Here is a 51,174-nt window from a genome sequence, read left to right on the forward strand (position 1 = left end):
TTTATTATCTTATCTTTTCTTTTACATAATCACATGAGTTACATTTTATCTCATCAGTTGACCTATTTTTCTTGTGAACTAACAAGTCTCCACACTCAGGACACCTATCTCCTGTTGGCGTATCCCATGTAGCATAATCACAAGATGGAAAATTTGAGCAACCATAAAATCTTTTGCCTTTTTTGGATACTTTCTCTATAAGCTCTCCATCATTACACTTAGGGCATTTTACACCTGTGGTTTTTATAATTGACTTTGTAAAATTACAATCAGGAAAGTTTGTACAACCTATAAATTTACCATTTCTACCATGCTTAATTGCTAAAGGAGAACCGCATTTAGGACATTTTTCATCAAGAATTTTATCTTTTACTTTATAGTCATTTGTATCTTTTGATACAGCATTTAAGTCTTTTTCGAACCCTTCATAAAATCCTTTAAGTACATCTTTCCAATAAACTTCATCTTGAGCTATCCTATCAAGCTCATTTTCCATCTTTGCTGTAAATTCTACATTTATTACATCATTAAAGTTTTCTTGTAAAAAGTCATTTACCCTTATGCCTAGTTTAGTAGGTAGTATTTTTCTGTCTTCAAACTCAACATAATTTCTTGAAATAATTGAAGCTATGGTTGATGAGTAGGTAGAAGGGCGACCTATTCCATATTCTTCTAATACCTTTACTAAAGATGCTTCTGTATAGTTTGCAGGTGGCTTTGTGAAGTGTTGATTTTTTGTGATACTTGTTGCCTTTATTACATCACCTTTTTCTAAATCTGGTAAGAAATTTTCATTTTCCTTAGACGAAGATACCTTCATAAAACCATCAAATAAGGTAATCTTTCCACTAGCCTTAAATACTATTCCATTTGAATCAAGCGATATAGATGTAGATAAGTATTCATAGTCTGTCATTTGGGATTGGACTACCCTAGTCCAAATCAGCTTATATAGCTTGTATTGTTGGTCTGTAAGGTAATCTTTTACCGAAATAGGGTCATTGTATATAGATGTTGGTCTAATCGCCTCATGGGCATCTTGAGTCTGTTTTGACTTCTTGGAATAATTTCTTCCATTTGAAGCATACTTACTTCCATATTTTTCCTTAATATATGATAAACTTTCTCCAATAATCTCACTAGAAAGTCTTGTAGCATCAGTTCTCATATAAGTAATAAGTCCTACTCTACCTTTATCTCCAAGGTCAATTCCTTCAAATAGTTGTTGGGCAAGGCTCATTGTGTATTTGGTGGAAAAACCCAGTTTATTTGAAGCATCTTGTTGCAAAGTTGAAGTAGTGTATGGTTTTTGAGCCTTTCTTTTTTTCTTTGTTTTAGATATATCAACTACTTCAAACTTATCCTTATCTATTTTATTAAGAATTTTATCAGCTCCATTTTCATTGGATATTTTTATCTTTTTAGATTTTGTTCCATAAAATTCTGATTCAAATTCTATCTTTTCTTCTTTGTGCTTAGCGCTTATTGTCCAATATTCTTCTGGCTTAAAAGCATCAATTTCCCTTTGCCTATCTACTATAAGTTTTAGTGCTACTGATTGAACACGACCTGCTGAAAGTCCAGATTTAACTCTTTTCCAAAGAATAGGAGATATTTCATAACCTACAATCCTATCCATCACCCTTCTAGCTTGTTGACTATCAACAAGATTTTGATCAATTTTTCTTGGATTTTTGATAGCATTTTTTACATTATTTTTAGTTATTTCATGAAACTCAACCCTATTTTTTTCATTTTTATCAAGACCCAATAGATATTGTAAATGCCAGCTAATAGCCTCACCTTCCCTATCAGGGTCTGTTGCAAGATATACATTTTGAGCATTATCCGCTTCTTTTTTGAGCTCATTTATAGTCTTCGCCTTTCCCCTAACCTTTATATATTTAGGTTCAAAATCATCTTCAATATCAACTCCAAGCTTAGATTTTGGCAAATCTCTAAGATGCCCATAGGTTGCCTTAACCTTATAGTTTGAACCCAGCATCTTAGTTATAGACTTAGCCTTAGTTGGAGACTCTACAATTACTAAATTTTTAGCCATTTAATCACCCTTACTTACGTATTCATTATTTCCTATATTTTCTATATAATCTTTTAACTCTAAAGAAATGAGTATATAACTTACATCTTCAATTGGAAGTGATAAATTAATTGAAATATCATCCGCACTTGAAGATGGATTATCGATTATATACTTTACTACATCTACACTATCTTTATCAAGTAAATCTAGGTTTAAAATAGTTTTTTTTGTCTTTAAATTTTTAAAATCTTCAATCTCATCTATTATATCACTTGCATCCATAACAAGTTTTGAGCCTTCTTGAATTAGCTTATTACAGCCTTTTGAATATATAGAATTTATATTTCCAGGAAGACAAAATACATCTCTTCCTTGTTCTAGGGCAAAGTTTGTTGTAATCATAGTTCCTGATTTTTCTTTTGCCTCTATCACACAAACTCCTCTACTTATGCCTGAAATAATTCTATTCCTTCTAGGAAAATTATAAGATATTGGTTCTGTTCCTAAAGGAAATTCTGATATAATAAGTCCTTCATTTTCCATTTTATCATAAAGAAATTTATTTTTTTTAGGATAGATTTTATCTATTCCACAACCTAAAACACCAATTGTTTTTATACCATTATCAAGGCTTACCTTATGACTTATAGCATCGATTCCATAAGCAAGACCTGAAACTGTTCTTATATTAGTATCTTTAAAACCTTCCACAATCTTCTTAGTTGCCCATTTACCATAGTCGGTGCACTTTCTAGCTCCAATAAAGGCTATAGCATATTTATCATCTTCTTCTATTTCACCCTTATAGAATAATAAGGCTGGTTTATCATATATATTTTTTAAATTTTCCGGATAATCTTTATCATAAATTGTGGAAACTTTATAAGAACCTTTTATAATTTTTTCCTTATAATATTTGAAAGATTCAAGGTTTTTCGGACTAAAAATTTTGTCATAATTTTTCTTACTTAGCTTATTAAAAATTTTCCTATCAAGGTCAAAAAAATTTTCCATATCAAGATTTTCACAAAAATCAAGTATTAAACTATTTTGCAAGTATATAAAATTTAAATAAATTAATAATTCTCTCTTTTTCATGTCAATCACCAAAGGCGTTTTTTATATAGTGGATAATTCTTTCTTCAAGATAGACTTCACAGACATCAAATGATATTAAAAAAGAATCTAATTTTTTTTCAATTATATAAGCCTGAGCTGCCTTTTTTATCCTTTCTTGTTTAAAATATCCTACATCAAGGCTTGCCCTTTTAAATTTATCATTTTTTCTTGTCTTAACTTCAACAAAAGATAAAATATCATCTTTTACAGCAATTATATCAATTTCTCCAAAAGATTTAAGATAATTTTTATCAAGAATAGTATAGCCATTTTTTTCCAAGTACTTAGATGTCAAATCTTCTCCAAAGTTTCCTATTGACCTTTTTTTAGTTTGTGTCATAAAAAAGAAAGCTGCCTTTCCTTAAATTTCCTTAGAAAAGTTTTTCTGTGAATTGGACATTCTCCATATTTTTCTAAGCCTTCATAGTGCTTTTTAGTACCATAACCAGCATTAGTTTCAAAAGAATAGTAAGGGTAAATTTTTGCGAAATTTTCCATTATCTTATCCCTTCTTAACTTAGCAAGTATTGAGGCACAAGATATGCTATATTCATATAAATCACCTTTTACTATATTAAGTTGCTTTATATCAGTTTCTATTCTTTCAGCATCAATTAGTACAATTTCAGGTCTTATTTCAAGTTTTTCTAAGGCATCTTTCATAGCAATCTTTGTAGCATTCTTTATATTTTCCTTATCTATAAGTATATTATTGGCATAGCCAAAGGCATATGCCACTGATTCACCTATAATTTTTGGAGATAAATCTTTCATTTTCTTTTTAGACAATTTCTTAGAATCAGTAACTCCATTAATATGGGAGTCCTTTTTCATAATGATTGCACAAGTTACAACCGGCCCTGCTAAAGGTCCCCTTCCTACCTCATCTATACCTGCTATAAGATCATATTTTTCGTGAATTTCCTTTCTTATATTATCATTAAATTCAGAATAATTAAGCTTTTTCAATGGTAATCCTTCCTAATTTTCCACTTCTAAAATCATTGAATATAAGATTTGCACATCTTGTGTAATCTACTTCTCCCTTTCTTATAATGGCTCCTCTTTTAATTGCTATTTCATCATATATATCAATAGGCATCTTACTCGAATCTATTTTATACCTTTCTTCTAGGTTTTCTGGGTATGATTCTTTCATAAATTCTATAAATTTAAGGCAAAGCTCCTCTATATTTAAGATCTCATCTTTTATGGCATTAGTAAAAGATAGGGCAAGTCCCGTTTCATTATCAAACTTTGGCCATAAAACACCCGGAGTGTCCAATAAAAGTATATTGGAGTTTGTCTTTATCCATTGTTTTTGTTGGGTAACTCCAGGTCTATTTCCAACCCTAGTTCCCTTCCTTTTAGCAATGTTATTTATAAAAGTAGATTTTCCTGAGTTTGGAATACCTACTACCATCATCCTTATATTTTCATTTTCTATTTGTTTTTCTTCATTTTTCTTAAATTTATCTTTCAAAATATTTTTGGCAACTTTATAAATTTTTCCTGTATTTATAGGCTCTTTGGCATTGATTTTTAAAGCGTTCAATCCTTCATCTTCAAACTTTTTTACCCACATCTCATTTTCTTTTGGGTCTGAAAGGTCTGTTTTATTCATTATAATAATTGTCTCTTTATCCTTAACAATTTCAGAAATAAGCGGATTTCTTGATGATTTGGGAATCCTTGCATCTATAACCTCCAAAATTATATCTACTAATTTCAGAGATTTTTCTATCTCTTCCTTTGTTTTTTTCATATGGCCTGGATACCAATTTATATTCATAATTCCTCCTAGCTTTTTATATAAAAAATCTTAATTTTTATTTGTTAAGCATTTATAGATGTATAATTTTTAACGATAACTATTTATATTTTACCCTTTTAATTTATAGTCTAATTATCATTTTTATTATATAAATAATTTCACATATATTTATGCAATATTATCACGTTTATAATATATAAAGAAATGACCCAAAAGGGTCATCTTCAAGTTAAATCTTTGATTTTTATTATATCTTTTCTAGTATATCTTTCCCATAATAATATCTATATTTATCCTTAGCTTCAAATGTAAAGCCTATTTGAATCTTATTTTTATCCTTAAATGGTCTTATATTTATTATATCTTTTTCTTTAGTCTTTAATTTAAAGGCTATATTTTTTATTATATTAGACCTAGTATCACTTATATATGTATTATCAAATTCTCTAAGTTCATCAAGACTATCAAACTCAAATATAATATTTTTAGGATGTTTATGAATATACATATTCAAATCATCTATATGCTCTATATAAATACTCTCCCACAATTTATCAAAAGTTTCTTCTTTATCGTATTCATCTTTTAAGATAGAAATGAATTTTTTGCTAAAATCATTTGACCAGAAGACATAGCCTAGCATAATCCAAGAATCTTTGCCACCTATTTTTACATTTTTAATCAATCCATCATCAAAAGTATCAATACACCATTCATCAGTATATCCTTCTACATATACTGATGAATAAAATGAATCATCAACTTCTATCTCAAATGGATTTTCTAAAAAATAATTATCTGATGAACATATATAAGAATTACCTAGGTAATCTCTAACCGCATATATACTAGAATTATTATTTCTAATAAGATAATCTTCATTATAAACAAGCTTTACACTAAATTTTTTTTCAAGATATGAAAACCTATCAGCCTTATAACCTGTTACAATTATTATTTCTTTTACACCTGCTTCTTTTAGCTGCCTAATTTGTCTTTCTATTAATATTTCACCCTTTACCTCTATTAAAGCTTTTGGTTTTTCAAAGGATAAAGGAGCAAACCTACTCGACATTCCTGCAGCAAGTATTATTGCATTATCTACCCTCATTTACCTTTTCCTTAAATAAATTATAATAATCTTTAGCATAAGCATATTGAGCTATAGCATATTCTCCAAAATCCACTCCAAGATTTTTCTTAAATTCACACCAATTGCTCCACAAAAGGCCACAAGCCGCTATATAACAATATATTTTAAGCCTTGTATCAAAAGGACATTTATCTTCAAAATATATATCTATAAGTCTTTCCACTTCCTCATTATTATAAAGTGCATATATACAGAACATAGCAATGTCAACATCTGGATCTTGCATACCAGCATATTCCCAATCAATTAATCTTAAATCATTTGTGTTTGTAAAAAGAAAATTATCACAAACTGCATCTATATGACATAAGATTTTTCTTTCTATATGCTTACCTATATAATCTTTTAGAGAAAAAACTTTTTCTTTTGTTTCCATATAATCTCTATAAATAGATTTTTTCCCTTGCCACAAACTTTCATAAAAATCTATTTGTTTAAAAATATCAAATTCATGAGAAACTTCTAGATTTAATTTGTGGAAGTCTTTTAATTTTTTCATACATAATTTTAAATCATCTACATTACTTGGATCACATACCCTTGATCCTTCTAAGTATTCTGTAATCTTGTATCCATTGGCTGGATTTATATATATTATATTATCACAAATTCCTCTACCATTAATTTTATCATAAACTTCTGCTTCTTCTTTTCTATTTATTAGTTGGTCTGTACCCTCACCAGGAATTCTCATAATATATTTTTTATTTTTACATTCAAACAGAAAAGACCTGTTTGTCATACCTTTTTTTAAAATTTTTATATTTTTTATGTCATCTTCTTTTGCAATTAAAGCCTTTGTAATTGTATCAATGGCATCAGATTTTAGATGATTTGAAGTGCTATCAATCTCCCTAAGTTGTTCGTAGGTATTGATTTCTATTACTTTCTTATGATCAACTTCTCTAGCATAAATCGGTATTTCATCTATAACATATAGGGCTTCTTCCCAAAAACAATCATTATATTTACTATCTTTATCCATTTTATTAATATTTGATACTAATTTTTTAGAATTTTCATCCGTTAGATAAGAAATACCAATTATAGTATTTCCTATATCATCTGTTTTTATAAGTTTACCATTCTTATTGATTTTGACTTTGCTTTCCTTATTTTTTTCATTAGTAATCATATACCAAGAATATAATTCGTTTTTTCTAAATAAATTTTCATTTAAATAAATGTCAGAAGGAATTATATAAGTATTTGATATTAAATTACTAGCTAAATTTAGGGAATGAAGATTATTTTTAATATTATATTCTTCATTAATTATTAATTTTACACCATACTTGTCAATTAAGTATTCGAATTTCTCCTTTAAAAATCCAACAACTATAGAAATGTCAACTATTCCTATCTCTTTTAACTGCCTAATTATTCTTTCAATTAAAACTTCACCCTTTATCTCTAATAAGGCTTTTGGATAATCGCTATTTATTGGCACCATTCTCATTCCAAAGCCTGCTGCTAAAATTATGGCGTTTTTGGGAGACTTATTTTTAATTGCTTTTTTTGCCATATCACATAAGTTATATCTTTTATCAAGATGTCCTTTTTTAATTAAGCTTTTTAAAGATTTATTTACAAGTTCAAGTGAATATCCACATCTTTTAGATAAATCTGCTTGACTTACAAAGTCTACATCTTTTATAGATAATAATATATCCATTTCAATTTTGTCCATGATTTCCCTCACTATCTTTTATTAATTAATAATTTATTTTATATAGGCTAGTAAAACTAGTCTTTGTTAAGAAATATTTTTGTAAAAATCAGTAAAGATACTGATAATGTATGATTGTAATAAAGCTTTATTTATGTTTTATCTTAAGATATGAAAGCATATAATTAAGTTCTTTTCTAAAACATAGAATTGCCGTTATTAGGTATACTACAAGAACTATTACACTATCCTTCCCTGCTCCTATAATAAAATGTATAAATGTTGGCTCATCAATTTTAGTTATACTAGAAATTCCTATTGATATAAGTGTTGCTATTCCTATAGATAAAATTTTTTTATAAAATATTCTTTGTTTTCTATTCTTTAATATCTTCTTAGTATAATAAACATGAAATACCATCCTATATAGCATGGCACAACTTGTACCTATAGCTACTCCCAAAAGTCCAATCTTATTTACCAAAATTATCGAAATAATAATATTTATTATTGCTTCTAAATATGCCGGAATAGTGATTTCTTTAAATTTATTAGCAGTATATGCTAGGCTTAAGTGTGGATATTTTAATAAGTATAAGGCTTCTGATAATACTAACATATAGCCAAATAATGGCCTATAGTAGTTAGCATCTGTGATATTTTTTGTATATAGCATGACAAATGGGGTTATTTGCAAGGCTGCTACTGTAAAAAGACCTCCTACTAAAAAAAATATTATAAATTCATACATATCCATCTTTTGGTTTAATTCTTTAGCATCTCCCCTTGCATAGGCTTGTCCAATAGTAGGCTCTATTCCAGAAGAAATGGAATTTATTAAGCTTCCAAGTCCATTTGTAACTAGTGCATAAACATAATAAATTGATACTGACTTTAAATTAGAAAATAAAGTCAAAATAGTTATATCTGTTGATGTATGGATAAAAGCTGCAACATTTATTGCAAAGCCATTCCACCTATCTTTTAATAATTCATTATCATATTTTTCATTCCAAGAAATATTATAAGTCTTGTTTACATATCGTCTATACATTATAGGTTGTAATAAAAACATTGATCCACTAATAAATTTCAAGATGTGAATATTTGGATATATCTTGGCACTTAAATAAGTAAATGTTATATTTAAAATTATTATTCCAATTTGAGTAAATGATATAACATATAATTTCTTATCTGCTATCAACAATGTTTTTAATGTCAGAGAAAACATATACTGAATAAACAATGTTAATGATAAAACTATAGTTAATAAAAATACATAAAAAAAGCCAAAATCTTTATTTATAAATATTGGATATATAATAGCCAGTACTATAGAATATATTATAAAAATAAAACCTATAGTCTTATAAAACTTATTAGTTGTCACCAATATACGGCTTATCTTCTTCTCATCCTTTTGTATTAATGGCTTATATAGTGATGCATATATAACTCCTGTTATACCACCTTCTACAAGAGAAATATAACTTAGAAATTGAGTTAAAGATGAAACCAAACCATTAACTCTAGATCCAAAATATAAGAGAATTATTTTAGGTATTACAAATCCACTTATTATTGTAAAAACCTGTAAAAGCAAAGCTGAAATGGAATTAAGTAATGTTATCCTATTCTTCATATTTCCACGCTCTTAATCCATGTGTTATCCTATCTTCAGCTGGTGGTATTTCCATATAATTTCCATAATTTACCTTAAGATAAGTGTCATAATCTTTTATTCCCCTTACCTTTATATTTTCAAAGTTATAATCTATATATGAATCAAATAATTTGGCATCAACTAGCTCTTTTTCACCACTTGTGCCAAAAACATTATTAGCTAAAAACTTTGATTCTTTTATAGATTCTGCAAACTCATCTAACTTTCTTGAATAGTAAGAAGAGTTTTTTCTTTTTGCAAATTTTGCTAATATACTATTTGCTAAGCACTTCTTTGCATGAGATTCCCAGCCCTTTTCATAAAATCTTGAAAAATAATAAAATTTTCTATAGTATTTATAGATAATGGCAAAAAATATTTTTTGAAAGTGATTAGGTACATAATCTACTGGAAAAACATCTATCCACAAATAGTCATCATTATAACCACCATTGATTTCTTCACAAACTTTGATATTATTATTTACTATTTTTAAAAATGGTATTTCGTTATTGTTTAGGCAAATTCCTTCGACTGATATTCCTTCTTCTATTTCATTTTTTTTCCTTAAAAGACTTAAAAATTTATTATACTCAGATCTTTTCATAGAAATATCAATATCATCATCCCAAGGAATGAATCCCTTATGACGAACTGCTCCAAGTAAAGTTCCATAAGAAATAGTATATTCTATTTCATTTTTTCTTAAAAATTCATCTGTCTTTTTTAAAAGTTCAATTAATTCTTCTTGGATTTGACTATGAGTCAATTCATTTTTTTTATTCATTAACTTGTCTCCTACATTTATTATTAATTATTTACAATATTACAATTAATAATATAAAAATATTCTTAACATTAAATTTTAACTATAATTTTACTCAAATATTACATTATATACCTTATTATAGGAAATTTACTTAATAATTTCAATATAAGCTTAGATTTATAAACATTTACAGAAAACTAAACTTGAGTTAATAAAGACTTTCTTAAAAAAATAATATATAAGTGAATAATAAAAGTTTTAAGATACAAAAATTTATAATTGTCTACATTTTTCAGCATTATAAAACCCCTTAATTCTCGTAAGATTAAGGGGTTTTGGATATAAGCTTAATAATTTGTTTTTTCTTTAACCTTAGCAGCTTTACCTTGACGTTCTCTTAGGTAGTTAAGTTTAGCACGTCTTACCTTACCACGTCTAACAATTTTAAATGCTTCTAATCTTGGTGAGTGATATAGGAAGGTTCTTTCAACTCCTACACCATAAGAAAGTCTTCTAAGTGTGAAAGTTTTTCCGAGATTTCCTTCTTTGATTTTAATTACTACACCTTCAAAGTCTTGAAGTCTTGTTTTATCTCCTTCTTTGATTCTGTAGCTTACTCTTATAGTATCTCCAACTCTAAAGTCTGGATTATCTTCACGTAGTTGTTCATTTTCGATTTTTTTAATTAATTCCATCGTGATCCTCCTTGATATATCTATCGTATAAGTCTTTTCTTACTCTCTTAGTCTTTAAAAGAGATGATTTTTTTTTCCATTCTTCTATTAGTTTATGATTACCACTTATAAGCTCTCTTGGAACCTGATAGCCTCTAAAATTTCTTGGCTTTGTGTACTCATCATATTGTAATAGTCCATTATAGTGTGAATCAGTAACTAGGGACTCTTTTTTTCCTACAACATCATCTATAAATCTAGATAGAGAATCTATAAGTACCATGGCTGGGATTTCACCACCTGTAAGTACATAGTCACCTATCGAAACTTCATAATCAACATAGTGATTAGTAATTCTTGCATCTATTCCTTCATAGTGTCCACACAAGATTACCATATCTTTAAAGTCTGCGAATTTGATTGCTAATTTTTGCGTTAGGATTTCTCCTGCTGCAGACATATATATAACTTTTGATTTTGAAGTTTTATTAGCAATAAGTGCATCAAATATAGGGTCAGGCCTCATAAGCATTCCTGCTGCTCCACCAAATACTGTATCATCTACTCTGTTGTGTTTGTCCTTGCTATAATCTCTTATATTTACAACATTAATTTCAATAAGTCCTTTTTGGATAGCCTTGCCTATTACACCATAGCTTTCTAAAAATTTAAAACTTTCTGGAAATAGTGTAAGTATAGTTATCTTATTCATAATCTTTGAAGTTTTCTACTTCTATTTTTTTGTTTTCTAAATCAATATTTTTAATTGTAGCATTTAGGGCTGGAAAATATACCTCTTTCCCATTTTTTTCTATTACATAGATATCATTAGGATAAACACCTGTTATAACATCTACCACACTTCCTATTTTCTCTCCGTTTTCATAGACCCTAAGTCCTATCAAATCAAATAAATAATACTCTCCATTATTTAAATCTTCTAAGTCATTTTCATCGATAGTAAGTTCGTGTCCAATAAACTTTTCTACCTCATTAATATCATCATAGTTCTTGAGTTTTATAATAATACTACCCTTATGCTTAAAAGATGATTCAATAACAACTTCCTCATCATCTAAAAAAAGTTTTGAGTCCTTATTAAACCTATTTTCATTATCTGAATATGATTTAATCTTAAGATTTCCTCTTATTCCATGTGTATTAATTATCTCTGCTACAGTTATTTTCATATTTTTATATTAACTTTGACATCTTCCTTAACTGCACAAGCACGAGCTATATTTCTAATAGAATTTATAATATTTCCACCTCTACCTATAACTCTTCCTTTGTCTTTTTCAGCTACATTAATTTTAATGTCAACTTCTCCATCATTTTCGTCTACTATTATTCCTACAGAGTCCTTATCTTCTACAAGCTCTGTGACTATTAGTTTGACTAAATCTTTCATTTTTTTAATCTTTAAGCTAAAACGTTGTTGTCATTGAATAGCTTTTCAACTATTGATGTTGGTTTTGCACCATTTTTAATCCATTGTTTAGCTTTTTCATTATCAATTTTAAATTCTTTTGGTTCTGATATTGGATTGTAATAACCAATTTCTTCAATGAATTTTCCATCTCTTGGACTTCTAGAATCTGCTACAACTACTCTGTAAAATGGTCTTTTCTTTTGTCCCATTCTTTTTAATCTAATTTTAACTGCCATTATAACCTCCATAATTAAAAGAAAGGCATATTAAACTTTCTTTTACCTTTTCTTCCTTTTTTCTTCATATTAGTAAATTGTTTCATCATTTTCTTAAGTTCTTTAAATTGCTTTAATAGTTGATTTAATTCTTTCATATCAACACCTGAGCCCTTAGCAATTCTTTCTTTACGACTTTTGCCAATTATCTCAGGTTTTTCTCTTTCTTCTTTTGTCATAGAAGAAATTAAAGCTTCAATCCTTACAAATCCACTGTCATCAATATTTACATTTTTAAGCATCTTATTATTGACACCTGGAATCATAGAAAGTAAATCTTCAAGCGGCCCCATATTCCTTATTTGATTTATTTGTTCAATAAAATCATCTAAAGTATAGGACTGATTTCGCATCTTTTCTTCAAGCTCTTTTGCTTCTTTTAAAGAAACTTGTTTTTCTGCTCTTTCTATTAGAGATAGGACATCGCCCATACCAAGTATTCTTGATGCCATCCTATCAGGATAGAAGGCTTCTAAATCTTCTAGTTTTTCTCCTGTACCTATGAATTTAATTGGCTTTCCTACAACTTCTCTTATAGAAAGTGCAGCACCACCTCTTGCATCACCATCAAGCTTAGTCAATATTACTCCTGTAATATCTAAGTAATCATCAAATGTCTTTGCAACATTTACTGATTCTTGACCAACCATGGCATCAACAACCAAGAGTATTTCATTAGGTTTTACACTTGTTTTTATATTTCTTAATTCATTCATCAAATCTTCATCGATTTGAAGACGTCCGGCTGTATCCATGATGACAACGTCATTGTTATTTCTTCTTGCATATTCCTTAGCTTCTTGAGCAGTTTTTATAGGATCTTGTTTACCCCTATCAAAAACCTCAACTTCAGCTTGCTTTCCTACAACTTTAAGTTGTTCAATGGCAGCTGGCCTATAAATATCTAAGGCTACTAAAAGTGGATTTCTACCTTCTTTTTTAAGTTTTTTAACAAGTTTACCAGAGTGGGTTGTTTTACCTGAACCTTGAAGTCCTACCATTAAAACAACATGTGGTGTAGAACCAGTAAGCTCAAGCTTGGAATTTTCCTTTCCCATAAGATTTGTAAGTTCATCATTTACAATCTTTATAACTGTCTGTCCTGGGGTTAGTGAACCCATGACATCTTCACCCATTGCTCTTTCTTTGATTTTTTTTATAAATTCCTTAACTACCTTGTAATTAACATCTGCTTCAAGTAAAGAAAGTTTTATTTCTCTGGTTGCATTATCGATGTCTTTTTCGCTTAATTTTCCTTTTCCTGTAAGTTTACCTAAAGTGTCTTGCAATTTTTCAGAAAGACTTGAAAAAATCATATTTTCACATCCTAAATTTTATTTATCATCTCATCGATTTTATCAATAGCTTCTTTGTTTGAACTTTCGATCAACTCTCTTAACAAAGATAAATCTTCTCTCAAAAGACTTCTCTTTTTTAATAAAGAAAGTTCATTTTCAAACTCAAATAATTTATCAACAGACCTTTGGATCATATCTGAGATTGCCTGTTTTGATTTATTGTTATTTTGAGCTATTTCATTTAGTGATAAATCCTCATTGTAGTAGCAATTAATGACATCTCTTTGTTTATCATTTAGTAATGAACCATAAGTGTCAAATAATTGAGCAACCTGTACTAATTTTTCCATATTCTCACCCGTCAAGTATTTTTCTTGACCTATAAAGTATACTAGATAAAAGAAAGCTTGTCAAGATATTTTACTGACCCTTTTAAATGTTTTATATATAGAAAATTCATTGATTTTTTTAATTATACAAATGAAAACCTGCTAACAAAAGTCAAGCTTAACCTGAAATTAATTTCAGGTTATTTGAGTAATTAAATTAGCGCATGGCAAATAAGCCGAAGTAAATAATCGGCTTTTTTTAGTGTTTTTCCAAATCTTATGCTACTTTTAATTCTTTTTTCTCGGCTTTTGCCTCCATAACTCTTGCGTAGTAGATTCTTAAGATGGAACATAGTCAAAAAATAAAACAAATACAAAATCCAGTTTAAGAAGTGCAAATGGATATAAAATACGTACCGTATGAATGTACTTTAAAAGCAATTAAAGCAGATATTAGACGATATTGTCACTAGGGACAATGTTAGTAGTTTATATTTAGGTCTTAGTATATATCTTATATGGAGTATGTGTAATAAAAGTTTAACCTATACAACATTTATTTTCTCTATTATAAAAAGAATTTGATATATAATTGTTTCTGGTGTATTATATTTGTATCAGATACAGATACTAATATAATATAAGAAGGATGTGGAAAAATGAAACTCTCAATAGAAACAATAAAGAATAGAGTTAGCGTACGAACATATGATAAAATTAAGGTTCCAGATTCAGTGGTGGATGATATAAAGAAATATATTGGTCAAATTGAAAATCCATTTCAGGTGCCAATTGATTTTCGAATCTTAGACGCAAAAGAACATAATCTTGGTAGTTCTGTAATTATTGGGGAGAACACATATGTAGCCGCAAAGTATAGAAAAGTGCTCAATGCGGAAATTGCGTTTGGTTATTCTTTTGAAAGGTTTATCCTCTTTGCAACATCGTTAGGACTAGCAACAGTATGGCTTGCTGGGACTATTGACAGAAAGGCGTTCGAAAATGCAATGCAGTTAAAAGAAGATGAAGTTATGCCTGCAGTATCGCCTATAGGATATGCCGCAAAAAAGCGTTCTGTAAGAGAAAATCTTATGAGAAAGGGACTTAAGTCAGATGATAGAGTATTATTTGAAAAACTGTTTTTCAAAGGGGATTTTCAGAATCCTTTGAAAGAGTCAGAAGCTAATCATTGGCTGATACCTTTACAAATGTTACGACTATCACCATCTGCAACAAATAAGCAACCTTGGAGGGTTGTTGTAGAGGAAAAGAGAGTTCATTTTTACGAAGAGAAAACAAAGGGATATGCACAAGAAAAGACAGGAGATATTCAGAAAGTAGATCTTGGAATTGCAATTTGCCATTTTGAAATTGCAGCTGAAGAACTAGGTTTAAAGGGGAATATAATCCAAAAAGACCCTGGCTTTACAATTCCAAAAAATACGGAATATATTGCAACATATGAATTAGAGGACTAAATGGATGTTAAATTCTCATCTGCTATTCATACTTTAATCTTAATTTCGGAGGCAGAAATACCCATTAGTTCAGAACATATTGCAAATAGCGTTGGCACAAATGCCAGTTATATCAGAAAGCTTACGAGTAGATTGAGTAAAGCAGGAATCATAGAAGGTCACAGAGGAGTTAGAGGATTTACCTTAAATAAGAGACCGAGTGATATTACTATGCTTGATATATACAGAGCAGTTATGCAAACTAATGCGACACACTTTTTTGATATCCACCAGAACCCAAATGATGAGTGTATTGTGGGACATAATATTAAACCAGTACTATCAGGTATCTTCCAAGAAATGGAAGAAAATCTTGAGAGGCAGTTATCAGGATTTACCCTGGATGAGTGTATAAATATCATGAGAAAGAATACAAACAAAAATAATAAAAAATTGAAGAAAATAAAATGAAAGCAATAGTTTTGAATAGATATGATAAACATGAAATAAATTTGGAGATTAGAGAAGTATATACTTACAACTCTGACTGCAATGTAAGAGTTTGAAATTATGGGTGTCAAGGCAGGTGAATCTATATTCATTTCAGGTGGTACAGGTAGCCTCGGAGCAATGGCAATTCCTATTGCAAAGAGTCTGGGGTTTACGGTTTATACAAATATAAGTACTGATAACGAGAAGCGTGTAAAGTTACTTGGTGTAGATCGATTTATTGATTATAAAAAAGAAAGTTATGTGGATGTATTGAATGGATATAGACTATGTTTTGGATATAATAGGAGATGAAGAGCTTCCTAATTAATTCAAGATACTGTCAGGGTCTTGTTAGATATATTATTTTGAATAGCAAAAAGGCTATGAGTTTGAATGCTCATAGCCTTTTATTTTTCGACCTAAAGTTTCCTTATTAAGTTAATTAAGTTTTCATTCTAATCCCTAATTCAGACAGCCTTTCTAGGAGTCTTTATTAAGGTCTTAACCAATCTGGAAGTGTCTCTTGATTTTCTTCATTTTTCTCACTATTTTCTTTGTCTTTAGGCTTTATTTCCTTATATTCATCAAGACTTGATGAATCCAAGGTGAACTTGAAGTCAATTTTTTCTTCTTTTCCTTTTCTAATAACAGAAATATTCGCACTATCTCCAACCCTATAGTTAAGTAAAATTTTCTTAAGTGATGACATATCCTTAACTTTTTTATCATCTATAGCAGTTATAATATCACCCTTTTGGAAATAATCACTGGCGTTATCGGAAACTGATTGAATATATACACCTTCACTTCTCCCAACCTTTTTCTCATCAATATTGTTGGATTTAAGTAAAAGGTCAAGATTTATACCAGTTATACCAAGATATACTGAGTTAAATTTACCAGTTTTCGAAATCTCATCTATAACAGTTTTTGCAAGATTAACAGGAATAGCAAAACCTATACCATCAGAATTACCTGCCTTTGCTGTATTTATTCCTATAAGTTCACCCTTATTGTTTAAAAGTGCACCACCTGAATTTCCTGAATTAATAGCTGCATCGGTTTGCATCAATCCATCCATTTGGGCTCCATTTTGGAATGATACTGTTCTATTTAAACCTGATATTATGCCACTTGTAACTGTAGATTGGAGTTCAAGTCCTAGAGGATTTCCTATAGCAACTGACCTATCTCCTACCTTAACCTTATCACTATCTCCTAAGGCAATAGCCGGAAGATTATTCTCTTCAACTTTTATAACAGCAAGATCAAGTGTGGTGTCATTCCAAATAAGCTTAGCTGGAAGAGTCTTATTGTTTGATAATAATACATTTATCTCACCAGCGTCGCCATCATCTACAACATGAGAATTAGTTAAAATATAACCATCTTTAGTTACTATGGAACCTGAGCCTACTCCTTCAACATAACCTGTTTGAGGACCAAAAATAGTATTTTGTGTAGCCTTAGTCTTGGTTGTAATACCTACAACAGAATTTATAGATTTCTCGACTACTGCTCTTTCCATAGTCATATCATCACTAGGTGATATATTTACAACACTTTCTTTTTCATTGCTATTATTACTCTTTATGGTATTATTGGAATTTTTAATAGAGCTACCTAAGAGTGTAAAAACTAAAAATCCACCCAAAATAGCTCCTATAAGGCCTGATAAAAAATTAGAAAATCCACCAGAACCATTATATCTTTTTCTCATATTTCCTCCTTGTATTTAATTAAACTTTTATTATATTATGTTACAGAAAAATGTAAATAATATGTTATAATATAAATCCATATTTAAAATTATATATAAATAAATATAATCATATCAGTATTATATTAGTTTTATACCTATTTTCAAGTTCTACTTATTTTTTTAGTAACTAGATATTTTAAACAAGGCATCATATAATAAATAAAAAATTATAAACAAAAATAAGAAACTGAATTTAAATGATATTATCGAGTTTTTATTCTAAATATCTAAATGATTGTAAATATGTCTATGGCTTAATTTCATATATAATTTAGTGATATTAACATTCCAACATATTGATTAGGTTAAGATAATTTGCATATCTAGAATTCATTGAAAAATATTTATAATTTTATATTTTACAAATAAAAGCATCGACAAAACCAATAATTAGTAATTGTCGATGCTCTAAGTAACTGCCATAAGCAAGATTCTTATACTATTTTATCTTATCTTATTTTGAATAGTCGTAGAATCCTTTACCAGTTTTTCTACCTAAATCTCCAGCCCTTACCATTTGTCTTAATAATGGACTTGGACGATATTTGCTATCACCAAATTCATTAAATAATACTTCCATTATAGCAAGACATGTATCAAGTCCTATAAGATCGGCTAAAGCTAAAGGTCCCATTGGATGATTTGCTCCAAGTTGCATTCCCTTATCAATGTCTTCTACACTTGCAAGACCATCATATAAAACTCCAATTCCCTCATTAATCATTGGAATAAGAAGTCTGTTTACAACAAATCCTGGTCCTTCTTTAACTTCAATAGGTTGTTTACCTAGTTCTTCTGCTAATTTAAAGATTTTTTCATTTGTATCATCACTTGTATGGAGTCCTCTAATAACTTCAACAAGCTTCATCACTGGTACTGGATTAAAGAAGTGCATTCCAATGACATTTTCAGGTCTATTTGTAGATGCTGCTATATCTGTAATTGATAAAGATGATGTATTAGATGCAAGAATTGCTCCTTCTTTTACTACTTCATCTAATTCTTTAAAAATATCTTTTTTAAGACTTGGGTTTTCTGTAGCTGCTTCGATAACTACATCACATTCAGCTAAGTCTTTGATATCTGTTGTATAGCTGATGTTTTTTAAAGCTTTTTCTTTTTCATCTTCGGTCATTCTTTCTTTAGAAACTTGTTTGCTATAGTCTTTTTCGATTCTAGCTTTTGCCTTTTCTAAGAATTCATCTTTGATGTCTCTTACTACAACCTCATGGAATTTGGCACATACTTCAACAATGCCGCCTCCCATAATTCCTGAACCAATTACTCCGATTTTCATATTTGCTCCTTTTTTTAATTAAAGTTTCGATTTGTTTGTTAAATTAATAACTTATATTATTATTATAACATGACTTTATTATTTTGACAAGGTATATTGATTTTTTTTTAACTATTTGTTAGATTTTCTCCAAATCTTCATTTTTTCAGCTTCTTTTATAAGTTCATCTCTTACATCTGGGTGGGCAATTGATATCAATTTTTCAGTTCTTTCCCATAAAGATTGTCCTTTAAGATTAACTATACCATATTCTGTAGCAACATAATGTGTATTTGCTCTTGTCCCTGTAGGTTGTGTTCCCAATTTTAAGGTTGGTACTATGTTTGAATGTCTCTTACCTTCCTTATCTACTCTTGATGAAAGAAGTGTTACAAATGATTTACCTCCCTTAGAATTATATGCCCCAAGCATAAAATCTAAAGCTCCACCTGAGCCTGAGATATGTTTAGTTCCAGAACTTTCAGCTGAAACCATACCATTAAGATCAATTTCTAGAGCTGAATTTATTGACATAAAATTATCTAAAGCAGATATTTGTTTCATTCCATTACAGTAATCAACTGGGGCTGCCATTAATTCTTCATTATTGTCTATATAATCATATAATTCTTGGCTACCTGCAGCAAAGGCATAAACTTGCCTACCCCTATCGATGTTTTTCTTATTACCTGTTATAATTCCAGCTTTTGATAATTCAACAAAACTATCTACATACATTTCAGTATGTACTCCTAAATCTTTAAGATCAGACTTAGCTATTTCATTTCCTATAGCTGTTGGAAGACCTCCTATACCAATTTGAAGTGTTGCTCCATCCACTAATTCATCTACTACAAATTTTGCAACCTTTTTATCAAGTTCATTAGGTGTTGGTTGAGGTATTGTTTTCATATCTGGGTTTGAGCCTTCTATTATATAATCAACATCTTTTATATTTATATAATTTTCAAAGCCACCTAGTCCTCTTGGTACATTTTTATTTACTTCAACTATGACTACATCTGAGTTTTCTATAGCTGCATGTAAATGTGATGCTGAAATACCAAAGTTGAAATTTCCATGATCATCTATTGGTGTTGCTTGAGTTATAAAGACATTTGATTTTCTTATAGATGTTCTATAATAATTTGGAAGTTCTGAGTATTTTATTGGTGCATAAAAAGCACGTCCTGCATTTACTAATTTTCTTAAAATACCAAGTGAATGCCATGAATTATAAACAAAGTGTTCATTGTTTGGATCAGCATCAAATATTTTGAACTGTTCGAGTTCTACTCCTGCTCTGACAACGATATCATTTAGATTTGTAATTTCCTTTGCAAAGGCTTCATCAAAATCATGTGGTGTAATAACACCCCAAGAATAATCTACAACATCCCCATCCTTAACAAGCTTAGCAGCGTCTTCAGCACTAATTAGCTTTTCTTTATATTGTTTACTAAAATCCATCTTACTCCTCCTAATCTTAATAAAATTTAAGGATGAGATTGATCTCATCCTTAATCATTTGAGATACCCTTAAAGATATACCCATTATTGAAAAAAATATTTAATTATTTATTGAGCTTTTCTTTTATTAATTGCTTCTGTAAGTTTTGGAACTACTTCGAATAAATCCCCTACTATACCATAATCAGCTCTTGCAAAAATAGGAGCTTCTGGGTCTTTATTAATAGCAATTACAGTATCAGCAGCATTAATTCCAGCCAAGTGTTGGATAGCTCCAGATATACCTACAGCTATATATATTCTAGGTCCTACAGTTTTACCTGATTGTCCTACTTGGTGAGAGTGTGAAATCCAACCAGCATCTACTGCAGCACGGCTTGAGCCAACTGTACCACCTAATGCATCAGCTAAGTCTTTGATTATTGAGAAATTTTTAGGATCTCCTAATCCACGACCTCCAGAAACTATAAATTCAGCTCCTACTAAGTCTACTTCTTCTCCTTCTTCTCTAGGAATAAAATCAAGTATTTTAGTTCTTACTTCCCCATCAAATGTTATATCTTCATCTATAATATCAATTTCATCTTTTGCACCAACAGCCTCTTTTTTAAATACTCCTGGTCTTACTGTACCCATTTGTGGTCTATGTTCAGGACATAAAATCATAGCCATAAGGTTACCACCAAAGGCAGGTCTTGTCCATCTTACATCCTTTGTTTCTGTATCTATATCAAGTTCTGTACAGTCTGCTGTAAGACCTGTATGAAGTCTTGCTGCTATTCTTGGTCCTAAATCTCTTCCTAGGTTTGTAGCTCCAATTAAAATAATATTAGGATTATGTTTTTTAACTAATTTTTCAATTGCATCTGTGTAAACTTCTGTATTATAATCTTTATAAACTTCATTATCAATTGTGATAATTCCGTCTACACCATATTCTTTAACTTCTTCTTTTGCCTTATCAACACCAGAACCAATTATAACTGCATAAAGTTTTTCGCCTATAGCATCAGCCATTCTTCTTCCTGGATTCATAAGTTCAAGGCCTACATTTACAGCCTTTCCTTCTTGATTTGTTTCAACAATTACCCAAAGATTTTTGTTATCTGACATTTCTAAATCCTCCTAAATAAGTTTTGCATCTGCAAGAGCATTTACTAACTTATCTACAGAATCACTAGCATTTTCTTCATTGAAGATTTCTCCTGCTTTATTTTGTTCAGGTGTATAAGATTTCTTAACTCTTGTTGGTGAACCATTAAGACCTATTGCTGTTTCATCAATATTTTCTTTAAGATCTTCAAAAGTAATTTCTTCTATTGTAGCTTTTTTAGCCTTCATTTTGTTTTTGATTTTAGGATATCTAAGCTCTTCATCTCCGTATTTAGTAAATGTTACTAAAGCTGGCATTTTAACTTGAAGATTTCTTGCTCCACCTTCAACTTCTTGTAAAACTTTAATACCTTCGTCATTAACTTCTGCAGTATAGCCATAAGTTACTTGTGGAAGATCTAAATGTTCAGCAATTTCAGGTCCTACTTGAGCTGTATCACCATCTATGGCTTGGAGACCACAGAAGATTAAATCATAGTCACCTTCTCTTTTAGCTACTTCCTTTAAAGCTTCAGATATAATATAACTTGTAGCAAGTGTATCAGAGCCACCAAATTTTCTATCTGTAACTAAGTAAGCCTTATCAGCCCCAACAGCTAATGTATCTCTTAACATTGATTCTGCTTGATTAGGTCCCATAGATACAACAACTATCTTAACATTTTCAGGATCTTTATCCTTTATTCTCAATGCTTGTTCTAGTGCAAAAGCATCATAAGTATTTAGAATACTTGGCACACCCTTTCTAATTAATGTGTTAGTTTCAGGATTAATTTTTATCTCATTAGTATCTGGAACTTGTTTAGCACATACAAAAATATTCATTTCATTCCCCCTAATTTAAAATTCAGTGTAATCTATTATCTTAAAAGTGCTCCTGATACTACCATCAGCATAACTTCTGAAGTACCTTCATAGATTTCTGTAATTTTGGCATCTCTCATCATTCTTTCAACATCATATTCCTTGATATATCCATATCCACCAAGAATTTGAACTGCTCTATTAGCTACAAATGATGCTGTTCTAGATGCTTTAAGTTTTGCTGCAGCAGCTGCTACTGTATAGCTTTCTCCAGCATCTTTTAACTTAGCTGCATTATAAACTAAGTTTCTTGCTGCTTCTATTTCAATAGCCATTTCAGCTAATTTAAATTGTGTATTTTGGAATTTTGCTAAAGGACGTCCAAATTGTTCTCTTTCTTTAGAATATTGAACAGCTTTTTCTAAAGCACCTTCTGCTATTCCTAAAGCTTGAGCTGCTATACCAATTCTTCCACCATCAAGAGTAGCCATAGCTATCTTAAATCCTTTACCAAGCTCTCCTAGTAAATTTTCTTTTGGTATTCTGCAATCTTGAAAGATTAATTCCCTTGTAGATGAACCATTGATTCCCATTTTGTTTTCTAAAGTACCAAAGTCAAATCCCTTTGTTCCTTTTTCAACTATGAACGCAGAAATTCCTCTAGTTCCTTGTTCCTTATCTGTCATAGCAAATATTACATAAACATCGGCATATCCACCATTTGTTATAAATATTTTTGTTCCATTTAATACATATTCATCACCATCAAGCTTTGCAACTGTTTGTTGTCCTGATGCATCAGTACCTGCATTAGGTTCTGTAAGACCAAATGCACCTAATTTTTCTCCACTTGCAAGTGGTGCAAGATATTTTTTCTTTTGTTCATCATTTGCAAATTTATTAATGCAATCTGCACATAATGATGTGTGAGCAGAAAGGATTACACCTGTTGAAGCACAATATTTTGAAATTTCTTCAACTGCTAATATATATGTAAGTGTATCTGCACCTTGTCCACCATATTCTTCATCGAATGGTATACCAAAGAAACCTAATTCTTGCATTTTTTTAATGGTTTCTTCTGGAAACATATGTTCTTCGTCAACTTTTTGTGCTAATGGTTTTACTTCTGCTTCAGCGAAGCTATGAAACATCTCTCTCATTTCTTCATATTCTTCTGATAATTTATACATGTTTTCTCCTAAATAATTTTCCTTATTTTGCGTTCAGTATCAAGAAAGCAATCTCTAGAAACATTTTAATACTCATGTTATTATATTAACAATCGTAACCAAGCTTGTCAAGTCTAAAAGCTAAAATTTTATCAAGTTTTTTAGAAATGACTTGAATTTACTGTATTTTTTTTAACTAACATTACGTCATAGATAGCTAAATCCAAAACCCAATTCATTATTATGATATCATAAATACCTTATCAGTCAAATTATTATCAAATATGTAAAAATCAATCTGAAAATGTTTTATATATTATTTTATTATTTGCTATTATTTTATTAGATTACTTTAGAGTTTTCTAAAAATTTTACCTTTTATAATTAAGAAAAATAACATTGTTTATCTATATTTGCCCATGTAATATATTTCTTTATTTTCCTAACATTTAGTACAATTATGTAAAAACTTTAATTTTATTTTATCAAGTGTTATAATCAGTATACAAAATTTACATATCTATATTAGGTAGGAGGATTTATGGATTATAACAAAATCAATGACAATATTATTGAAAAAATTAAAAGTGCAGTCAAAGGAGCAGTTTATGTTGGAGATGAAGTTAACGAAGACTTCTTTCATGATGAGATGCCAATATATGGAGAAGGTATTCCCGATTGTCTAGTTGATGCTACTTGCAAAGAGGATGTAGCAAATATTATGAAAATCTGTAATGAAGAAAAAATACCTGTCATTGCAAGAGGTGCTGGAACTGGTCTTACAGGAGCAGGCGTGGCAATTAAAAATGGCATCATGATTAATATGCAATCTATGAATAAAATTCTAGAATTTGATGAAGAAAATATGATTGTAAGGGTAGAACCAGGCGTTTTACTTAATGATTTAGCTAAAGTTTGTCTTGATAAGGGCTATCTTTATCCACCAGATCCAGGTGAAAAATTTGCTACCTTAGGTGGGAATGTTTCTTTGAATGCTGGAGGAATGCGTGCAGTAAAATATGGTACAACCAGAGATTATGTAAGAAAAATGGAAGTTGTTCTTCCAACAGGAGAAATTACAGAATTTGGATCTATTGTTTCAAAATCATCTACCGGATATTCTTTGAAAGATTTAATGGTAGGAAGCGAAGGTACACTTGCCATAATTACAGAATTAACCTTAAAAATTGTACCAAATCCAAAATATATTGTTAGCTTAATTGTGCCTTTTGAAAGCTTAAACAATTGTATCTCTACCGTTCCAAAGCTATTTCAAAACAATCTAAATCCACAAGCTATTGAATTTATGGAAAGAGATATAGTTATAGCTAGTGAAAAATACATAGGAAAGGAAACTTTTCCTAAAAAACTTGATGGTATTGATGCTGGAGCCTATCTTCTTATAAGCTTTGATGGTGATGATGAAGATTTAATTGATAATACTCTAGAGCAAGCCGCAGAAATTCTAATCAAAAATGGAGCGATAGATGTCTTAGTCGCAGATACTCCAAACTCTATAAAAGATGCATGGGCTGCAAGGAATTCTTTTTTGGAAGCTATTGAAAGCCAATACAAACTATTAGATGAGTGTGATGTTGTAGTTCCTGTTACAAAAATTGCTGATTATATTAACTTTGTCAATAAGGAGAGCAAATCTTATATCTTTGATGTTAAGTCATTTGGTCATGCTGGTGATGGGAACCTTCATATATATACTCTTTCAAATGAAGTTGATAAGATTAAGCAATTTAAAGAAGAAGTTGACAAATTCATGTCTATAATATATGAAAAAGCCTATGAAATGGGTGGTAAAATTTCTGGAGAACATGGTATAGGTTTTGGAAAGAAAAAATATCTTAAAAATTTTGAAGGTGACGTTAATATTAGACTTATGAGAGCTATAAAAAAAGCTTTTGATCCAAATATGATTCTAAATCCTGATAAGGTAATAGCTATATCAGAATGATTACCGATAGATAATTAAGAGAGTTTGCATTTTTACACATATAACTTTCTAAGATATATATAAATATAAACATATTATAAGGGCTGTTGCAAAATGAATTAATCATTACAAACCTCTCCACGACAATTTGACCTCCATAGGCTGTCAGGCTATTGTCAATTATCTATGGGTAACTTGTAATGGTGGAACATAGAAATTCATAATTTTGCAACATCCCCTTATACATAATATTGCAATCTACAGATAAATTATAATATTAAATATTATACTAAATAATTTATAAAACATTTAAACTTATTTTGATATTAAGTAAATTCACATATTATTTAAATTAATTTCTAATTTTATAATATTTAATTGATTCTTTGTATAGTTTTATTAGATTTTACAATAAGACTCCTATTAAATTACTTTCATCTTTAATTAACTTAATTATAGAATTTATATACAAAAAATTTTTATACTTTATGATAGTAAACTTTAGATTATTAAAAATCTCCTAATTTAGTTTCTTCATATAATTTCTATATGACTCATATACCTTAGTATAGCCATCTTTTTTTAGGATATCTTCTACATAAGCTCTAATGGTTTTAGTTGATATAATTTTTTTCCATTCTTTTTTCACTATCTTTTCTATATCACCTTTTATAATTTCCAAATCAGAACTATTAAGTGGTGACTCTACTTCTTTTGCTGCGTTTTCAACAGATAAAGCTATCTTATCAATGCTAAAGGGTTCAATCTTTGTGCTCTTCTTTTTTACATATAATTCATCATCTATAAAATTTTCTATAACTTCTAATTTGGCCTTATCGAGTTGACTTGACATTTCTTCAATTGATAAGTTTTTTTTATCATAGTAGCTTAAAATTAATTTTGTTATATCTAACATAACTTTCCCCCTTATTTACTTTTTATATATTTACCCTAATTCTAAAAAATGAATGAGTTAAAATAAATAAATTCTAATACAAATTTAATTTCTATCGTTTTTTAGACATATAAATATCTTTAATAATACTTATACAATTATTAATTCCTATAGAAGAACTATCTAAGCAAATATTATAATTATTTGCATCTCCAAATCTTTTTTTAGTATAGTAATTATAAAATGTACTTCTCATTTCATCGACTTTTTCCATCTCTTCTTTAATATTACCCTTAATCTTATATTGGACTTTTACCCTTTCAACCCTACTTGGAAAATCTGCAAATATAAAAACTTTTATTAAGTTGTCCTTATTTTTAAGTATATCATCAGCGTTTCTTCCTAGGAAAATACAATCCTCTTTATTTGCTAAATCTATTATTTCTTTTTCAACATATTGATATTCTTGTTGTTGTATAGCTGACTGTATAGTACTGAGAGAAAGGCTATCTTGAAATAATTGCAAACTTTTACTAGGCTCATTATTTGATTCTATATGTTTTTTATATAGATAGTCTTTATCATAATAAGGTATATTTAATTCTTTTGAAAGCTTTTGTGCAATTTCTAAACCTCCATTTCCATATTTACTACTAATTGTAATAACTACAGAATTATCTTTACTACTAGTTAATGATTTATTATTTAATTCATTTGCCCATTCAAAACCCTTTTTTGCCATTAAAACTGCAATGATTTCATTAATTACTGCTGCAGCTGCTATAGTACCTTGTAGAATCTTTGCACTTTCTGGTGCTGGATTCTTTAAAGCATTAACTGCTATACCAGTAAATACTAAAGAAACTCCTGAATGTGGTAATAAGGTAAAACCCAAATATTTTTTAACCGTATTAGGTAATTTTGTTATGCTCGCTCCAAAATATGCTCCAAAATATTTTCCAATGGCACGTGCAAGAATATAAATTACAGTATACAATCCAGCTCCCGTAATCAAGGCATAATCAAGTGGCATCCCTAAATTAAGAATGACAAATATAAGAGCTATTCCTAATATTGGATTAAAATATGAGATCATATGATCTAACCTATCTTCTTGAACCATATTTGAAAATGTGGCAGAAAACGCCATACCAATTATCATAAAGTTGAGCATAGGTCTTGGCATAATAAAATAATTAAAGAAAAGGCCAATTATTGAAGTTAAAATAATTGATAATATCATTACTATAAGTGTATTTTTTCTATTTGTTTTTTTCTTTAATAGAGGACTAAATAATAATCCACACCCTATCCCTATTATTACAGGAAGTAAAACAGTCAAAACTATAATATATGATGGTAATCCAGTTTGTGAAAAATTGCTCATTACAAACGCCATAACTGAAAAGAAAACAACCACACCTACCATATCATCAAGAACCGCCATTGGAATCAATGTCCTAGTTACTGGTCCATTTGTTTCATATTCACGAACAACAGACAAGGCTGGTGCTGGTGCTGTTGCTAAGGCAATTCCACCAAAAATTATACTCAGATATATAGGAATATTAGTCATATAAAATATAATTGCAAACATTAAAGATACAAATAAAAAAGTTCCCAAAGACTGTGTTAATGTTGTAATAATAATTGATATTCCATACTTTTTTATTCTCTTGAATACCAGTTCTGTCCCAATCATTAAACCAGCTGTACATTCCAAAATATTTATAAAGACCTTATACCAAGTTTGCTCTAATATTGATTCATTCATTAGAGACAAGGCATGTGGTCCTAAAATCATACCTGCAATAAGCCAACCCAATATTGCTGGCATCTTTATTTTTGTAATAATTTTTCCAAATAAATAAACCAATATAAAAGTAATTAATAATTGCAAAATTGAAATAACCATAAAAACCTCCTAGTACTTACTATCTATATAAAATTATCTTTATTACTTACATCATATTTTTCTAAAATTAATCAATATTTTTCTCTTTAAATAGATTATAAAAACCATAATTAAAATATATTTATAAATGATTAAACAATATATATCACCCTCTATCTTTACTTCTTATCTTATTTACTTTTGATAGTAATATCTTTTGATTTCCATATCTCTTTCTTTAAAGTTTAAAAAGTAAATTATACTATCGAAAAAGTTTCTTTTTTATTATCTATTAATTAATACATGTTAACAATTTTTCATTTTTAGGTCAATATCAAAACAAAAAAGATATCATCATTTTTTGCTATGATGATATCTTTTTTCTTAATTTTTAATTTCTTATTTTTTTGTATAATTCGGTGATTCTCTTGTAATTTGGATATCATGAGGATGATTTTCTACAAGAGTTGCAGGAGAAATCTTAATAAATTTAGATTTTTCTTCTAATTCATTTAAATTAGAAGCCCCAACATACCCCATACCAGAACGAAGTCCTCCAAGTAATTGATAGATTACATCTCCTACAAATCCCTTTAGAGCAACCCTTCCCTCTACTCCTTCTGGAACAAATTTTTTGGTATCATTTTGAAAATATCTATCACTTGAGCCTGATTTCATGGCAGAAAGTGAACCCATACCTCTATATTCTTTGTATTGTTTACCTTCAAACATTATTGTCTCACCCGGAGATTCTTCTGTTCCTGCAAATAATGAACCTGCCATTATTACACTAGCTCCACAAGCTAAAGCCTTTGTAATATCTCCAGAATATTTGATACCACCATCGGCAATTATTGGTGTATTTGATTCTTTAGCTGCTTTTACACATTCAATTATTGCAGTAATCTGTGGCACACCAACACCTGTTACAACTCTAGTTGTACAAATTGAACCTGGTCCTATACCTACCTTAACTGCATCTACTCCTGCTTTTATTAAATCTCTTGTAGCATCTCCTGTAGCTACATTACCAGCTATAACTTGAAGATCTGGATAAGATAATTTAATCTTTTTTATAGCTTCAAGAACTCCTTTTGAATGACCATGAGCTGTATCAACAGTAACAACATCAACATTTGCCTCTGTCAAAGCTCTAATCCTATCCATCATATCACGAGTTATTCCAACTGCAGCGCCAACTAAAAGCCTGTCTTTGTCATCTCTTGCAGAGTTTGGATATTGCCTAGATTTTTCTATATCTTTTATAGTTATAAGTCCTTTTAATTTATAATTATCATCAACGATAGGAAGTTTTTCTACCTTACCAGATTCCATTTTTTTGACAGCTTCTTCCATACTAATTCCTTCATAACCTACAATTAATTTATCTTTGGTCATTATGTCTCCGATTACAACATTTACGTCATTTTGGAATCTTACGTCTCTATTTGTCAAAATACCCTTAAGGGTCATTTCATCATCAACTATAGGCACACCTGATATTTTATAGTTTGACATTATTTCAAGAGCATCTTTTAACAAGTTCTCAGCTTTTAGATAGAAAGGATCAGTGATTACACCATGCTCACTTCTTTTAACTCTGTCAACTTCTTTGGCTTGTTCTTCTATTGACATATTTTTATGAATTATTCCAATACCACCTTGTCTTGCCATTGCTATAGCCATTTTTGACTCTGTAACTGTATCCATTGAGGCTGACATCAATGGTATATTAAGCTTAATCTTTTTAGTTAAATTTGTTTTAAGATCTACCTCATTTGGTAGGACTTCAGATGGTCCTGGAACTAGTAGCAAATCATCAAATGTTAAACCTTCTCCAATTATTCTCATGTATCCTCCATATTTCTAACTTATTTCTTAAAATATTCTACTGCATTTTTAAATAATTCTTGATTATTTTTTTCATAAATATTCTTGTAAAGATCATCATCTAATCTTTCTAAATGACCCATTCTTCCTAATATTTTGCCATCTTTTGATAAGATTCCTTCTATATTATAATCTGAACCATTTGGGTTTATATCATATACTGAAAATATTTGACCATTTTTTAACAGTTCTTTATATTTTTCTTCATTTATTATAAACCTACCTTCTCCATGAGATATAGGTATTTTATATATTTTATCTAATTTTAAGCCTCTTGTCCATTGACTTTGATTATTTATAACTCTTGTATCAACAAATCTTGAAATATGCCTGTTATTAGTGTTGTAGGTTAAAGATGGATCATCTTCTGTAATTTCTTTTATCTTACCATATGGTAAAAGTCCAGTTTTACAAGAGCTTGGAATCCATTGCAAATACCTATTATAAGAGCATCATTCTCATCTAGTAAATAATTAATAGCATCTTTAATTTTTTTATTTCTAATAATATTGGCTAAAAATTTTGCAGATCCATCTTGCTAATCAGCCATAGAAACCCCCAGGAATAGCAAAAAATTGTGAATTTCTAATTGAATCTGCAAGTTTATCTATAGAATTATCTATATCTTTTCTATCCTTATTTCTAAATAAGTTTATAGAAACTTCTGCTCCATTTTCACGAAATACATCCATTGTATCCCGTTCACAGTTGGTACCTGTTACAGCAAGTATTGATACTTTAACCTTATCCACTGTTTTCTTTGATTTTAGATTTAAATTCATCTTGTTTTGTTTTATATCAATTGGACCAATCTCTTCTTTTGCTGTAAATATTTCATCTAAAGCATGTAAATAATCATTTTTAAGTTTTTTATCATTTAATTTTTCACCATTTACTATTAAGTCTTTAGAAAATTCTCCAATATTTTCAACAAAATCCAAATCTTCAAGATATTCCACAACAAATAAACCAAACATAGCTTTATAAAGATTATCATATTCTAAACTGAAGTTTGAATTTCCTAAAGCTTGTTCATATATGTTTGCCAAAAGACCCTTATTATCCAAACTTATTGTAGTAATAATAGAGCCTTCTCTCATTGCTTTTATAAGCTTTTCTAATATTTTCTTATATTTATTTAAATCAAGGCTTCCATCTTCTTTGTATGGGGCTTTTATTATACCTAGCTTTCCCTTAGCCTTAAGGTCATTTGATTTTATATTTTCTATATCTTCATGTGTTACTGCAAATGATATAAGGGTTGGTGGTACTTTTAATTCTTCAAAACTTCCACTCATAGAATCTTTTCCACCAATTGGTGGTATTTTAAAGAAGTTTGTTACTTCAAAAGCACCTAGTAAAGACTTAAGTGGCTTTGCCCAAGCTTTTTCATTATCCATCTTTTCATAATATTCTTGAAATGATAGTCTTATCTTATTAAGATCACTACCTACTGATACAAGCTTTGCAATTGATTCTATTACTGCATAATAACCACCAAGATATTGACTTTTTTCTGAAAGATAGGGGTTAAATCCATAACTCATTATAGATACGGTTTTTGATTTTCCATTCTTTACTGGAATTTTTGAAACCATTGCTTGAGATGGATTTAATTGTTTTTTTCCACCTAAAGGTTGCAATACTGTATTCTTTCCTATAGTAGAATCAAAGATTTCTATTAAATTTCTTTGACTTGTTATATTTAAGTCAGATACTTTTTCATAAAACTTTTTAGGATCATCTTTTTTATTATTTTTTTAGGAATATATTCACTTACAACAAGGACTTTTGCCTTTCTATCTGCACCATTAGTATTTATGAAATCATAAGATATATCTGCAATCTTTAAATCTTTATAGAACATTCTCATCCTATTTGTGTAAGTTACTTTGCCAACTAAAGAGCTTTCTACATTCTCTTCAAGACAATATTGTTCAAATTCTTTAATGTATTTTTTATCTATTACTACAGCCATTCTTTCTTGAGATTCACTTATAGCTATCTCAGAAGGCTTCAATCCTTCATATTTTAATTTAACTCTAGAAAGATCAATATCCATTCCATTGAAGATCTCTCCAATAGCAACAGATACTCCACCCACACCAAAGTCATTACATTTTTTTATAAGCCTTGAAACTTCACTTCTTCTAAATAGCCTTTGAAGTTTTCTCTCTTCTGGAGCATTTCCCTTTTGCACTTGGGCAGATTCTGTTTTTATTGATGAAACTTTATGAGATTTTGATGAACCTGTTGCTCCACCTATACCATCTCTTCCAGTTCTTCCACCAATCAATAAAACAACATCTCCTGGTTTTGCTCCCATTCTTTTTACATCTTCTTTTGGTGCTGCAGCAATTACAGCCCCACATTCCATTCTTTTTGCCTTATAACCTTCATGAAATATTTCCTTTACAAAGCCAGTAGCAAGACCTATTTGGTTACCATATGATGAATAACCTTTTGCAGCAAGTTTTGTTATTTTTCTTTGTGGAAGTTTTCCTTCAATTGTATCATCAACTTTTTCAAGTATATTCCCAGCTCCTGTTATTCTCATAGCTTGATAAACATAGCTTCTTCCAGAAAGTGGATCTCTTATAGCTCCACCAAGGCAGGTTGAGGCTCCACCGAAAGGCTCTATCTCTGTTGGATGGTTGTGAGTTTCATTTTTAAACATTAAAAGATAATCTTCAAGTTCCTCTTTGCCATCTTTTTCTACTCTCACCTTTACATAAACCGAGCAAGCATTAATTTCACTTGATATTTCCAGATCATCAAATTCATTCCTACTTTTCATATATTTAGAAAGAATTATACCAAAGCTCATTAAAATTATTGGATTTTTGATATTGAGCTCTTTTCTCATTTCCATATATTTATCAAAAGATTTTTTTATTGCCTTATCAAGAAGACTTTTTGTTTCAAATTCTATATCAAGACTTGTATTAAAAGTAGTATGTCTACAATGATCTGACCAATAAGTATCTAGGATTTTAATTTCTGTTTCATTAGGGTCCCTATTTTCTTTTTTAAAGTAATCCATAACCATTTTCAAATCAGCAAAGTCCATGGCAAGAGATTTATTTTCCAAAAACCTAGAAATTTCTTCATCGCTATAATTTATAAAACCATCATATATTATATTATCTAAATTTTTCTCTCTTTCTACATCAAGACTTTCTGGCATATTTTTTATATCAATTTTATGGCTATCTACTGGATTTATTAGATATGATTCTATTCTTTTTAAATCATCATCGGATATATCACTAAATTCATATATTGTAGCTGTCTTGCAATCTATATGTTCATCAAGGACTAAATTCAAAGTATCTATTACTCCTTGTCTTCTTTGGTCAAATTGTCCTGGTAGGTATTCAACTCCCAAAGCTTTTTCAAAAGAATCTTCGAGTTTAATAGCCTCATCTTTTGTAAAAACATAATCTAGGTTTCTTTCAGATAGGACATTATTTATAGCCTTACCTAGCTTATCATCTGAAATTTTAATATCATATCTATTGTAAATATTAAGCTTTTCCAACTTGATTTTTTATAGATTTTCTATTTCATTTTTTACTTCCTTTGACTTAGAATCAAACCTATCTTTTTTTCTTACATAAACTCTTTTAACTTATTTTTCCATTTTTAACCCTTAATGTCTAAAATGTCTATTGTTAGTAAATACCATAGATATTCCATATTCATTACACTTATCAATTGAATCTTTATCTCTTATAGAACCACCCGGTTGGATAATTGACTTCACCCCAATTTTGTGAGCATATTCAACACAATCATCAAATGGGAAAAAAGCATCAGATGACATAATTGAATCAGTAAAATCTACATCTGGATGGTTGTTTTTAATGGATTCTAGTGCCCAAATTCTAGAAGTTTGTCCACAACCTACTCCTAAAGTTTTCCCATCCTTAACTATAACTATAGCATTTGATTTGGCATATTTCACTACAGTCATAGCAAATTTCAAATCACTTATACAGGACTTTTCTGGAGATTTTTTTGTAACCACTTCAAAATCATCTTCCTTTATATCCTTATCTTGGACTAGAACTTTTCCATCTAAGTATTTTACATCTTCTGTTGTAGTATCCTTGCTTAAATCAACTTTTATAAGACGAACATTTTTCTTTCTTTCTAGTACTTCCAAAGCCTCTTTGGTAAAGTCATTAGCTGCAATTATTTCAAGGAATATCTCACTCATCTTTGATGCAGTTTTCTCATCAATTATTCCATTTATTACAACAATTCCTCCAAATATAGATAAAGAATCTGCTTCATACGCCTTTTTATACGCATCATATACATCCTCTCCTATTGCTACTCCACATGGAGATTGATGCTTTAGTGCTACACAAGAATTTTCTCCTAACTCTTTAGAAAGTTCTAGGGCAACATTTAAATCATTATAATTATTAAAGCTCATTGACTTACCATGTAAAATTTCTATATCTTTTAAAAGACCTTTAGCATAGGTATCCTCATAAAGAGCTGCTTTTTGGCTTGGATTTTCACCATATCTTAAATCTTCAATTTTTCTTAAACCATATGTCTTATATTGACAATCTTTTTTACTTAAGTCTTTAAAATATCTTGAAATCACAGAATCATAATATGCTGTTAAGGAATAAGCCTTCATAGCTAAATATCTTTTATACTCTATATCAAAATTTTGAGTATTTAATCTTTGTAAAAATTCCTCATAATCATTAGGATCTGTAAGAATTATTACATCTTTATGATTTTTGGCAGCTGACCTTATTAAAGTGGGTCCGCCTATATCAATATTTTCTATAATATTGTCTGAGTCATTAGTTTTAAGTGCTTCTTCAAATTTGTATAGGTTAACAACAACTATATCTATATCCTTTATATTGTTCTTTTTCACAGTATTTTTATGGTTTTGATCATTTCTTTTATAAAGAATTCCACCATGAACATAAGGTGATAAAGTCTTAACCCTGCCATCTAAAATTTCTGGAAAGTTGGTTATCTCTTCAATTTCAATTGCATCAATGCCACATTCTCTAATTTTTTTGTATGTACCACCTGTAGATACAATTTCCACACCAAAGTCGCTTAGGCCTTTGGCAAGCATTCCAATATTTTTTTTATCTGTTACAGATATTAAAGCTCTCATTAATTCCTCCATAGTAAGCTTTTTTGCCTAAACTTTAGACAAGAAAAGGGAAGCCAAAAATTAGCTTCCCTAAAAACATCATAACATCCATATTTACATTTGGGCATAGGTATTCATTAGATAATTTTAGTCTTTCTTTTTTCTTATCTAATAATATTATATTTGTAAACTTTTTAAAAATATTATTTAAAAATACCATAAGTCCCCCCTATTTGAATGTAAAATTATCATATCATATTTTATTTTAAATTAAAAGATATTTTATAAATTTGATTTTCAGTAATCCTATATAGTGCTCTAAATCATTTTGCTATTTGGTAAAGTAACTATCTCCGTTTTATTCTTTGGAAACTTCTTATAATCTTTTAAAGAGGCAAAAGTTACAATATTTCTATCATATTTTTTTCTTATGTCATAAATAGCCTTATCTATTCTTTCTTTTTTTATAATCTTCTTATAATCTGAAAATATATCTATTTGAGCAGGTATTCTTGCATCTATAAGATTAATAGCTCTAATTCCCAATGATCTTATAGGGTAAGACCACTTATACTTTTCCTTAAATAATTTAAGGCCTTCTTCAGAAAGAATTATAGATGACTGGGTCGGATTTTTAAAAGACTTTTGAAATTCATAAGAAATTAAATTACTATCCTTCATATAAATTTTAATTCCTTTAGCAGAAAGAGAAACTTCTCTTGGTCTTTTTGAAACATCTAAGGAAAGTATTTGAAAAACATTAAATGCTTCCTCATCACTAAACAAATCTTCTATAAAGAGTTGATGAGTTTCCTATTGTCTGTATAACTTTCTTACAGTTATAGTCTAAAACTGGCCTATTATCATTTGCATATTGCCAAAAATAAATTCCATTAATTCCTATAAGAGATTTTAAAATTTTAGGATCAGAATTTGCTAAATCTCCCAAAGTTTCTATTCCTATCCCCATTAATTTTTCTTTCTGTTGCTCCTCCTATCCCAATAATACGATATACAGCAAGTGGCCAAACTATAGACTTAAAATTATCCTTACTTATTACAGTATTACTTATTACAGTAGTTGAATCTGGTTTTTTTTAATCCGACCCAAGTTTTGCAAAAATCTTATTGAAACTTACTCCAACACTTACTGTTATACCTAATTCTTTTTTCACTCTTTTTCTTATATTATTTGCTATAGTCTCTCCACTTCCAAAAAGTTTATAACTCTCTGTCAAATCAAGCCAACATTCATCAAGCCCAAAGGCTTCAACCTTATTTGTATAAGAATAATATATTTTTCTTACTTTTCTAGAAAATTTAAGATATTTTTCATAATGAGGCGAGACTATTATTAAATTTGGACATTTAAGTTTAGCCTGCCAAATATCTTCTCCTGTCTTAACTCCTAGTAGTTTTGCCTCTTGGCTTTTGGCAAGAATTATCCCATGCCTATTTTTAGGATCTCCCGCAACTGCCATAGCCTTATTTTTAAGACTTGGATTAAGTTTTGCTTCTATTGAAGCATAACATGAATTTATATCTGAATGTAATATTGTTCTTATCATAACTTCTCCTTGATGTTAAAAGACTTTTACTGTATACTTAAGACAGTAAATGGCTTGATTAAAGTTTAGGACATTAAAAGTCTTTTATCAAGACTTTTATAAAATAATTAGACATTTATAGTCTGAGACTTTAATTTATTTTAAGGAGTGTATATGAGTTTTCCAAATAAATTAAAAAAATTACGTGAAGATAAAAAACTAACCCAAGAAGAACTATCAAAACTTGTTGGTGTTTCTCTTAAAACCATATCTAGGTATGAAAAAGGAGAATCAAAACCAAGATATAGAAAAATATATGATAAACTAGCTGAAGTCTTAGATACAAGCCATGACTATCTTGTAACTGATGAAGAAGATTTTATCCTAGATGCAAGAGATAAGTATGGCTATAAGGGTGCAATTGATGCAAAAAAGATGGTAGATGGGGTAATAGGACTTATGGCAGGTGGTGAAATCGATGAATCAGATAAAAAGGCTATCCTTGATTCTATACAAGAAGCTTACTATATAGCCAAAAGTAAAAATAAGAAATATGGTCAAAAAAAGACTAGGTGAGATATGTCATTTTACGATGAAATATTTAAAGATGTTAAAAATATAATAAAAAAATATGATACTAGAAATCCAAAAGAAATTTTAATACAAAGAGGGGTTACCATTTTAGCCTTTAAAGAAAATACAAAACTTTTAGGTATGTATAAGATAATAAAAAGAAATTCCTTTGTTTTTTATAATCCCTTTGTAGATAAGAGAATACAAAATATGGTATTTGCCCATGAACTAGGACATGATATCTATCATAGGACTTATGCCAAAGATTCTAATCTTATGGAATATGAACTTTTTGATATAAATTCTGAAATGGAGCTTTGTGCGAATATTTTTGCAGCTCATCTTCTTTTAGATGAAAATAAATTAATCGAAGATATTAAGCAAGGATATACCTATAACCAGCTTGCCTCACTTTATAATGTAAATGTAAATCTAATGATATTTAAATTAAATGAGATGCACAGAATGGGTATAAAAATTAAGAAAGAAGAAGCCGACTCTAGATTTTTTAAAAATATAAATGGTAAGGACATTAAAAACCATGACCTATACTGAAATAAATAACCCAGTAAAATTAGCTCATCTTATTATAAAAGAAAGAATAGATAAAAATATAAGGGCTTGTGATATGACAGCAGGAAATGGTAAAGATTCAGAATTTATACTCAAAAACCTTAATCCTAGAATGCTTTATTCTTTTGATATACAAAAAAAGGCAATGGAAAATACAAAAAATCTTATAGGTTCCTGTCCTAATTTTAAATTCATCCTAGATAGTCATGATAATATAGATAAGTATATATATGAAAAAATAGACCTTTTTATATTTAATCTTGGCTATTTGCCAAGAGGAGATAAGTCCATCACAACAAATTATAAGACTGTTATAAGAGCCTTAAAAAAATCTCTTAAACTTTTAAATCACAATGGACTTATTATAATTTGTGTTTATCCAGGTCATGAAAGTGGAAGACTTGAGGGAGAGTTTTTAGAAGAATTTATGGAAAATCTTGATCAAAAAATCTATCAAGTTATAAAATACGACTTTTTAAACCAAGTTAATAATCCACCATATTTAATAAGTCTTAGGAAATTATAAGATTAAAGTATATATTTGCTATAATGAAATAGAGGTGAATAATGAAAAAAAGATTACTTTTTATTTTTACTCTTATTTCAGCTCTTTTAATTTTTATATTCTTAAAAAAACTAAGTATAAATGACCCCAAGCAAATAGACTTACCCAGTCTTGAAGAAGGGGATAAAAGAGAATTAGATAAAAAAGAGTATATGGAGGATTTTGAATTTGTATATAATACATTAAAAGAATATTATCCTTACTTTGATATAAATAAAAAAATTTATAATATTGATTGGCTAGCTAACAAGAAAGAATATAAAGATTATATAGGAAAGTCAAAAAATGATATTGATTTTGGGCTTAGAATGAATAAAATTCTTTATGAATTAAATAACGACCATACCCAGCTTATAGACCAAAACCAAGCTCTAGATATGTACCTAACTTATTATAAAGTCCCAGAATATAATTGGAGACATGACATAAGCCATATATATGAAAAACAAAATGTAAGAAAAAGGTATAACTTAACTAATAAAAGAATAAATAACTATCTAAAATATAATGATTATAAGCAAACTTTTAAGGAAAATGAAATCTACAATCTAAAGGGAAATTCCTCAATCAAATCAACTTCAAATGACAATGTTAAGGTTCAAAATATTAATGAAGATATAGGCTATATAAAAATAAATAAGATGATAAATTATGACAAAGCCTATGAAGATCAAAAGCTTATTAAAAATTATTTAAAAACCTTAAAAAATAAAAGGGCCTTAATTCTTGATATAAGAGGAAACCGAGGAGGCGATTCAAATTACTGGCAAGAATTCTTGCTTCCACAAATTATAGATAAACCATATACAAGTAAGTATTATAATTTCATAAAACATGGAAAACTTAACAAGAAAGTTATAAGTCAGGAAAAATATCAAGAAGGAGTAAGTAGGCTCTTAAGTAAAACTGAATTTTCAAATGAAACAGAAGAAATCTTATCAAAATTTGATTATTATAAATACTATACTTCTAATATTAATCCAAGTGAAGATTCTATAAAATTTAGGGGAAATATTTATCTTCTAGTTGACTCTTCAGTTTATTCTTCAGCCGAAATGCTTGCATCATTTTGTAGTGAGACAAAGCTTGCAACACTTGTTGGTGAAAAAACTGGTGGAGATGGTATAGGTTCTGATCCTATGCAAATTGACCTACCTAATTCAGGCTATGTACTTAGATTTCCAAAGGAATTAGGTTTAACTGCTTCAGGTAAAATAAATGAAATTGAAAAAACAAATCCTAACATATTTATAGATTCTAATCCCTATGACAAGCTTTCAGAGCAAGCTATAATAGATAAGATAATAGAGCTTGAAAATCAATAATTTGCTTAAATTTTATTTTATAGTATAATTTTTGGGTTAGTAAAAGGAGTATATATGAGTCTATTTTCAATATTAGTATTGGCTTTCGGCCTTAGCATGGATGCTTTTGCTGCTAGTATATGTCAGGGTCTTCAAATTAAAGAAATTAAATTAAAAAACACCCTATCCATAGGTTTATGTTTTGGAATATTTCAAGCTTTTATGCCTGTATTAGGGTATTTACTTGCTTCAAGCTTTGCTAATTCTATAAGGGCAGTTGACCATTGGGTTGCTTTTGTTTTATTATTTATAATAGGTTTTCAAATGATAAGAGAATCAAGAGATCCAAGCTGTGAAATAAATAAGGGGCTTAGCCTCAAAGATTTAATTTCATTGGGTATTGCCACAAGTATAGATGCCATGGCTGTTGGTGTATCTTTTGTTTTTTTAGATGTAAATATAGTGAATGCAAGTCTAATAATAGGGATAACAACCTTTATCCTATCATCTTTTGCATTTAATATAGGAAGTAAATTAGGTACAAAAAGCAAGCAGATTTCAGAACTTATAGGTGGACTAATCTTGATGTTTTTAGGATTTAAGATATTAATAGAGCACTTGTTTTTATAATACAAGTGCTCTTTTTAATAGCATGCAACAGGTCCGTAAGGTCCTTTTATTATAGAAATATCCGTATCAAAAATTTTAGATAATTTATTATTACACATTATCTCTTCTGGTCTTCCAAATTCTTTAATCTTTCCTTCTTTCATACAACATATATAATCAGAATATTTAGCCGCAAAATTTATATCATGAATCACCATAACAATTGTCTTTTTAAAATCTTTGCTTATATTTTTTAGATGTTCTAACATCTCAACACTACGTCTTATATCAAGATTATTTAAAGGTTCATCTAAGAGTATATAATTTGTTTCTTGACTTAAAACCATTGCTACATACACCCTTTGCCTTTGACCTCCCGAAAGCTGATCTAGGTACCTGTCCTTTAGTTCAGATAAACCAAGATATAATATATATTTATCTACTATTTTTGCATCTTCTTCGTTAAGCCTACCCTTGCTATAGGGAAATCTTCCAAAAGATACCAATTGCTTTACAGTAAGTTTTGTTACAAAATGATTTTCTTGTCTCAAAATTGCAAGATTTTTAGATAGAATATTTGATGGTGTTCTTTTAATATCAAAATCATCTATAAAAATATCTCCCTTATCCATCTCTAAGAGCCTTCCTAGCATAAGTAAAAGAGTAGACTTACCTGCTCCATTAGGTCCTACTATAGATGTAAAAGAGCCTTTTGGAATTTCTAAATCTATAGGACCAATTTTGACCTTACTTGAATATTGTTTTTCTAAACTACTAATCTTTATCATAAGGATTCCTTTCTAAGTATAACAGATAAAAATAAAAGTCCTCCAAATAACTCTATTATTATAGTTACTACTCCTTGAGCTGAAAATACATGAAACATTAAGAAATATGATAAACTAAGGATTGAAAAAGCAAGAAGTATTGCCATAATAAATAAATACTTATGGTCAAAACTTTTACATATTTCATAGGTAATACTTGCTGATAGGAATCCAAAAAATGTCATTGGCCCTACAAGGGCAGTTGATACTGACATTAGTATGGATACTAAAATCAATATTAAGTTAGCAAGTCTTTTATAATTTAATCCAAGATTAACAGCTATATCTTTTCCTAGGCTTAAAACATTTAACTTATTTGCATATAAAAATAAGATAAGACTTGATATAAGCACTATAGGTATAGCTATCTTAAAATATGATGGGTCTGACTTTGAAACTGATGCAAAAAGCTTAGCTTGCAAGATATCGAATTCTGATGGAGATAATATTCTTCTCATGAAAGCAGAAAGTGATCTAAGTCCTGTTCCTATTACAACCCCAATCAAAAGCATATAGTGAATATTTGCATACTTACCATTTAACATAAATCCATAAAGAAGAAGGCAAAGAACCACCATTATAGCTATTTGTAGTACAAAAGATGATACATCTCTAAAAGCTAAAAATGCACTTACTCCAAAAAAGAACATCATAGCTGTATGTATAGTTGAATATACAGCTTCAAATCCTAAGAGTGATGGAGTTATAACCCTATTATTAGTTATAGACTGAAAACTAATAGTTGAAAGAGCTTGACAAACAGAAGCTATAGTAATAGCAATTATTGTATTCATCCTATTTTTAACAATAATCTTATACGAAGAAGAATCCATAGGTACTGGGTTATTATAATTTAACAATAAAAAGCTTAACAATATAGAAATTATTACCATAAAAGTTAATATAAGCATATAATTTTTAAAATCTTTTTTACTTTTAAAAGAACTTCTTATAATATTATACATTTTTCCTCCTTTTATATAAGATTAAAACAATAAATACAAATGAGCCAAATGTTCCCAAAATCAAAGAAACCGGAACTTCAAAAGGCATAATAATAGTCCTAGAAATGATATCTGCTAGACATATTGTTATCATTCCAATTAAAGCAACCCACCAAAGGTTAGTTTTTAAATCATCACCCCTAAAGGTTGATACAAGATTTGGCACTACTAGCCCTAAAAATGGAAGATTTCCAATAACTGATGAAACTATACCCACACATAAAGAAACCAAGCTTGTTCCAATAAGTAAAAGCAGCTCATAGTTAAGACCTAAGTTTTTTGAAATATCTTCTCCCAGTCCTATTATAGTAAGTCTGTCAGCTAGAATAAAGATAAGTATTGAAACTAAAATTATTAAATATAAGTATTCATATCTTCCTCTTTCTACTGACGAGAAAGAGCCTTGAAACCAAATTTCAAGTGACTGACTCATCTTAAATACTAGGGATAAAAAAGTGGAAATACTTGATACTACCGCACCAAGCATTATCCCAATTATAGGTACAATGAGAGATGATTTTAGTTTGATTTTTCTTAAAAATAAGAAAAATACCATGGAACCAAAAAAAGAAAAGATAATAGCAAAGCTCATTCTCATTGTTAAAGAAGGTGCCTTAAAGATTAGAAAAGATACTATTATACCAAGACCTGCCCACTCAATAGTTCCAGTAGTTGTAGGTTCTACAAACTTATTTTGAGTCAAAAGCTGCATTACTATTCCTGACATACTCATAGCAAGACCAGTAAGCATAAGGGATATAGTTCTAGGTATTCTAGTAATAAATATCATCCTAAGTCCATCTTCATTTCCACTTATATCATATGCTCCAGTAAATACTGACAATATGCCTAAGGCAATTGTCAGTATTATAGTTAGTATAAAAGGCTGAGTCAAAATTTTATTCTTCTTAACTCTAATTTTCATAAATTACTTAAAACTTTCTGCAAGTGATTCAAAAATTTTAGTAAAGGTTTGAATTGACTCATTTAAATATGTGTCATTTGGTGCATATACAATCTTTTTATTTTTAACAGCATTAGTGTTGGCTAGTGCCTCAGATTCTTCTATAACATCCTTAGCAGGTTTATTTTCTTTATCTGCCATTGACGCATCCCTATCTAAAACTAAAAGATAATCTGGATTAGATTCTGCTATAGCCTCAACTGAAACATCATCTCCCTTATGATCTGATGATGAATCTTTCACTTCTAAAGCAGGTTTAAAGTTAAAGATATCATAAAGTGGTCCCCATACTCTTCCTGAATGAGGAGCAGCAAATCCTATCTCCCCTCCACTTACAACAAGACTCATTACAGATTGATCCTTATAATTATCTTTAACATCTTTAATAGACTTATCTAATTTCTTAATTAATTCATTGGCTTCATCTTCTTTTCCAAATATTTTTCCCAAACCTTCTGTGGATTCTTTTAAGCCATTTATTAAATTTTCTCCAGAATTTCCTTCTTTTGCTGATACATCATAAGAATAGTCTATAATTGTTGCTTCTGGAAGTAATTCCTTTATTTGATCATAGTATTGAGCAAATCTTTGACCGACTATTACTAAATCAGGTTTTACAGCAGCTAGTACCTCAAGGTTAGGTTCTCTATGGTTTCCAATGTTTTCTACCTTATCATCCTTAACATAGGAACTATCAGATTTCATAACATCCTTTGGTACAGCCTTTAGTTCAACCGACCAAGATTCAAGTGTCTCAAAAGTTCTATTATCTAAAGAAACTACTGATTTTGGATTTTTCTTAACTTCTACTTCTCCATGAATATCCTTAATTTTTACAGTATCATTTTCTTTATCTTTATTTGAATTATCATTTGAAATTACATTAGATTCTTTTACATTATCACTTGATTTTTCATTGCTTACTAAATCAGTATTTTTATTACTTGCTACATCTGCACCCTGACCTTGTCCACAAGCAGTTAATACAAAGGCAAGTATTGATATTGCTATAATATTTTTTATTTTCATATTCTACCATCCTATTATTATTTTTAATATTATCACGCGCGATCAATATTGAAAGTAATTATCATTACAAATAAGATTTTAACATATGATTTAAAATAAAACAAGTTAAAATATTAAAATTATTCTAATGTTAATATTATTTTAATATTTACTTTATTTTTTAATCCTAAATATTTATATAATATTATGATTTAAAAAACTTGCTGTTTTATTTATAGCAAGTTTTTTAAATTATCTATCTTTTTTAACAATTTTACAAAGTCTTTCATTTCATTAGAGTTTAAATTATTGAAAGAATCTTCTATAATCTTTTGGTTTCTTGGAAAAATTTCATTAATTAATTCATATCCTTTTTTTGTCAACGAAAGAATCTCTCTTCTCTTATCTTTCTTATCCTTGTATGAAAAGATATAGTCTTTTTTCTTTAAATTTCTAACAATAATTGGCATAGTGCCAGATGTAGATAAAATCTTCTTTTTAACTTCTCCAATACACATATCACCTTTGCTATAAAGAGCTTCCATAACCGCAAACTGAGGAAGACTTAAGTCATATTCTCTCATAAGCTTACTAGATCTTTTATCTATTGAGTTTTTTAATCTGGAAATTCCAATAAAGGCTCTTAATTCATAATTCATAATATCTCCTATAATATATATTATATCTAGTTAGATGTAATTTTGAAATTAAAAACTTCCAAGAAAATCTTGGAAGTCTCTTACTATACATAAAATAGAGGTAATTTTTCTAAATATACAATATCATCTCTTTTGCTAGCATCACCTTCAGCAAGTATTGAAAGCTTTTTGACTATCTTACCTCCTGCCTTTGTAACTAAATTAGACAAAGCCTCAAGTGACTTACCTGTTGATATTACATCATCAACTAAAGCCACCCTTTTTCCTTTGATTTTATCTAAATCTTCTTTATCTAGGTATAATTTCTGAATATTCTTAGTAGTTATAGAATCTACATCAACGTCTATAGTTTCATTCATGTAAGCTTTTTTAGATTTTCTAGCTACAATAAAATCTTTCATTCCAAGATTTTTTGCTATTTCATGAGCAAGAGTTATACCCTTAGCCTCGGCTGTAACAATAATATCACACGAAAGATTCTTACTCAATTCATAAGCCGCCTTAGTAGCAAGCTCACAATCTCCAAGAAGCACGAAAGATGCTATCTTAAGATTATCAGATATTTGAATTATAGGTAGTCTTCTTTTAAGTCCACACACTTCTAAGTTATAATATTCCATCTTATCTCCTATAAAATTATAAATTTAAGAATAGTTCCTGCCAACAGTCCCATAAAAGGATCACTCGCAGCTGTGGTTGCCATTGCAATACCTGCTACAAGTATTGTATCACCACCTGCTGCAAAAGCAAGATTTGCATTTGTTGGTACGGTCACTAATGCTCCTAAAACAAACAAAAAACCATGAATAGACTCACCTGGAACATACTTTCCAAGTTTTGGTAAAAGTCCCATAAACATAATTACACCTAAAATCACCATCATCAAAACACCACTATTTACAGGATTATCACTTGCGCCTGTTGCAGAAATTATTGCCTCTACTGGTGCACCACCAAAAAGTGATGATACAGAATCTGCAAGACCTGAATAAATTGTTAAATGATCAATATTTGCTTGAAAGCTTCCTAGAGATGCAGTTATATTTCCAAAGGCAATATTAGCTCCTATTGTAAGACATGCCAATGATAAGGCACCCCTTAAAATATCTTTGTTCATTATAGGTTTTTTTATGGATAATTTTCTCTCTTCTTTTTTTAAATTTTTACCTATTTCCATTTTCTTTACATTTGCATAAATAGATGAAATTGTTACTGATACTATAATTGTATAAACCAAATCCCTATTTGAAATAAAATAAGTAAATAAGGCTGTTAATATTGATATTAAACTTACCATCTTAGTTTCAAGCTTAAGCCCATCTACAGCAATTTTTGCAAGTATAAGTCCAACCCCTGCCATCATACCGTTAAGTACATATTCACCTGCAAGATTTACAATAAAATTTAAACTTCCTGTGATACCTAAAATGGACATTATAATTCCTGCCCAAAATACAACAGAAAGCCTTTCTCTTATATCCTTTCCATAAGAGCCTGCCAAGGCAATAGTCTCAGCCTGCATGGATATAGGTATAGGAGATTGTAATAAAAGACAAGCAATTACTCCAATTGCAAATCCAAGAGATGTAGGAAATGCAGCAAAACCAACAGATAGGCCCAAGAGTGCTTGTGGTATACCATTTATCACAACACCTATAGCAGCCAATAAATCATTAAATGTCATAATTCCTCCAATAATTTTAAATTGTCAACGAATTTATTATACCTTATTATTTTAAATTTCTATAAAAAAAAGAGACTTTTACAATTTTTTTGTAAAAGTCTCTTGCCTTATATTTTTTCTACTTCTTTATAATCATAATCCTTGGTATCAACTGTGATTTTTTTTATTTTTACATCTTCAAGAGGTTTATCATTCATATCTGTCTTAACTTCTGCTATTTGATCTATTACTTCAATACCTTGAATAACTTTTCCAAAGGTAGCATATTCACCATCTAAGTGAGGAGATTTTTTATGCATTATAAAAAATTGGCTTCCAGCAGAATCTGGCATGAAAGATCTTGCCATCGATAAAACTCCTTTATCATGTTTTAGATTATTCTCATATCCATTGTGGGAGAATTCCCCCTTAATTGAATAACCAGGTCCTCCCATACCACTTCCCTCAGGATCTCCACCTTGAATCATAAAATCCTTTATCACTCTGTGAAAAATAAGACCATCATAGAAACCAGATTTTACTAAAGAAATAAAATTATTAACTGTATTTTCTGCAACTTCTGGAAAAAGTTCTGCACTAAAGCTTTTACCATCTTCCATTTCAAATTTTACTATTGGATTTTCCATATATCCCCCTATTTTTTATTCTTAGTTCTTTCTTTTCTATCTAAGTCAATATCCCTCTTATCACTTGACATAGTAGATCTAGAAACATGGATGCTTGACATATCAAAAGAGTCATCAAAATCCATCATTTTATCATTATACTCTTTTTTCTTTCTTTTTTGTTCTAGATATTCTTCTATCTTTGAAATATCAAATCCCTTAACTAAATTATTGATATCAATTTTCTTTTCATAGGAATAATTATTTTTAACTTTTATATTTTCTTTTTTTGTATTTATCTTTATATAAATGGAATCATCTATGTATTTTAGATTATATCCATTATTTTTCTTGATTTTTTCAAACTTATTTGTAAATAGCTTTATTAGATCATTAGGATAGTTTCCATCTCTTATTATCTCTAATTCAGATTTTATTTTCTTTAAGATTTTTTTACTATTTTCTTTATATTCATTACTTAGATCCTTCTCTAAATATTTATTTAAGTTTTTAAAATCATCCTCATCTATATCATCATAATCAAAATGGCTTATAGCATAAGCATCAATTGCGTTTTTGGAATTTTGATCAAGCTCAACCCAATCACTCGGCTTGTCATTATTTATTATCCATGAATACTTAGTGTCTATTTCTATACTCTCACCTTCAAGCTCTTTTGAAATCCTAAGTCCACTATATTCTCCTGACTTATAATCAATAAGTAAGTCTACAGATGTCTTCTTATCCTTAAATATAGTACTAATTTGATTTTTATCGGTAATTTCTTTTATTTTGTTTTTTACTTCTAAAACCTTGTTCATAAATCCCCCTTTATATTTGCTTTTTAATAAATCTACCCTTAATGAGAGTTTAATTTGTAAAATTAATTTTACTTTCTATTTGAAGCATACATTAAAGAAAGAGCTGAAAAGAAAAGTGAAGAGCCTCTTGAATATGAAAGATATCTCTCATCCCATTTTGTAGCATACTTATCTTTATATGATTTTAACCCCTCAAAGGAATAAAAAAAGTCACCAAATTTAAATATCAAATAAACGAGTTTTTCTTGTAAAAAAGAATGTCTCATAACACCAACATTGTATAAGGGTGCCATTCCTAAGTCAAAGTATTCTATATCATTTTGCTTACAATAGTTAAAAATATTTATAAATAAAAAGTCCATAAGCCCATCAGGATTTGCATCCTTCTTATAGCGCATTAAATCAACAGTCATCCAATTTTCAATATTTCCATAAGGAAGATTAGCAAACGCTATAATGTTTCTATCTCTATCATAAACTACGGCTATATCTGATTCATTAAGGTAAGTTCTATCAAAAAAGCCTAAAGAAAATCCCTTTTCTTTTTTACCATCAAGCCATGAATCTGAAATCTTCTTTAGTTGTTGAAGGAATTTTCCCTTATGTGGCTTTTCATAGATTTCAAATACATACCCTTCTCTATTTAGCTTATTTATAGACTTCCTTAAATTCTTGTTCTTCTTGCCATCTAAATTAAAGCTACTTAGATCAACTCTAGCACATTCACCAAATTTCATAAAATTAAATCCATATTCATGAAGCTTTAAAGTGATTTCTTTACTTACCTCATAAAAGACGATATTATAGCCATAATCATCTGCTTCATTAATAAAGGAATCTAATAGGTTAAAAAAGAAAGTTTTATCCCCAATGGGATCTCCCATTACTATTAATTTGTCTGAAACTCTCCTAAATTGAAGGCATGCTAAGTCTTCATCATCTTTCTTGTACCAATATAGATATTTATCATTTAAGAAGGCTAAAAAGGCTTCTTTTGATCCACCTTTATTTTCACAAAGACTTACAAATCTATCTCTATCAAAGTCCTCACCTATAATAATTTTTTTACCTTGAAGATATTTTATTATAATAAACACAACAAAATAAATTAATGAGATACTTACTACTATAGAAATAAAATTATACTCAAAAGGTACTACCACAAAGTCACTATTTTTAGCTATGTAAGCATCAATTATGGAGCCTGACTTTAGTATGCCTCCAACATAGATTATAAGCATAGTATTGGTTAGGATAAAATCAACAAGTCTATCTTCATTTGCATAGAGGAATTGTTTTGTATACATACCTTTTCTTGTAAATATCCAAATAATAAGCATTAATAATATATAGACCATAGTAGATATGCTATAGCCTGTAAGATAGGTATAGATTAGGACTAAGGATAATACTATAGGATTTAGAATATTTGATTTTTTTTGCCTTGATATATAGGCCCTTGCCATAATTATAAAAATAAAACCAAATAGAATTGATGGAAACTGGTAAATTGCAGATGCTTTTATAGGATTTAATCTTGCAATAATTCCTGACCCATAGGCCTTACTTGGAAGAGTTGCAGCAAGAATCATAAAAAGACCAAACACATACATCAAAACCGAATTTACTATAATAAGGATATTTCTTGTAAGTCGTCTTATAAATTTTTCATCTTTTATATTAAATACTTTACTTAAATTTTTAATAAAAAATCCAGATGCTATTAAAAATGGAAGTAGGTAATAAAATATCCTATAAAGTAGAATCCATGTGAAAGCCAGCTCCTCATCTATTCCTTGACTTGATAATGCTAGAAGAATTACCAAATCAAATGACCCAATAGAACCTGGAATCATAGAAATATATCCAATAATATTTGCAATTACTACAAGTATAGCAAGTTTAAATATATTAAATTTAACCCCCATTAAAAGTCCTATAACTACAAAGGAACTCATTACACCAAACCATTCAGAAATCGAGATCAAAAATAGACTAATTTGACTTGACTTACTAAATTCAATCTTTTTTAAAATTGAAAGACCCAGTACAAATAGTAAGTATAAACTTGCTCCTATAAGAAGAATATAATAATTTTCTAATTTTTCATTAGGATGAAAATGTAAAGAAATTAAAGACAAAAGTGAGAAAAACCCCAATCCAGTAGGAAGAAAGACTAAAAGCTTCATAATTTTTCCAATCATTTCAGATGAATTTCTTCCCTTGCCATAGTAGGTCTTTCTTAAACCTATTGAAATGAGCCCTCCAAGACCTAGTACATCATTAAAATTATTAATTGTAAAAGCAGTTTCTCCTATATATCTTTTATCTAAATCACTATTTATCTCCTTATTAAAAACAAAGTCATATAAAACTTGGGGAAGGTTGGCACAAATACCGTAAATTGCCATAAAAATTAGTGATATGAAGGACTGTTTTCTAAAAATATTATTTACTTCATCAAAACTTAATTCCTTAGAGATTTTTCTAAATTCTAAAACTATTAGTATTAGCACAGATATAAAAAATATATTTTTAAATACCTTTTTTAATGTCTTAAATTTTTCATTCATAATTACTCCTTAATACCTAAAATTTTAGAATATACTTTTAATATTCTTTAGAAATTTATTTACATATATTATAAATATCATTTTTTTATAAATTTATTTAGGTATTTACTATTTTATCATTATTAACTTATTTAAATTTATGTACTTTAAAAAATCCCAGGCTAAGGCCTGGGATAAATCAAAATATTAATTCTTATTTAATTAAGCTATAACTTTTGTTACAACTCCTGAAGCAACTGTTCTTCCACCTTCTCTTACTGCGAATCTTAGTCCTTCTTCAAGAGCTATTGGTTTTTGTAATGTGATTTTGAATGTTGCATTGTCTCCTGGCATTACCATTTCTGTTCCT

50 protein-coding genes and 1 pseudogene are annotated in these 51,174 nt (G+C 29.1%); 9 read left to right on the forward strand and 42 right to left on the reverse strand.

Features of this window, described 5'->3' with window-relative positions; translation table 11 throughout:
• Nucleotides 1-4 precede the first annotated feature (4 nt).
• From topA to ylxM, 16 genes are all read right to left on the reverse strand, one after another.
• Nucleotides 5-2,062 carry a type I DNA topoisomerase gene (topA, locus tag SOR60_RS07265; protein WP_320595604.1) on the reverse strand — a complete coding sequence of 686 codons (2,058 nt, stop codon included), beginning with the start codon at nt 2,060-2,062 and terminating at the stop codon, nt 5-7.
• Nucleotides 2,063-3,142: a DNA-processing protein DprA gene (gene dprA, locus SOR60_RS07270; protein WP_320595605.1), complete on the reverse strand. Its 1,080-nt coding sequence runs from the start codon at nt 3,140-3,142 to the stop codon at nt 2,063-2,065.
• 1 nt (nt 3,143) lies between these two features.
• Complete coding sequence (locus tag SOR60_RS07275) at nt 3,144-3,503, reverse strand: YraN family protein (protein WP_154541637.1); 360 nt, start codon at nt 3,501-3,503, stop codon at nt 3,144-3,146.
• Complete coding sequence (locus SOR60_RS07280) at nt 3,500-4,132, reverse strand: ribonuclease HII (RefSeq protein ID WP_154541639.1); 633 nt, start codon at nt 4,130-4,132, stop codon at nt 3,500-3,502. Before SOR60_RS07280 ends, SOR60_RS07275 begins: the two co-directional genes overlap by 4 nt.
• On the reverse strand, nt 4,119-4,955 hold the full coding sequence (gene ylqF, locus SOR60_RS07285; RefSeq protein WP_154541641.1) for a ribosome biogenesis GTPase YlqF: 837 nt from the start codon (nt 4,953-4,955) through the stop codon (nt 4,119-4,121). Before ylqF ends, SOR60_RS07280 begins: the two co-directional genes overlap by 14 nt.
• 229 nt (nt 4,956-5,184) lie before the next feature.
• Nucleotides 5,185-6,048 (reverse strand): NTP transferase domain-containing protein, encoded by an 864-nt coding sequence (locus SOR60_RS07290; RefSeq protein WP_320595606.1) that lies wholly within the window; start codon nt 6,046-6,048, stop codon nt 5,185-5,187.
• The gene (locus SOR60_RS07295; protein WP_320595607.1) at nt 6,035-7,780 is read right to left on the reverse strand and encodes a phosphotransferase; all 1,746 of its coding nucleotides are present in this window, start codon (nt 7,778-7,780) and stop codon (nt 6,035-6,037) included. The genes SOR60_RS07290 and SOR60_RS07295 overlap by 14 nt, the downstream gene beginning before the upstream one ends.
• A gap of 127 nt (nt 7,781-7,907) precedes the next feature.
• Nucleotides 7,908-9,404: a lipopolysaccharide biosynthesis protein gene (locus SOR60_RS07300; protein WP_320595608.1), complete on the reverse strand. Its 1,497-nt coding sequence runs from the start codon at nt 9,402-9,404 to the stop codon at nt 7,908-7,910.
• Nucleotides 9,394-10,212, reverse strand: a complete 819-nt coding sequence (locus SOR60_RS07305; RefSeq protein ID WP_320595609.1) for a LicD family protein — start codon at nt 10,210-10,212, stop codon at nt 9,394-9,396. Before SOR60_RS07305 ends, SOR60_RS07300 begins: the two co-directional genes overlap by 11 nt.
• Nucleotides 10,213-10,541: 329 nt before the next feature.
• The gene (gene rplS, locus SOR60_RS07310) at nt 10,542-10,889 is read right to left on the reverse strand and encodes a 50S ribosomal protein L19 (RefSeq protein ID WP_154541651.1); all 348 of its coding nucleotides are present in this window, start codon (nt 10,887-10,889) and stop codon (nt 10,542-10,544) included.
• Nucleotides 10,876-11,580, reverse strand: coding sequence for a tRNA (guanosine(37)-N1)-methyltransferase TrmD (trmD, locus tag SOR60_RS07315; protein ID WP_154541653.1), 705 nt, complete (start codon nt 11,578-11,580; stop codon nt 10,876-10,878). The genes rplS and trmD overlap by 14 nt, the downstream gene beginning before the upstream one ends.
• Nucleotides 11,573-12,058: a ribosome maturation factor RimM gene (rimM, locus tag SOR60_RS07320; protein WP_154541655.1), complete on the reverse strand. Its 486-nt coding sequence runs from the start codon at nt 12,056-12,058 to the stop codon at nt 11,573-11,575. The genes trmD and rimM overlap by 8 nt, the downstream gene beginning before the upstream one ends.
• On the reverse strand, nt 12,055-12,279 hold the full coding sequence (locus SOR60_RS07325; RefSeq protein WP_154541657.1) for a KH domain-containing protein: 225 nt from the start codon (nt 12,277-12,279) through the stop codon (nt 12,055-12,057). Before SOR60_RS07325 ends, rimM begins: the two co-directional genes overlap by 4 nt.
• Before the next feature lie 11 nt (nt 12,280-12,290).
• On the reverse strand, nt 12,291-12,536 hold the full coding sequence (gene rpsP / locus SOR60_RS07330) for a 30S ribosomal protein S16 (RefSeq protein WP_154541659.1): 246 nt from the start codon (nt 12,534-12,536) through the stop codon (nt 12,291-12,293).
• 14 nt (nt 12,537-12,550) lie between these two features.
• Nucleotides 12,551-13,891 carry a signal recognition particle protein gene (gene ffh, locus SOR60_RS07335; protein ID WP_154541661.1) on the reverse strand — a complete coding sequence of 447 codons (1,341 nt, stop codon included), beginning with the start codon at nt 13,889-13,891 and terminating at the stop codon, nt 12,551-12,553.
• Nucleotides 13,892-13,902: 11 nt separating this feature from the next.
• Entirely contained in the window at nt 13,903-14,223 is a 321-nt protein-coding gene (gene ylxM, locus SOR60_RS07340; protein WP_154541663.1) for a YlxM family DNA-binding protein, read from the reverse strand.
• Nucleotides 14,224-14,861: 638 nt separating this feature from the next.
• Between ylxM and SOR60_RS07345 the strand changes: the two genes are divergently transcribed.
• From SOR60_RS07345 to SOR60_RS07355, 3 genes are all read left to right on the forward strand, one after another.
• Entirely contained in the window at nt 14,862-15,680 is an 819-nt protein-coding gene (locus SOR60_RS07345; RefSeq protein WP_154541665.1) for a nitroreductase family protein, read from the forward strand.
• On the forward strand, nt 15,681-16,130 hold the full coding sequence (locus tag SOR60_RS07350) for an Rrf2 family transcriptional regulator (protein ID WP_154541667.1): 450 nt from the start codon (nt 15,681-15,683) through the stop codon (nt 16,128-16,130).
• A 99-nt stretch (nt 16,131-16,229) separates the two neighbouring features.
• The gene (locus tag SOR60_RS07355; RefSeq protein WP_216629210.1) at nt 16,230-16,463 is read left to right on the forward strand and encodes an MDR/zinc-dependent alcohol dehydrogenase-like family protein; all 234 of its coding nucleotides are present in this window, start codon (nt 16,230-16,232) and stop codon (nt 16,461-16,463) included.
• Nucleotides 16,464-16,644: 181 nt separating this feature from the next.
• Here SOR60_RS07355 and SOR60_RS07360 read toward each other — a convergent pair whose 3' ends face one another.
• From SOR60_RS07360 to SOR60_RS07385, 6 genes are all read right to left on the reverse strand, one after another.
• Nucleotides 16,645-17,871, reverse strand: coding sequence for a S1C family serine protease (locus tag SOR60_RS07360; RefSeq protein WP_154541189.1), 1,227 nt, complete (start codon nt 17,869-17,871; stop codon nt 16,645-16,647).
• A gap of 496 nt (nt 17,872-18,367) precedes the next feature.
• Complete coding sequence (locus tag SOR60_RS07365; protein ID WP_320595610.1) at nt 18,368-19,210, reverse strand: 3-hydroxybutyryl-CoA dehydrogenase; 843 nt, start codon at nt 19,208-19,210, stop codon at nt 18,368-18,370.
• 111 nt (nt 19,211-19,321) lie between these two features.
• Complete coding sequence (locus SOR60_RS07370) at nt 19,322-20,659, reverse strand: acetyl-CoA hydrolase/transferase C-terminal domain-containing protein (protein ID WP_320595611.1); 1,338 nt, start codon at nt 20,657-20,659, stop codon at nt 19,322-19,324.
• Nucleotides 20,660-20,767: 108 nt separating this feature from the next.
• The gene (locus SOR60_RS07375) at nt 20,768-21,772 is read right to left on the reverse strand and encodes an electron transfer flavoprotein subunit alpha/FixB family protein (protein ID WP_154541195.1); all 1,005 of its coding nucleotides are present in this window, start codon (nt 21,770-21,772) and stop codon (nt 20,768-20,770) included.
• Between the two features lie 12 nt (nt 21,773-21,784).
• A complete protein-coding gene (locus SOR60_RS07380; protein ID WP_154541197.1) occupies nt 21,785-22,597 on the reverse strand; it encodes an electron transfer flavoprotein subunit beta/FixA family protein in 813 nt (270 codons plus the stop codon).
• Between the two features lie 35 nt (nt 22,598-22,632).
• Entirely contained in the window at nt 22,633-23,769 is a 1,137-nt protein-coding gene (locus tag SOR60_RS07385; RefSeq protein ID WP_154541199.1) for an acyl-CoA dehydrogenase, read from the reverse strand.
• 520 nt (nt 23,770-24,289) lie between these two features.
• Between SOR60_RS07385 and SOR60_RS07390 the strand changes: the two genes are divergently transcribed.
• Entirely contained in the window at nt 24,290-25,714 is a 1,425-nt protein-coding gene (locus SOR60_RS07390; protein WP_320595612.1) for an FAD-binding oxidoreductase, read from the forward strand.
• A gap of 499 nt (nt 25,715-26,213) precedes the next feature.
• Here SOR60_RS07390 and SOR60_RS07395 read toward each other — a convergent pair whose 3' ends face one another.
• The 9 genes and pseudogenes from SOR60_RS07395 to SOR60_RS07435 all read right to left on the reverse strand — a co-directional run bounded on the left by SOR60_RS07395 (nt 26,214) and on the right by SOR60_RS07435 (nt 37,077).
• Nucleotides 26,214-26,609 carry an ATP cone domain-containing protein gene (locus tag SOR60_RS07395; RefSeq protein WP_154541203.1) on the reverse strand — a complete coding sequence of 132 codons (396 nt, stop codon included), beginning with the start codon at nt 26,607-26,609 and terminating at the stop codon, nt 26,214-26,216.
• A 91-nt stretch (nt 26,610-26,700) separates the two neighbouring features.
• A complete protein-coding gene (locus SOR60_RS07400) occupies nt 26,701-28,503 on the reverse strand; it encodes a cytidylate kinase family protein (protein WP_320595613.1) in 1,803 nt (600 codons plus the stop codon).
• A gap of 378 nt (nt 28,504-28,881) precedes the next feature.
• Nucleotides 28,882-30,333, reverse strand: a complete 1,452-nt coding sequence (guaB, locus tag SOR60_RS07405; RefSeq protein ID WP_154541207.1) for an IMP dehydrogenase — start codon at nt 30,331-30,333, stop codon at nt 28,882-28,884.
• Between the two features lie 20 nt (nt 30,334-30,353).
• Nucleotides 30,354-34,003: pseudogene (locus SOR60_RS07410) on the reverse strand (phosphoribosylformylglycinamidine synthase); the annotation flags it as partial.
• Nucleotides 34,004-34,024: 21 nt separating this feature from the next.
• Nucleotides 34,025-35,530: a bifunctional phosphoribosylaminoimidazolecarboxamide formyltransferase/IMP cyclohydrolase gene (gene purH / locus SOR60_RS07415; RefSeq protein ID WP_320595614.1), complete on the reverse strand. Its 1,506-nt coding sequence runs from the start codon at nt 35,528-35,530 to the stop codon at nt 34,025-34,027.
• Nucleotides 35,531-35,564: 34 nt separating this feature from the next.
• Entirely contained in the window at nt 35,565-35,729 is a 165-nt protein-coding gene (locus tag SOR60_RS07420) for a hypothetical protein (protein WP_176269668.1), read from the reverse strand.
• Nucleotides 35,730-35,827: 98 nt separating this feature from the next.
• The gene (locus tag SOR60_RS07425) at nt 35,828-36,295 is read right to left on the reverse strand and encodes a DinB/UmuC family translesion DNA polymerase (protein ID WP_229771226.1); all 468 of its coding nucleotides are present in this window, start codon (nt 36,293-36,295) and stop codon (nt 35,828-35,830) included.
• Nucleotides 36,288-36,479 (reverse strand): hypothetical protein, encoded by a 192-nt coding sequence (locus tag SOR60_RS07430; RefSeq protein ID WP_229771227.1) that lies wholly within the window; start codon nt 36,477-36,479, stop codon nt 36,288-36,290. Before SOR60_RS07430 ends, SOR60_RS07425 begins: the two co-directional genes overlap by 8 nt.
• 127 nt (nt 36,480-36,606) lie before the next feature.
• The gene (locus SOR60_RS07435; RefSeq protein ID WP_229771228.1) at nt 36,607-37,077 is read right to left on the reverse strand and encodes a DNA polymerase Y family protein; all 471 of its coding nucleotides are present in this window, start codon (nt 37,075-37,077) and stop codon (nt 36,607-36,609) included.
• 153 nt (nt 37,078-37,230) lie between these two features.
• On the opposite strand from SOR60_RS07435, the gene SOR60_RS07440 reads away from it, so the two are divergent.
• Genes SOR60_RS07440 through SOR60_RS07460 form a run of 5 tightly spaced genes read left to right on the forward strand, consistent with a single transcriptional unit; the run spans nt 37,231 to nt 40,701 of the window.
• Nucleotides 37,231-37,632 carry a helix-turn-helix domain-containing protein gene (locus SOR60_RS07440; protein ID WP_154541211.1) on the forward strand — a complete coding sequence of 134 codons (402 nt, stop codon included), beginning with the start codon at nt 37,231-37,233 and terminating at the stop codon, nt 37,630-37,632.
• 3 nt (nt 37,633-37,635) lie between these two features.
• Complete coding sequence (locus tag SOR60_RS07445) at nt 37,636-38,184, forward strand: ImmA/IrrE family metallo-endopeptidase (RefSeq protein WP_154541213.1); 549 nt, start codon at nt 37,636-37,638, stop codon at nt 38,182-38,184.
• The gene (gene mnmM, locus SOR60_RS07450; RefSeq protein WP_154541215.1) at nt 38,171-38,728 is read left to right on the forward strand and encodes a tRNA 5-(aminomethyl)-2-thiouridylate-methyltransferase MnmM; all 558 of its coding nucleotides are present in this window, start codon (nt 38,171-38,173) and stop codon (nt 38,726-38,728) included. The genes SOR60_RS07445 and mnmM overlap by 14 nt, the downstream gene beginning before the upstream one ends.
• Before the next feature lie 41 nt (nt 38,729-38,769).
• Nucleotides 38,770-40,092 carry a S41 family peptidase gene (locus tag SOR60_RS07455; protein WP_154541217.1) on the forward strand — a complete coding sequence of 441 codons (1,323 nt, stop codon included), beginning with the start codon at nt 38,770-38,772 and terminating at the stop codon, nt 40,090-40,092.
• 54 nt (nt 40,093-40,146) lie between these two features.
• A complete protein-coding gene (locus SOR60_RS07460) occupies nt 40,147-40,701 on the forward strand; it encodes a manganese efflux pump MntP (RefSeq protein WP_154541219.1) in 555 nt (184 codons plus the stop codon).
• Between the two features lie 14 nt (nt 40,702-40,715).
• Here the strand turns inward: SOR60_RS07460 and SOR60_RS07465 are convergent, their stop codons facing one another.
• The 11 genes from SOR60_RS07465 to SOR60_RS07515 all read right to left on the reverse strand — a co-directional run.
• Nucleotides 40,716-41,468: an iron ABC transporter ATP-binding protein gene (locus SOR60_RS07465; protein ID WP_154541221.1), complete on the reverse strand. Its 753-nt coding sequence runs from the start codon at nt 41,466-41,468 to the stop codon at nt 40,716-40,718.
• Nucleotides 41,465-42,472 (reverse strand): iron chelate uptake ABC transporter family permease subunit, encoded by a 1,008-nt coding sequence (locus tag SOR60_RS07470; RefSeq protein ID WP_154541223.1) that lies wholly within the window; start codon nt 42,470-42,472, stop codon nt 41,465-41,467. The genes SOR60_RS07465 and SOR60_RS07470 overlap by 4 nt, the downstream gene beginning before the upstream one ends.
• Nucleotides 42,465-43,436: an ABC transporter permease gene (locus SOR60_RS07475; protein WP_154541225.1), complete on the reverse strand. Its 972-nt coding sequence runs from the start codon at nt 43,434-43,436 to the stop codon at nt 42,465-42,467. The genes SOR60_RS07470 and SOR60_RS07475 overlap by 8 nt, the downstream gene beginning before the upstream one ends.
• Nucleotides 43,437-43,439: 3 nt before the next feature.
• Nucleotides 43,440-44,504 carry a siderophore ABC transporter substrate-binding protein gene (locus SOR60_RS07480; protein ID WP_154541227.1) on the reverse strand — a complete coding sequence of 355 codons (1,065 nt, stop codon included), beginning with the start codon at nt 44,502-44,504 and terminating at the stop codon, nt 43,440-43,442.
• Nucleotides 44,505-44,716: 212 nt separating this feature from the next.
• Nucleotides 44,717-45,142 (reverse strand): MarR family winged helix-turn-helix transcriptional regulator, encoded by a 426-nt coding sequence (locus SOR60_RS07485; RefSeq protein ID WP_154541229.1) that lies wholly within the window; start codon nt 45,140-45,142, stop codon nt 44,717-44,719.
• A gap of 83 nt (nt 45,143-45,225) precedes the next feature.
• Nucleotides 45,226-45,762 (reverse strand): phosphoribosyltransferase family protein, encoded by a 537-nt coding sequence (locus SOR60_RS07490; RefSeq protein WP_154541230.1) that lies wholly within the window; start codon nt 45,760-45,762, stop codon nt 45,226-45,228.
• 8 nt (nt 45,763-45,770) lie between these two features.
• The gene (locus SOR60_RS07495; protein ID WP_154541231.1) at nt 45,771-46,826 is read right to left on the reverse strand and encodes an NCS2 family permease; all 1,056 of its coding nucleotides are present in this window, start codon (nt 46,824-46,826) and stop codon (nt 45,771-45,773) included.
• A gap of 107 nt (nt 46,827-46,933) precedes the next feature.
• A complete protein-coding gene (locus SOR60_RS07500) occupies nt 46,934-47,452 on the reverse strand; it encodes a peptidylprolyl isomerase (protein WP_154541233.1) in 519 nt (172 codons plus the stop codon).
• 8 nt (nt 47,453-47,460) lie between these two features.
• Nucleotides 47,461-48,252 (reverse strand): hypothetical protein, encoded by a 792-nt coding sequence (locus SOR60_RS07505; protein WP_154541235.1) that lies wholly within the window; start codon nt 48,250-48,252, stop codon nt 47,461-47,463.
• A 68-nt stretch (nt 48,253-48,320) separates the two neighbouring features.
• A complete protein-coding gene (mprF, locus tag SOR60_RS07510) occupies nt 48,321-50,825 on the reverse strand; it encodes a bifunctional lysylphosphatidylglycerol flippase/synthetase MprF (protein WP_154541237.1) in 2,505 nt (834 codons plus the stop codon).
• A gap of 201 nt (nt 50,826-51,026) precedes the next feature.
• On the reverse strand, nt 51,027-51,174 hold a 148-nt coding region (locus SOR60_RS07515; RefSeq protein ID WP_462676503.1), incomplete at its 5' end, for an EF-Tu C-terminal domain-related protein.

It is taken from the genome of Anaerococcus porci, assembly GCF_034090325.1.
Classification (GTDB): Bacteria; Bacillota; Clostridia; order Tissierellales; family Peptoniphilaceae; genus Anaerococcus; species Anaerococcus porci.

Excerpts from the sequence above, each read along its gene's own strand:
- SOR60_RS07495 (WP_154541231.1), bottom strand. The coding sequence starts at position 46,826 with ATGACATTTAATGATTTATTGGCTGCTATAGGTGTTGTGATAAATGGT.
- trmD (WP_154541653.1), bottom strand. The coding sequence starts at position 11,580 with ATGAATAAGATAACTATACTTACACTATTTCCAGAAAGTTTTAAATTT.
- rimM (WP_154541655.1), bottom strand. The coding sequence starts at position 12,058 with ATGAAAATAACTGTAGCAGAGATAATTAATACACATGGAATAAGAGGA.
- SOR60_RS07380 (WP_154541197.1), bottom strand. The coding sequence starts at position 22,597 with ATGAATATTTTTGTATGTGCTAAACAAGTTCCAGATACTAATGAGATA.
- SOR60_RS07345 (WP_154541665.1), top strand. The coding sequence starts at position 14,862 with ATGAAACTCTCAATAGAAACAATAAAGAATAGAGTTAGCGTACGAACA.
- SOR60_RS07300 (WP_320595608.1), bottom strand. The coding sequence starts at position 9,404 with ATGAAGAATAGGATAACATTACTTAATTCCATTTCAGCTTTGCTTTTA.
- SOR60_RS07355 (WP_216629210.1), top strand. The coding sequence starts at position 16,230 with ATGGGTGTCAAGGCAGGTGAATCTATATTCATTTCAGGTGGTACAGGT.
- SOR60_RS07500 (WP_154541233.1), bottom strand. The coding sequence starts at position 47,452 with ATGGAAAATCCAATAGTAAAATTTGAAATGGAAGATGGTAAAAGCTTT.
- guaB (WP_154541207.1), bottom strand. The coding sequence starts at position 30,333 with ATGAGAATAATTGGAGAAGGTTTAACATTTGATGATTTGCTACTAGTT.
- SOR60_RS07505 (WP_154541235.1), bottom strand. The coding sequence starts at position 48,252 with ATGAACAAGGTTTTAGAAGTAAAAAACAAAATAAAAGAAATTACCGAT.
- SOR60_RS07435 (WP_229771228.1), bottom strand. The coding sequence starts at position 37,077 with ATGATAAGAACAATATTACATTCAGATATAAATTCATGTTATGCTTCA.
- ylqF (WP_154541641.1), bottom strand. The coding sequence starts at position 4,955 with ATGAATATAAATTGGTATCCAGGCCATATGAAAAAAACAAAGGAAGAG.
- SOR60_RS07490 (WP_154541230.1), bottom strand. The coding sequence starts at position 45,762 with ATGGAATATTATAACTTAGAAGTGTGTGGACTTAAAAGAAGACTACCT.
- SOR60_RS07475 (WP_154541225.1), bottom strand. The coding sequence starts at position 43,436 with ATGAAAATTAGAGTTAAGAAGAATAAAATTTTGACTCAGCCTTTTATA.
- SOR60_RS07430 (WP_229771227.1), bottom strand. The coding sequence starts at position 36,479 with ATGGGGATAGGAATAGAAACTTTGGGAGATTTAGCAAATTCTGATCCT.
- SOR60_RS07385 (WP_154541199.1), bottom strand. The coding sequence starts at position 23,769 with ATGTATAAATTATCAGAAGAATATGAAGAAATGAGAGAGATGTTTCAT.
- rplS (WP_154541651.1), bottom strand. The coding sequence starts at position 10,889 with ATGGAATTAATTAAAAAAATCGAAAATGAACAACTACGTGAAGATAAT.
- ffh (WP_154541661.1), bottom strand. The coding sequence starts at position 13,891 with ATGATTTTTTCAAGTCTTTCTGAAAAATTGCAAGACACTTTAGGTAAA.
- SOR60_RS07455 (WP_154541217.1), top strand. The coding sequence starts at position 38,770 with ATGAAAAAAAGATTACTTTTTATTTTTACTCTTATTTCAGCTCTTTTA.
- SOR60_RS07325 (WP_154541657.1), bottom strand. The coding sequence starts at position 12,279 with ATGAAAGATTTAGTCAAACTAATAGTCACAGAGCTTGTAGAAGATAAG.
- topA (WP_320595604.1), bottom strand. The coding sequence starts at position 2,062 with ATGGCTAAAAATTTAGTAATTGTAGAGTCTCCAACTAAGGCTAAGTCT.
- SOR60_RS07290 (WP_320595606.1), bottom strand. The coding sequence starts at position 6,048 with ATGAGGGTAGATAATGCAATAATACTTGCTGCAGGAATGTCGAGTAGG.
- SOR60_RS07350 (WP_154541667.1), top strand. The coding sequence starts at position 15,681 with ATGGATGTTAAATTCTCATCTGCTATTCATACTTTAATCTTAATTTCG.
- SOR60_RS07460 (WP_154541219.1), top strand. The coding sequence starts at position 40,147 with ATGAGTCTATTTTCAATATTAGTATTGGCTTTCGGCCTTAGCATGGAT.
- SOR60_RS07360 (WP_154541189.1), bottom strand. The coding sequence starts at position 17,871 with ATGAGAAAAAGATATAATGGTTCTGGTGGATTTTCTAATTTTTTATCA.
- purH (WP_320595614.1), bottom strand. The coding sequence starts at position 35,530 with ATGAGAGCTTTAATATCTGTAACAGATAAAAAAAATATTGGAATGCTT.
- SOR60_RS07370 (WP_320595611.1), bottom strand. The coding sequence starts at position 20,659 with ATGGATTTTAGTAAACAATATAAAGAAAAGCTAATTAGTGCTGAAGAC.
- SOR60_RS07480 (WP_154541227.1), bottom strand. The coding sequence starts at position 44,504 with ATGAAAATAAAAAATATTATAGCAATATCAATACTTGCCTTTGTATTA.
- SOR60_RS07445 (WP_154541213.1), top strand. The coding sequence starts at position 37,636 with ATGTCATTTTACGATGAAATATTTAAAGATGTTAAAAATATAATAAAA.
- SOR60_RS07465 (WP_154541221.1), bottom strand. The coding sequence starts at position 41,468 with ATGATAAAGATTAGTAGTTTAGAAAAACAATATTCAAGTAAGGTCAAA.
- SOR60_RS07295 (WP_320595607.1), bottom strand. The coding sequence starts at position 7,780 with ATGGACAAAATTGAAATGGATATATTATTATCTATAAAAGATGTAGAC.
- SOR60_RS07365 (WP_320595610.1), bottom strand. The coding sequence starts at position 19,210 with ATGAAAATCGGAGTAATTGGTTCAGGAATTATGGGAGGCGGCATTGTT.
- SOR60_RS07440 (WP_154541211.1), top strand. The coding sequence starts at position 37,231 with ATGAGTTTTCCAAATAAATTAAAAAAATTACGTGAAGATAAAAAACTA.
- dprA (WP_320595605.1), bottom strand. The coding sequence starts at position 3,142 with ATGAAAAAGAGAGAATTATTAATTTATTTAAATTTTATATACTTGCAA.
- SOR60_RS07390 (WP_320595612.1), top strand. The coding sequence starts at position 24,290 with ATGGATTATAACAAAATCAATGACAATATTATTGAAAAAATTAAAAGT.
- SOR60_RS07375 (WP_154541195.1), bottom strand. The coding sequence starts at position 21,772 with ATGTCAGATAACAAAAATCTTTGGGTAATTGTTGAAACAAATCAAGAA.
- ylxM (WP_154541663.1), bottom strand. The coding sequence starts at position 14,223 with ATGGAAAAATTAGTACAGGTTGCTCAATTATTTGACACTTATGGTTCA.
- SOR60_RS07395 (WP_154541203.1), bottom strand. The coding sequence starts at position 26,609 with ATGTTAGATATAACAAAATTAATTTTAAGCTACTATGATAAAAAAAAC.
- SOR60_RS07305 (WP_320595609.1), bottom strand. The coding sequence starts at position 10,212 with ATGAATAAAAAAAATGAATTGACTCATAGTCAAATCCAAGAAGAATTA.
- SOR60_RS07485 (WP_154541229.1), bottom strand. The coding sequence starts at position 45,142 with ATGAATTATGAATTAAGAGCCTTTATTGGAATTTCCAGATTAAAAAAC.
- rpsP (WP_154541659.1), bottom strand. The coding sequence starts at position 12,536 with ATGGCAGTTAAAATTAGATTAAAAAGAATGGGACAAAAGAAAAGACCA.
- SOR60_RS07275 (WP_154541637.1), bottom strand. The coding sequence starts at position 3,503 with ATGACACAAACTAAAAAAAGGTCAATAGGAAACTTTGGAGAAGATTTG.
- SOR60_RS07400 (WP_320595613.1), bottom strand. The coding sequence starts at position 28,503 with ATGGTTATTTCAATTTTGCAATTATTAATTACTTTTATATTGGTTTAT.
- SOR60_RS07420 (WP_176269668.1), bottom strand. The coding sequence starts at position 35,729 with ATGGTATTTTTAAATAATATTTTTAAAAAGTTTACAAATATAATATTA.
- mnmM (WP_154541215.1), top strand. The coding sequence starts at position 38,171 with ATGACCTATACTGAAATAAATAACCCAGTAAAATTAGCTCATCTTATT.
- SOR60_RS07470 (WP_154541223.1), bottom strand. The coding sequence starts at position 42,472 with ATGTATAATATTATAAGAAGTTCTTTTAAAAGTAAAAAAGATTTTAAA.
- mprF (WP_154541237.1), bottom strand. The coding sequence starts at position 50,825 with ATGAATGAAAAATTTAAGACATTAAAAAAGGTATTTAAAAATATATTT.